Consider the following 57671-nt stretch of genomic DNA (forward strand, 5'->3'; position numbering starts at 1 on the left):
TTCAAAGGGTAATTCTGTACAGTTCTGTCATCAAACAGTGCTTCCGGAAGTCCGTACCAGTGCTCCATAGAGGTAAGTCCTGCTCTGGCCGAATGAAGTACATTCCAGCGTGCTACACTTAGCTGAGCATGGTGGGAAGCAGATCGCAGCCCGAGCTTTTTATTTTCATCCAGGGCAGCTTTCATTATTTCGGGTTCTGCTCCGAAAAATTTTATTCCGTCAGCTCCTTTCTTCGCATTTTGCCTAACCCATTCTCTGGCCATTTCCGGAGTGGAGATAGGATCTTTACTTCCCTGTCCGAACCCTGTATATGCAAATACCCTGGGCGCTACTATTTTATTGGCAGCACTGCGTTTTTTGAGGTCCAGTGCCCAGTCAAGTCCGCGACCACTGGGTTCACGTACGGTAGTAACCCCATGTGCCATCCACAGTTTAAAAACATAATCCCAATCTGCTCCCTGGGCAACTCCGCCAATATGACCGTGCATATCAATAAACCCGGGAAGAAGATACATACCGTCACAGCGCAGTTCTTTACCACCTGCTTTTAGTTTTGGGCGTTTACTTTCATCTATCGGAACTCCGGGATAACCCACTACCTGTATATCTTTAATAACATTATTTTCTACAACGATATCTATGGGCCCCCTCGGAGGTGCTCCATCCCCGTTAATCAACATCACCCCTCTTATGATAAGCTGGGAATAGGGTCCGTCTCCCAGGTAATTATCGGATTCCTGACTGTGAAGCGGAAGATTAAAAAAGAATAAACTAAGGATAAAAACAATTGAAGAAGCTAGAGATCTCATTGCAGATTATTTAATGAATTAGTTAATTGAGGTTGAATTTACAATAATTTTAAGGAAATGGGTAAACCCTTTAAATGATTGTTAATACCTCAACATATTTAATGAAGAAATGTTATTTTTTAATAACAGGATTAAAGCTTATCGGATAATTGTTTATTCCTGGTGATTTTAAAGCGAATTAATTTTCGATAACCACATGCGGTACTTCATCGAGCTTCCAGTCAATGACCAGGCCTCCTGCCAGTGATCTCGCTATTTCCGCGCCGTACAAATATTCGCATAGATAGAGAGAGGCTTCAAAACTCTTTGCTCCTCCTGCCGATGTGATATATTTTCCATCGTGGACAAACAGCGTTTCACTTCTTACATCCAGTTGAGGAAACATTTCCTTGTACCGGGCTATATCGGATGGGAAAGTAGTAGATGCCACTTCATCCAGCAGGCCTGCTTTAGCAAGAACAAAAGCCCCGTCGCAATGAGAGGTCATAAACAAGGCATTTTTATCTGTTTCCCTGACAAAATCTATCATTACCTGATCTTCCAGATCGGTATCCAGATGATGTTCGGCACTCGGAACTACCAGGATATCTATCTTAGGAAGCGAATCTTTGGTGTAATCGAAATCGGGAATGATCCGGACGCCTTCAAAAGTGGTAATGGGCTCCGAAGTATTGGCAACCGTAAACACATTCATTTGTTTGATGTTCTCACGGTATTGAGTATGCTGAAAAATATCGAAAGGAGCCGTAAATTCAGTATTATAGGTACCATCCATTATCAGGAAGGCTACATTATATCTGTTAGGCTCAAGTTTGGGAAAGCTTTTTGTTTCCTTCTCAGCCGTTACTGTTGTTTGCTGTTCTTTTTTCTGTTGACAGGAAATCAGAAGGAAGCCCGCAAGTATGATAATGAGAGATCTGAAATTCATGAATGGGATATTTTAAATCACCTTGTCCCTTAAGAAAGGAACAAGGTGAAGGATTTACATTCAAATATACACTATTCTTTAATAGCCAGGGCTTTGGTTTTTTTAACTGGAACAGCCATCGACTTTTTTAGGCCGCTAAGGATAAAAATACTTGTCCCGAGAAAGAGGGCCATGATGTACCAGTTGGCATCAAAACCAAAATTCTCCGTAGTCTGCATCCCGATAATGGGAGCCAGAATATGGGCCAGGGAAAAGCTCATGGCATACAAAGCCATATACGCTCCCTTGTTCTTGTTTTTGGCCCGTTCCAGAGCAAAAGCATTGGAAAACGGAAAGGAGATCATTTCTCCCAGGGTCACAGCCAGCATCCCCGCAACTACAAATACGATCCAGTCGTCTATATTCAGCATTAAAAAACTCAGGATGATCAAAAATATCCCCCAGTTGATCAGGGAGATCATACTTCTTCCCGATTTTTCTAATCCGGCAACCAATGGCATTTCAAATACTGCTATCAGGAAGCCGTTCAAAAAGAAGATCCAGCCGATCTCCTTCGGACTTAAATGAATAACCTCCTTGTAATACAAGGGGATCGTACTGAAGTACTGCATAAAAGTTATAGACATCAGAAGGATAGCTATAAAAAACAGTAAATAGTTCTTATCTCTATAGGGAGATTTGCCCGGTTGTTTTAATTCTGCTTTATCCGGTTTAACCGCTTGCCTTCTGTCCAGTAACACCAGGATCAGGACAGCTCCCAGAATACAGGTAATACCATCTACCCAGAACAGGCTTCCGTAACCCAGTATTTCTATAATAAAACCACCCAGTGCCGGACCTATGGAAAAGCCCAGATTGATAGCCAGACGAATAAGAGTTACCGATCTGGTTTCGTTACCCGGTTTACTATAGGTATCGATAGCCACAAAGATGGCAGGGCGGAACATATCGGCTATTAATGTCAGCAAAAATGTTCCCGCACACAGGGTCCAGAACGTCTGGAAATACTGAAGCCCGATAAAGATAAAGCCGGAAGTAAAAAGACTGGAGAACATGATCGGATAAAAACCGATCCGATCAGAAAACCGCCCGCCCAGATATGTTCCCAAAAGCGAACCTGCTCCGAAGAACATCATGATCCAACCTATATCCTTATAGGTAAAACCAAGATCGTCCTTCAGGTAAATTGAAAGAAAGGGTACCACCATGGTACCGGCTCTGTTTATAAATGTAATCAGAGCGAGAAGCCATATCTCTTTGGACAGGCCTCCGAAGGAATTTACGTAGTTAGAAAATAACTTTTTCATGGATTAAGGTTGATTGTTACAAATAAAAAAGCCCCGACGTTTTACGGTCAGGGCTTATGCTTTTGGATTTTATATTTAAATAATCACAATACATAGCAGTCCCGACCCCTCTTTTTAGTGGTATAGACATTACATTGTATTGAAATCGGTTTCATTTTTTTCTGATTTATAGGCACAAAGCTAATTAAAAAATGAATAAGTTGTATTTTTGAATTTTAAAGAATGATGAAAAATTTTTATTTAGTTATTGCACTATTGATGTTGTTTTCCTGTAACAATGGAAAGAAGTATCATGATAATCAGCAGGTTGAGTTGTTTGAAGAGGTTGAGGAACAGGAAGATGCGCTTTCGGATATCAGAAAATTTCAGCGAAAACTTAATAAAGAATTTAAGGATCCCGAAACTTCTCCTCTGACAGATAAGGATAGAATTGGTTTTAACGGCCTGGATTTTTTTCCGATAGATACTACCTACAGGGTTAAAGCAACTCTGGTAAGAACACCGGATGAATTGCCTTTTTTAATGCCTACTACAACATCCCGTAAATCGCATGAAGTTAAATACGGGGAATTGCATTTTACCATTGAAGGAAAAGAGCTTGTTTTAAATGTATATCAGAATCAGCAGTTAAAACTGACACAGGAGTACAAAGATTACCTTTTTCTTCCATATACGGACGAAACCAATGGTACTGAAACCTATGGCGGAGGGCGTTATATAGACCTCTCTGTTCCGGAAGGGGATACCCTTATTCTTGATTTTAATAAATCATACAATCCGTATTGCGTTTATAATCCTAAATATTCCTGCCCGATAGTTCCCGGAGAGAACAGGCTGGATGTGGATATTAAGGCTGGGGTAAAGGACTATGAAAAGTAAGACCCAGCAATAATTACTACTACCGGGCCTGTCAACTAACACACTTGTATTTAGAAAGAATAAATTGCTGCTATAAGAAAGGATGCCAGGTTGTTGCTGGCAACCAGATCGGGATCGGTAAATATATCCGAAGAAGCCGAATCCAGGCGTAATTCAGGTTTTATGGTCAGATCTTCCACGGTATAGCTTCCGGTTAGGGTAAAGGCGATAACATTCTCATCTTCCACATTGTTGTCCTCAAAAAAAGTATTGAAATACTCCGCTCTTAAACCCAGGGAAAAACTTTCGGATGTTTTGTATTGCGGATAAAGAGCTATTCCGTAGAATCCATCCCCGTCCGTAGTATTGTAAGTGGTATTTATTCCCAGGTAGACATCCTCATTCAGGTCGACACCGGCTGTGAGATCTGCCTGAAAAGTTGCATCATCCGTATCTACAGGGCCTTGTTTCCCGTAAATGAAATTCAGATAGGCTGCACCTTTTTCCGTGGTATAAGACAATTGAGTTCCCAGGGAATACTGCTCCGCAGGATTGAACTCAGTAAAATCGGTAGCATTCAATATGCCTAACATCAGCGACCACTTTTCAGACAGCAGGATATCTGCTTTCAAACCTGTATGTGAAAAAGGTCCGAAAGAAAACATATAAGAAGTAGAATAATTAAAATTGTCTGTGGGAGAGATCACCTCATAACCCAGGAAAGTGTTGAAGTTCCCGAAGGTAAGCTTTAGTTTATCGTTCAGGTTCCAGTATACGTACAACTGATTAACGATATTGGAAGAACCTTCGGACAGAAAGACTGCATCTTCTCCCCGTGGGCCGAACACCAGATCGGCAGTAAAGCCTACTTTCTCACCTTCGTAACTACCGATCAGATTTACGAATCCAAGTGCAAATCCGGGATCATTGGCAAAAGAGGTAGGCGGAGCGAGGACAGCTCCTTCTTCATTCTTATTCGGGCCGTTAAAGTTATATCTGTAATAGGCATCAACAGAACCATCGAAGCTGAATTTCTTCTTTTCCTCATTTTCCTGGGCAAAAAAATAAGAACTTGGTAAAATTAATGCTGAAAAAAATACTTTTTTTACGATATTTGTAAACGTGATTGTTTTCATAATTAAAGAGAATTAATTGTTTGGTAGTTAGTTGATCGAGAGATCAATAGTTATGTTTCGTTTTTTTATCCATCAATTTTTCTTGTTGAAAAGATTACATTACGGAGTACTTGGCGGAGTACTCCGTTTTTTTTATTCTTCTGATTTAGTGCTGATTGAGTCTGAAGTCGGGATAGGCATCCATTCCGTGTTCATGTTTATCCAGACCCTGAAGCTCTTCCTGCTTGGATACCCTTAATCCTATAGTCTTCTTAATGGTGTAAAGGAAGAGGAATGCAGTGAGGAGGCAGAAAGTCCCAATGATCAGCACTCCGAATAACTGAGTAAATAATTGGGTAAGGCCTGCTTTAGAACCGAAAACACCTACGGCCAGGGTTCCCCAGATACCACATATAAGATGAACGGCTATTGCACCAACGGGATCGTCCAGTCTTAAACGATCTATAAATGAAACTCCTGCTACAATAATTCCTCCGGCGATAAGGCCAATCAGAATAGCATCGGTCGGGGTCATCAGATCTGCTCCGGCGGTGATACCTACGAGTCCACCGAGTATCCCGTTAAGGAACATGGTCAGGTCGTAATTTTTGTAGATGAGGGCAGAGACCACAAAAGCGGCTATTCCTCCCGACGCTGCAGCCAGACTGGTGGTTACAAGGGTAAGGGAAGTAGCGGCAGGATCTGCAGAGAGTACGGAACCTCCGTTAAAACCGAACCATCCCAACCAAAGGATAAAGACCCCCGCAGCTGCAAGCAGAATATTATGCCCGGGAATGGCCTGAACTTCACCTTTATCGTTAAATTTCCCGATTCTCGGACCCAGCAGGAATACTGCTACAATGGCTGCCCATCCTCCGACAGAGTGTACCAGGGTAGACCCGGCAAAATCGTAAAAACCCCATTTATCCAGAAAACCACCTCCCCATTTCCAGGAACCGGCAATCGGATATACGATACCTACATATAAAACGGTGAACAGCATAAAAGAACCCAGTTTGATACGTTCTGCTACCGCACCGGAAACAATGGTTGCAGCAGTGGCGGCAAACATACCCTGGAAAAGAAAATCCGTCCAGTAAGTATAACCCTCGTTATAGGAGAGGTCCAGGGCTCCTTCTTTAAAAGGGGCGCTTAGTCCGAACAGGTTAAAGAAATAATCCGGGATCACTCCGGCGATAAAACTTCCCGGATACATGAGGTTAAAGCCTACAAGGCAATAAAGCAAGAGGCCAATACAAATTATAAATACATTTTTAAAGAGAATATTTATCGTGTTCTTCTGCCGTGTAAGGCCAATTTCAAGGAATGAAAACCCCAGGTGCATAAAGAAGACCAGGGCGGTACATATCATCATCCATACGTTGTTGGTAGTTAAAGTAACTCCTTCCATAATAATTCTGTTTGATAGTTAGTTGATTAGTTAAGTGATTGTTTTCCTTTTTCCTTTGTCCGGATCCTGTAAGCTTCCTCTACAGGAGAGACAAAGATCTTCCCGTCTCCCACATTGCCGGTATAAGCGGCGGACAGCAATGCATTGACGGTACGATCCAGAAATTCATCGGAAACTACAATTGAAAGAAAGCGTCTCTGTATATCGGTGGTACTGTAACTTACCCCCCGATATACATGCCCTTCCTTTTCGTTGCCTACTCCGGTTACATCCCAGTAACTGAAGAAGTTTACCTCAATCTGATGAAGTGCATCCCTGACATCATCAAATTTGGATTTTCGAATAATGGCTTCAATTTTTTTCATAATTAATCGGTTTGACGCCGATAAAACTATAATAAAAAAACAACACCCTGTATATTTTTAGGGGTCATAGATTGATTTTTATCAAATTTTGAATTTATACCCCTATAAAATTAGGGTATGATATTTTGAAGTGTATAAAAATGTGAAATTCAAATGAGTTTTAGAGGGGGTAGGAACACGAATTAAGGTATTCGGGGGAAAAGTATTCCGATATAAATGAATAGTATTAAAAGAATTTTACCAGCCAGCTTCCGAACCAGACCGCAAATATGGCCAGAGTAAAACTTATGATCGTATAAATAGAGAAAGACAGCATATCCCCGGCTTTGAGCAAAGCGTGGTTCTCATAGGCAAAAGTAGAAAAGGTGGTAAAGCCTCCACAGAAACCGGTGGCCAGTAATAAAGTTTGATTGGTAGACAGCATTTCGTTGCGTGCAGCAAGCCCTAGAATGATCCCTATAAATAAACTACCCAGAACATTGGCAGCAAAAGTTCCGTAGGGAATACCGGTTTCCGGACTGTTGAGTAATCTGCTTAGCAGGTATCTCATTACGCTACCGAAACCGCCTCCGATAAAAACTAGTAAAAACTGTTTCATCTATTTTGAGATTTTTAGTGGATTGAAAATTAAGCAAAGAAATAATTTCAAATATGCTTGTTTCAAATAAAAACGCCATCCCTGTAAATTAAAGGAATGGCGTAAATATATAATTTTAATGGATTAGTTAGATTTAACCGGAAGATAAATTTCCGTAGTCCAGTCGGCGGGATTAGGATGTTGTCCGGGATCATTGGTATAAACTTCCAGCATTGGGCCTTCAACAGACTCGAGTTTGTTGTCTTTCATATATTGCTGGGCAGTTTCCCAGGCAGCTTTCAGATTGCTGTAGTTTCCTGTGAGCGTTGTTTTCAATGCCGCAAAGGAAGGAAGTTCTCCTGTTACTATTCCGCTGTCTGAATTGGTGATGACTTTCTCGGTAGTTGGAATACAGCAGGAAAGGATAACAGCATTGTTCTCATTATCGATCTCTCTGTAATACACAAAAGGAGCTCCGGCCATGGTTACTTTATTCTGAATGGCATACTCTCCGATCTGACCCATCATCTCCCTGATCTTTTCCGGGATCTCAGACGTCTTACAGGATACTGTGTTGTAAATATAGAATCCGCCACCATGGTCTACAACGCCATTGACATTCACGGAATATTTTTTCATCCCGTCTACAATAACACTGTCCAGTTTTTCAAGACCTCTTTCATACATGGGGCCCACAGTTTTTTCCATAGAACCTGCAAAAGTGGTATACAGCTTAAACATAAAGTTCTTGGTTCCCTTCATTCCCCATGTAACTTCGGTACCTTTATCTGTTTCATTAAACGCCCAGTATACATCCGAAGGTTCAAAATCTTCAAAGCTCAATTTCTGGTCAATACTTTTATTTGCATCTGCCGAAACAGTTTCCATTTTACCTTTCCCGTCTTTTCCGTTCCAGGTATAGCTTCCACCTACACCCACAGTATTCGCTGCATAGTTGTAGGTCATAGTTGGGTCCTGTTCCTGCCAGGGGCCCCAGCTCTCCCAGTTTTTATAATCGTTTATATTGTTGTAAACAACAGAAACAGGAGCCTCGATCAGCCTCGAGCGCTTCACTTCGTAATCGGCCGGCTGGACCGCTACATATATGGATACTGCAATAATGGCAATTAATAGCAGGAAGAATAAATATTTTACGATTTTCATAAGTATTGTTTTTTGGATTAGGTCATCGCTAATTTACAAAAAAATAGACTTTTTGTTTTACGAATTAAGCTAAACCTGAAACAATACAAAAGGAATTCAAAAAGAAATTTTCGTTCTTTTTTGAACAGGGGAGACTAGTAAATACACAAATGATATTACCTGAATTCAGTAAAAATTATACTGCTTTCTTGTAAGTATTCACCTGGATTTTATTTTCGGAATCTTGTGCTGCTCGCTTAACAATACTTAATTGTCGTTGCTTTGTAGAAGGTCTTTTACTTTTGTTCACGCTAAATACTAGCAAAAAAACATTGATTAGGAGCAAGCTAAATAGTATAGCAAAAAATGTTAACATCGCTTTTTATTTTAAAACCACCATTGCAAATTTAAGAAATTATTATGTTAAAACGACATAATTCTTATAAAATTGTGAGAAAATGCTTGTTTTTTTTATGAGTGAATAAAAAGATGCTAATATTTTATAAATCCGGGTTAATCTTTTATCAGAAATTTTATAATGAAAAGAATGATCACAAAAAGGATAAACCCGAGCAATATCCATTTGGTCCCCTTATAGTATTTAAGGTGAAGGTTTTTATCTTTTCTGTAACTGAAAAGCATAACTGCTATAAAAGCAATAACAAAAAAAATGGCGAAAGCCCATTGTCCTGTACTGAACATATTTATATTTTTATGCGAAATTAATTAAAATTTAATCATGAAGAGAAAACTTGATGCTGTTGCCGAATTTCACAAAGCATTCGGATTAGGAGTTAAGGAAGAGCCTGCTGCTTTTCTGGGAGAAGATAAGTTAAAGCTGCGTTTTAATTTAATGGCCGAAGAAAATGAGGAATACCTTGAAGCTGCCAGGGAAAACGACCTGGTTGAAGTAGCAGATGCCCTTGGCGACATGCTTTATATTTTATGCGGAACTATTCTGGAACACGGAATGCAATACAAAATAGAAGAAGTGTTTGAAGAGATACAGAGAAGTAATATGAGTAAACTTGGGGAAGATGGAAAACCTATTTACAGGGAAGACGGAAAGGTGATGAAAGGGCCCAATTACTTTAAACCCGATATCGAAAAAATATTGAACTAATAAAAAAGGAGGCTCATGGCCTCCTTTTTTTAGATCTTATATCTCCATCCGAATTTATCTTCCGAATTGTTATATTGAATATCCATCAGGGTTTTCTTGAAATATCCTGCGTAGGAGTCCTCAAGCTTAGGGAGCTCGAATTTTTTATCCTGGAAAGCAAATCCTGAGATCGGATTTATTACCGCAGCAGTACCGCTTCCGAAAATCTCCTTTAAATTATCGTTCTCAGCAGCTTCAATTACTTCCTTTACAGAAACCCTTCTTACTTCTACATCGATTCCTGCATCCTCCGCAAGAGCAATTACACTCTTTCTGGTTACCCCGTCAAGGATACGGTCGTTGTTGGGAGAGGTAAGGAGTTTATCTCCGATCCTGAAAAATACGTTCATAGTTCCCGCTTCTTCCAGGTATTCGTGAGAACTTGCATCTGTCCAGATTATTTGCTGATACCCCTGAGCGTTGGCCAGGCTGGTCGGATAAAACTGAGCAGCATAATTTCCTGCTGCTTTGGCAAATCCTACACCACCGTCTGCAGCCCTGCTGAATTTTTCAGCGATCTTTACCCTTACTTCTCCTGAATAATATGCTTTGGCAGGAGAGCAAATGATCATAAATTTATAATCGCTGGAAGGGGAGGCTGATACTCCCGGCTCCGTTGCAATAACAAAAGGCCTAAGGTATAGTGAATTTCCAAATCCTTTTTGGATCCAGTTCTTTTCTAATTGAAGAAGGGTTTTTAGACCCTCAAAGAAAAACTCTTCCGGAAATTCCGGTATCGCTAATCGCTGAGAAGATAAATTAATTCTCCTGAAATTTTCATCCGGTCTGAACAACCAGACATCATCATTATCGTCTTTATATGCCTTCATTCCTTCAAAAACTGCCTGCCCGTAATGGAAAACCTTGGCAGAAGGATCTATAGTAATAGGCTGATAAGGAACAATTTCAGGTTTCTTCCATTCTCCCTCAGAATAGTCGCAAACAAACATATAATCGGTAAAAACCTTTCCAAAATCCAGATTGTCAAAGTCAACCTGATCAATTTTGGAAGCTTTAATTTGTTCTACTTCGATGTTTAAAACAGTATCATTTTTCATGCATCAGATAATTTGCCACAAAATTAGATAAATAAAGGATGCTTAGAAACTAAAAATTCGATTAAAATATCTTTATTTTGTGATAAAATGTAACCTAATTATAAATAATACCAATAAAAAGAACATTTAAATGAGGAAATTAGTTATTCTAAGTATTGCTGTTATGTCTTTTATAGGATGTAAAACCGATAGCGAAAAAAAGGAAACAGTTAAGGAAGAAGCCGAAATTGTTAAACAAGACAATTACCTTTCTTTCGGAGAAGTGATAGATGCCGAAAATTCCCTGAACAGCCTTTCTGCTACCGAAACCTATGAGGCCATGGCTTTAAACGATACCACAGATCTTAAATTCACAGCTAAGGTAAATGCCGTGTGTAAAGCAAAAGGATGTTGGATGCGTCTGAAACTGGATAATGGAGAAGAGGTTATGGTCAAGTTTAAGGACTACGGTTTTTTTGTTCCCAAGGATATAGAGAACAAAGAGGTGGTTGTAAACGGAAAAGCCTTTGTTAATGAGGTGCCGATAGATGAACAGCAGCACTATGCCAAGGATGCGGGTAAGACCGAAGAAGAAGTAGCGGCTATTACCGAACCTAAAAAAACCTATTCTTTTATAGCAGACGGAGTTCTTATCCGCAAATAAATTGAAAAGAAAGATCATAAATACTGCCGATGGTTCCGCTACCATATACCTGGAAGAATGGAACGAACATTACCACTCCAAACACGGAGCTGTAAATGAAGCTTATCACGTGTTTATAAAGAATGGACTTTCCCTCTTTTCCGACAGGGAGCTTTCTGTTCTGGAAATTGGTTTCGGAACCGGGCTGAATGCCTTTATTACCTTCCTGGAAGCACCTGCGCTCAAACTCAATATAGATTATACCGGAGTGGAAGCTTATCCCGTAACAGAAGAAGAATTAAAATTGCTGAATTATCCGGAGCAGTTAAAAGCAGAAGATAAAGAAGCTGTTTTTAAGAAAATGCACCGGAGTAAGTGGGAGAAAAAGACCCCGATAGAAAAGGGTTTTGACCTTTGTAAACGCCAGCAAAGTTTTGAGGAGATTGAAGATGAAGCGTGTTTTGATCTTGTTTATTTCGATGCCTTTGGAGCAAGGGTTCAACCTGAATTGTGGACGGAAGATATCTTTTTAAAAATGTTCAGGGCTTTAAGACCGGGCGGAGTATTGGTCACTTATGCTGCAAAAGGAAGCGTAAGGAGAGCCATGCAGGCCGTAGGTTTTGAAGTAGAACGCTTACCCGGCCCTCCAGGCAAACGTGAAATGCTGAGAGCAACGAAGCATTTCGAGGGGGGCGAAAATTGAAAACAGAGGGGTATTTGGCGATGAAAATACCTTAACAGAAACTTAAACAATACTGTTAAACCTTCATAAAAACAAATCCTTACCTTTTCAAAAGCCGTAATTTTGTTAAAAACAGTTGGGAATGAAGGTATTAATAACAGGTGCAACAGGCTTGATCGGTTCTGAGATCGTAAAATTATCTCATGAACGCGGTATAGATGTGCATTACCTCACAACCAGCAAAAACAAGATCTCGGACAAGGATAACTACAGAGGCTTTTACTGGGACCCCGAAAAAGAGCAGATAGATGTATCCTGCCTGGAAGGAGTTGATGCAATTATCAACCTGGCGGGAGCCAGTGTGGCAAAGCGCTGGACCGGCCCTTATAAAGAGAAGATCAGGAGCAGCAGGATCCAATCGGTAAGAACGCTTCGGGAGGCTATCGATCAATCGAAAAACCACAATATTAAATCCTTTGTTTCGGCTTCAGCCATAGGGATATACCCCGATTCCCTGACTGAATATTATGAAGTTGATGAAAAAAGAATCGATGATTCGTTCCTGGGCAGGCTTACCTCAGAATGGGAAGCAGCGGTAGATGAACTCTCGGGAAGTGATATTTCGGTAGCTAAAGTACGGGTAGGCCTTGTGCTTTCTTCAGACGGAGGGGCTCTGAGCCAAATGGTTAAACCGATAAAATACTATGCCGGAGCTGTTTTTGGAAACGGAGAGCAGTGGCAATCATGGATACATATCAGGGACCTGGCGGAAATATTCCTCTATATTACCGAAAAAAAGATGACAGGAGTGTTTAACGGAGTAGCTCCAAACCCTGTTACACATGAAAAGCTGATAAAAGAGATCGCTTCTCAATTAAATCGCCCTCTCTTTTTACCCAATATTCCCAGGTCGATGTTGAAACTTGTGCTGGGAGAAATGTCTTCCCTTTTATTTTCAAGCCAGCGGGTGAGCTGCAAAAGATTGGAAAACTTCGGATTCCACTTTCAATATCCGAATATAAAAGGAGCCCTGGAAAACATCCTTTCTGAGGAAAAAGAACTTAACTACAAGCCGCTCTAATCCGGCAATTCTATATTTTATACCCTGATCATATAAAAAGTTTGATGACATTTTGACATTTTTAATGAAATGGCAGTACTTTTGCCGTTCTAAAACCAGACGGTAAAATTGGCAACAATTATGAGTAAAAAAGTGAAAAAAGAAAAACAGAAAGATATAAACGATCAGGTACAGGAAGTGGAGAACGGTACGGAAACAGTAGTAGAGGAGAGAGAAGAGTTATCTGTGGAGGAGCAGCTTCAGGAGGAGTTAGCTAAGGAAAAAGATAAGTTTTTACGTCTCTTTGCCGAGTTTGAAAATTTTAAAAAGAGAACAGCAAAAGAACGTATAGAGCTTTTTAAGACGGCAAATCAGGATGTGGTACTGGCAATGCTTCCGGTATTGGATGATTTTGACCGTGCGCTGAATGAGATCGCTAAATCTGATGATAGCGAACTTTTTAAGGGAGTGGAACTCATCAGCAATAAATTCAGAGAAACTCTAAAGAATAAAGGACTTACAGGGATAGAAGTAGCTCAGGGAGATACTTTTGATGCCGATGTTCACGAAGCAATTACACAGATCCCTGCTCCGTCAGATGAGCTGAAAGGGAAAATCATCGATGTTGTAGAGAAGGGATATAAACTGGGAGAGAAAATAATCCGTTACCCCAAGGTAGTTGTCGGGCAATAACCTCCTGTCCTCTAAATAAGGAAGATATTCAATGGTATGTCCTGCATACCTAAAAAATATAGAATGAAACAAGATTATTACGAAATACTGGGAGTAGATAAAAGTGCTTCAGCAGCCGAAATAAAAAAGGCATACAGAAAAAAAGCTATTAAGTATCACCCGGATAAGAACCCCGGAGATAAGGAGGCAGAAGAGAGTTTTAAAAAGGCTGCCGAGGCTTATGAAGTATTAAGTGATCCCGATAAGAAAGCAAGATACGATCAGTATGGTCATGCTGCTTTTGACGGTGCCGGCGGATTTGGCGGAGGTAATATGAACATGGAAGATATCTTCAGTCAGTTTGGTGATATTTTCGGTGGAGCCTTCGGAGGCGGTTTCGGTGGTTTTGGCGGATTTGGCGGAGGAGGCCAGAGACGTGTTAAAGGAAGTAACCTGCGTATTCGTATCAAATTAACCCTGGAGGAGATTGCCAACGGGGTAGAGAAAAAAATAAAGGTCCGCAGGAAAGTACAGGCTCCGGGAGTAACCTATAAAACCTGTAGTACCTGTAACGGGCACGGACAGGTAACCAGAGTAACCAATACCATCCTGGGAAGAATGCAAACGGCAACAACCTGTACTACATGTGGAGGAGCCGGACAGGTAATGGATAAGCGTCCTGCAGATGCTGATGCACAGGGACTTCGAATAGAAGAAGAAACAGTTCCGATCAAGATCCCCGCAGGAGTTGTGGACGGAATGCAGTTAAAAGTTACCGGTAAAGGAAATGAGGCGCCGGGGAACGGAATATCCGGAGATCTTCTCGTGGCTATTGAGGAAGAAGAACACAGCACCCTTAAAAGGGAGGGAGATAACCTTCACTACGATCTGTATGTGAGTTATCCCGAAGCTGTTCTGGGGACTTCCAAGGAAATAGATGCGGTTACCGGAAAAGTAAGAATAAAACTGGAAGCGGGTATTCAATCAGGTAAGATATTGAGATTGAGAGGAAAAGGGATCCCGAGTATAAACGGATATGGTAAAGGTGATCTGCTGGTACATGTAAATGTATGGACGCCTAAGAACCTGAATAAGGAACAACGCGATTTCTTTGAAAGAATGCAACACGAGGATAATTTTATCCCCAAACCAGAGAGGGGAGATAAATCATTTTTCGAAAAGGTAAAAGATATGTTTTCTTAAAACACCTCAGTTTTAAAAAAAAGCGTATCTTTGAATTGCACTAGTATAGCCTAGTGTTAATTTTTTCTTTTTCATAGCAATTTTTCCCATCCTTAATACATATTAAGGGTGGGTTTTGTTTTTTATGGATATCCCTTCAAAAAAAGTGTATTTTTGACTTTGGTTGATTGTATTTCAATATCTTTGAAAAATTACCTTGATTTTAGGTGATCTGCCTTGAAAACCTGGGATAAACAAAATGAATACCTTTTATGAATAATTTGCTTGAAGCAAAAAATGTGGTTAAGCGATTTGGCGATTTTACTGCATTAAACGATGTGTCTGTCAATGTTCCGAAAGGAAGTATCTTCGGTCTTTTAGGGCCTAACGGAGCAGGAAAGACAACACTTATCAGAATTATTAACCAGATTACCTACCCCGACTCAGGAAGCGTACTATTTAACGGAGAACCTCTTCAGGCAAAGCATATTGCCATGATCGGTTATTTGCCAGAAGAACGCGGATTGTACAAAAGTATGAAGGTGGGAGAGCAGGCACTTTACCTGGCTCAGTTAAAAGGACTCAGCAGATCTGAAGCAAGAAAGAGGCTTAAATACTGGTTTGAACGCCTGGAGATTGGCGATTGGTGGGGAAAGAAAGTACAGGAGCTTTCCAAAGGTATGGCCCAGAAGATACAATTTGTAGTTACCGTACTTCACCAGCCCGAACTGCTTATTTTTGACGAGCCCTTCAGTGGTTTCGATCCGATCAATGCCAACCTGATCAAAGATGAGATCCTCGAGCTTAAAAATCAGGGAGCAACCGTTATTTTTTCCACACACCGTATGGAATCGGTAGAAGAGCTATGCGATCATATCGCCCTTATCCATAAATCGAAAAAAATACTTCACGGAAAGTTAAACGATATTAAGAGGAATTATAAGAACAATACCTACGAGGTAGGTTTGGAAAGTGAAAATAAAATTAGATTACGACAGGAACTGGAACAGAAATTCAATGTTGCTGATGCTCATTTTAAAACAGTAGGCGACGAACTTAAACTCAGGATACAATTGGAAAACAGCGATAATGCCAATGACCTGCTTGGGTATTTGTCAGATAAGGCCGTGGTTTCACATTTTGTGGAAGTCATTCCCGATGCAAACGATATTTTTATACAAACTGTAAAAAAGAATGAAAGCCATGGATAAACTGAAACTGATCATAAAGAGAGAGTACCTGGCTAAAGTGAGAAACAGGTCATTTATTGTAATGACCATTTTGAGCCCTATTCTTATTGTGGGGATGATAGCCCTGATCGTATTTCTTACCAAAGTAAATGCAGATGAAAAGAAAATAATTGCTGTTTTGGACGACAGCGAGCATTTCCATAACGTATTTAAAACAACCGATGCTCAATCTTATGTTGTATTTAAAGACCTCGGTTTACAGGAAGCCAAGGATTCTGTGGTTTCTATAGGTTATTACGGGCTCTTGCATTTTCCATCCGGAGACGACCTCAATTCCATTGCGGCAAATTCGGCTTTTTATTCCAATAAGGCTCCCGGTATCGGGATCTTATCGGATATGGAAAGTACTATTGAGAACAGGTTGAGGGAAGAAAAATTAAAAGGCTACGGATTGAATTCCAGAGACCTGGAAGATATAGGCAGGAATTTTGAGATCAGAACAGAGAGCTTTACAGGAGAGCGCAACCTTAAGGGAGTTAATGAAATAAAGGCAATTATCGGCGGAAGTTTCGGTTACCTTATCATGATGTTTATAATCATCTATGGGGCTTTTGTAATGAGAAGCGTTATAGAAGAAAAGACCAGCAGGATCATAGAAGTGATCATCTCGTCGGTAAAACCCTTCCAGCTTATGCTGGGCAAGATATTGGGAACGGCTATGGCTGGGGTAACCCAGTTTGTTATATGGATTATTTCTGCCGGAGTGCTGTCATTGATTTTATTTTCTGTGATGGGGATCGATATGGATGCCTTTAACTCTACGGCCAACCTTCCTCCCGAAACGATGGATGCCATGGCAGAGATCACTGATTCTCAGGATAAATTACAACCGTATATACAGGAGTTAGGGAAGCTTCCTATAATAACCCTTCTGGTTTCTTTTGTGATCTATTTTATCCTCGGATACCTGATCTATAGCTCTATTTATGCAGCTATCGGAGCTGCGGTGGATAATGAGACGGATACCCAGCAATTTATGCTCCCCGTAATTATGCCTTTGGTTTTGGCAATCTATGTGGGCTTTTTCTCGGTTTTTGAAAACCCTCACGGACCTATAGCCGTAGGTTTCTCATTGTTTCCGTTAACCTCTCCTATTGTAATGCTGATGCGCCTCCCCTCGGGAATTGGCGCCGACGGAGTACCCTTGTGGCAGTTTATTACTTCTATACTGCTTCTTATCGGAACCTTTATATGTATCGTATGGCTGGCGTCTAAGATCTACAGGGTTGGAATATTGATGTATGGAAAAAAACCTTCCTATAAAGAACTGTATAAATGGTTAAAATATTAATATGAAGGAAATTAAAGAGTTTTTGTCGCTTACTATTTACAAGACCGAAGGTGTGAGTATTACGATCGGTACTTTTTTACTGATCCTTATAAGCTGCATCCTCGCCTTCTATTTATTAAAACTTATCAGGAGACTGATAACCCGTAAACTTCCGGAAGATGATAAGAACAAATTTGTCAGCATCTTTAAGTTTATCAACTACCTGGTTTATATTATCCTCATCATCTCGGTCCTGAATGCTTCCGGGGTGAACCTTACCGTTTTACTGACGGCTTCAGCAGCCTTGTTTGTCGGACTGGGTTTTGCGTTGCAGCATTTATTTCAGGATATTATTTCAGGAATCCTGATAATTCTCGACCAATCTCTTCACGTAGGTGATATTATAGAAATAGAAAATAAGGTAGGAAAGGTATTTGATATAAAACTGCGAACAACGAGAGCCATCACCAGAGATGATAAAATACTCGTAATTCCAAATCATAAATTCCTCACAGACACCATTTATAACTACACCCAGAATCACAAAATGACGAGGGAGACAATCAATATTGGAGTAGCATACGGAAGTGATACCGAATTGGTGCAGAGCATACTTTTGGAATGTGTGGGAGATCAGAAGGGGGTACTCAAGAAACCCAAACCCATTGTCCTCTTTGAAGATTTCGGAGATTCCGCCTTGTTATTCGGGGTCTACTATTATATAAACGATAGTTATAATTCACCCCTGATCAGCAGCGATATTCGATATGAAATAGATAAGAAGTTTAGAGAAAATCAGATTGTTATTCCGTTCCCGCAGAGGGATGTACATATTTTTCAGGACGGAAATAAATGATCTGAGTGCTAAGAATTAAAATTGTTATGAAATACTTCAGATTTTCACACGCATTGATATGTTTTGTGTGTATGGGCTTTTCTTTTGCCGGATTTTCACAGGTAAGCGACCTGGGAGGAATAGATTATACAGGTATTTTCGGAAAAGATGATGATCCGAATTTCGGAAGGGTAAGGGTATGGCTTAATATTCCAACCAAATTGAACGACAGAGAGCATTACCTCGTAAACGGGGTGCGTTACAGCAATGCTAAGATCACCTTTAATCAGGATTATGGTTTTGATACTTCCGATCTGGAAGAGTTCCATGCTCTGGAATACACCCTGGGCTATACTTTCCCCCTAAATGAAAAATGGAGGTTTACGGCCCAGTTTTCGCCCACTATTGCCTCCAACCTGGCAAACAAGCTTACTTTCGATGATATTATTTACAGCGGGGGGATCATTCTTATCCGTACCCTTAATAACGAGAAGAAGAGCAGGCTTTCGGTAGGACTTACTTATAATCAGACCATTGGGATCCCGGCACCCATTCCGTTTGTAACCTATTGGAGAGAGGTGAATGAACATTTTACGTATACGGTTGGGGTACCTATTAGCAAGGTGAAGTATTTTTTCAATAATAAAAAAAGCAGCCTGGAAGCTTTTGCCCGTCTGGATGGTTATTTTGCCAACTTAAGTAATGATATTCAGGTAAATGGAACCAACGCAGAAAAAATATCCCTTTCACAGGTAGTTACTGGTATAGGATTTGATAAATACTACGGGAAACGACTTAACTTTTTTGTAAAAGCCGGATATTTGCTTAGGAACTCCTTACGCCTTAATGAGAATATTAGCGATGAAGTTTTTAATTTTGATTTATCCAATTCGTTTTATTTTAGAGGAGGGTTTAAATTTAATTTTTAAAAAATATGTCCAGAATTTTAATCATAGAAGATGAAGCGGCGATCAGGAGGGTATTGGTAAAGATACTTTCCGAAGAGAACGATTCCTACAATGTGGAGGAAGCGGAAGACGGTTTGTCGGGAATGGAAAAAATAAAAAAGGAAGATTACGACCTGGTTCTCTGCGATATTAAAATGCCTAAGATGGATGGCGTTGAGGTATTGGAGGCGTCCAGAAAGATAAAACCGGAAATTCCCTTTGTAATGATCTCGGGTCATGGCGATCTCGATACCGCTGTAAATACCATGAGATTAGGGGCTTTTGATTATATATCCAAACCACCGGATCTTAACAGGCTTTTAAATACGGTAAGGAATGCACTGGACAGAAAAGAACTTGTTGTTGAGAACAAGGCGCTCCGCAAGAAAGTGAGTAAGAACTACGAGATGATAGGGGAGAGTAACGGGATTATTCGTATTAAAGATATGATAGAGAAGGTTGCTCCCACAGATGCACGTGTATTGATCACCGGACCTAACGGTACCGGGAAAGAGCTGGTAGCTCACTGGTTGCATCAGAAAAGCGAAAGGGCAGGTTCTCCCATGATAGAAGTGAATTGTGCCGCTATTCCTTCCGAACTCATAGAAAGTGAGCTTTTCGGCCACGTTAAAGGAGCTTTTACCTCGGCTGTTAAGGACAGGGCAGGTAAATTTGAAGCTGCAAACGGAGGAACCATTTTCCTGGATGAGATTGGAGATATGAGTCTTTCTGCTCAGGCTAAGGTACTTCGTGCCCTTCAGGAGAACAAGATCTCCAGGGTAGGTAGCGATAAAGATATTAAAGTGAATGTAAGGGTAGTTGCGGCTACCAATAAAGACCTTAAAAAAGAGATCAAGGACGGAAAGTTCAGGGAAGACCTCTATCACAGGTTAGCAGTGATCCTTATTGAAGTTCCGGCTTTAAATGACCGCAGAGATGATATTCCGCTGCTGGTATCTCATTTCTCCGGTAAAATTGCAGGGGAACAGGGAACTCCGACCAAAAAATTCTCGGATAAGGCAGTTAAACTCCTGCAGGAGTACGACTGGACCGGAAATATCAGGGAATTGAGGAATGTAGTGGAACGCCTGATGATCCTCGGAGATAATGAGGTTTCCGAAGAAGATGTAAAACTTTTTGCAAGCAAATAAAGAGATCAGATCCTTATAAATAAAAGGCGCCATTCTAGCTAGAATGGCGCCTTTTCGGTTAATTGTTCTTAATTTAAAGAATTTGGTGGTGGTTATTTATTTGTAAATTAGTTTTTAAAGGCACAGCTTTCCAGCCCGTTCATTGCCTGCTTGGCAATTAATCTCGCCTTTTCGGTATAATATCTTTTAGTACCCTGAAGGGATTCTGATTCAAGTGCTTTTTCTGCCCGGATATAACTTTCAAAGATTATGTCATAAGCTTCCTTACACCCAAGAACTTCACTAAGCTCTGTAATGGATTTTTCAAAGTTCTGAAGTGCCTGCTCAGCCTTGACTTTTAGCTTGATCTGCTGTTGAAGTTCTTTTTGACGTTCCAGTTCTCTTTGCTCGTTCAGTTTTCTCTGAGCTTCGAGTTCCTGTTCCAGCTTTTTCTGCTCTTCCAGCAATTGTTGTTGCTGTTGCTGCAGTCTTTTCTGCTGATCCAGGATCTTTTGTTCGTTTGCTTTGGAAGCATCATCCGTTCCACTGTCACTTATATACTCACTGTCATCAAAAACAGTCTGCCGCTTACCGGAAGTACACATTTCAAGGAACCCTATCAGGTTCTGTGCATCTGCATAAGCTTTTTTTGCGTAAAACCTTCCCTTGTCCCAATCTTCAGGATCGGACGCTTTTTTCAGGTTTTCAGTTCCGTCAATAACAGCATTGATCGCGTCCTGGCATCCGCAGTTCTCAATAAGGCCTCTTGTTTTTTCAAAAGCCTCTATTGCACGATCTGCATAATACTTCTGATGATCGAAGTTATCGGCTTTTAGAGATTTCTTTGTGTGGAACAATGCGTAACTCGCAGAAGAGTGTGCTTCAGCACAATCTCTACAGTCGTCTTCAGCAGCTTGAATACTATAAAATCCAAGGAGAATCCATAGAAAAGTGAATGTAGTTTTCATGGCGATTAAGTTTATTTTAAAATTTTGGGCATTACAATATTACAACTTTCTTTCAAAATATGAAAGTTTCGGCCGTTTTTAGCATAAAAGACAAGGGTTGCTTATATACCTTTTCTTAGTATCTTTAGACCAGTAATGAATAAATAAATGAAGAAAATACGCAGTAAGGATTATAAGATCGACACTTCAATCAACTTAAACGACAGGGATACCCTAGATGATTTTAAGGAATCTGATAAGAAACTTAAAAATGAACTGGAAGAAGTACGTGAGAAACTGGGTGAACTTCAGGATACGATCTATGCACACGGCAAATACGGAGTCCTGATATGCATTCAGGGAACGGATACAGCAGGAAAAGACAGCCTTATCCGTGAAGTCTTCAAAGATTTTAATACCCGCGGGATCGTGGTTCATAGTTTTAAGGTTCCTACCGAGCTGGAACTGAAGCACGACTTTTTATGGAGGCACTATATTGCTTTACCTGCCAGGGGTAAATTCAGTGTTTTTAACAGAACACACTATGAAAATGTGTTAGTAACCCGCGTACATCCCGAATATATTATGAATGAAAATATTCCGGGAATAGATAGCGTAGATAAAGTAGATGATGCTTTCTGGCAGATGCGTTTTGATCAGATCAATGCGTTTGAAAAACATATTGCTCAGAACGGAACGATCATTTTTAAGTTCTTCCTGCATCTTTCAAAAGGAGAACAGAAGAACAGATTACTCAGGAGGCTGGAGCTAAAGCAAAAGAACTGGAAGTTCTCTCCCGGAGACCTGAAAGAGCGTAAACTATGGGATGAATACCAGGTGTGTTATCAGGAAGCGATTAATAATACTTCCAGAGAACATGCCCCCTGGTATGTGATCCCTGCAGACAGAAAGGATGGAGCGCGACTAATTGTTGCAAATATCCTGTTAGAGGAATTAAGGAAATATAAAGAAATTGACGAACCCGAACTGGATGATGAGATAAAGGCACGACTGGATGAATTTAAACGTCAGTTAGAATCGGAATAAGGAAGTTATAATATTAACAAATAAAAAAAAGCGGCAGATGAGAAAACTGTTTTTAGCGCTATTGCTAATTTCAACACAGGTATTTTCACAAAGTGAAGATGAGAAACAATTAAAAAAGATCTATACTACCTCTCTTACCAACGGACAGAGCTATGAGTGGCTGGACCACCTTTCCAATCAGATTGGAGGGAGATTATCAGGATCCCTTAATGCGGAAAGAGCGGTTCGATATACAAAAGGACAATTAGATTCATTAGGATTAGACAGGGTTTGGTTGCAACCGGTTATGGTACCCAAATGGGTGCGCGGAGCTCCCGAATTTGCCTATGTGGAAACTAAGCCAGGGGTAACCACCAATGTGCCGATCTGTGCTCTTGGCGGATCTATAGCTACGCCCGACGGAGGTTTAAAAGCAGAGGTTATTGAAGTAAAGGGAATTGAGGAACTGGAGAAGCTCGGAAGAGAGGCTATTGAAGGAAAGATCGTCTTTTTCAACAGGCCGATGCAGGCCGATCTGATCAACACTTTTGAAGCCTATGGCGGATGTGTGGATCAACGGTATTCCGGTGCGAGGGAAGCCGGCAAATACGGAGCTGTTGGTATCATTGTACGTTCAATGAACCTTCGCCTGGACGACCTGCCTCATACAGGGGCTATGAGTTATGGCGATTTGCCTGTACAACACCGTGTCCCTGCAGCTGCGATCAGTACGAATGGAGCAGAACTATTGAGTTCACTGCTAACACTTAATCCCGATCTGCAATTTTATTTCCGCCAGACCTGTAAGCAATTCAAGGATGTACAATCCTATAATGTTATCGGAGAAATAAGAGGAAGTGAATATCCTAATGAAATTATGGTAGTTGGCGGGCACCTGGATTCCTGGGATCTGGGAGACGGATCTCACGATGACGGAGCGGGATGTGTACAGAGTATGGAAGTTCTTCGCCTGTTGAAGGAAACCGGATATCGCCCGAAAAGGACCATCAGGGTTGTTTTGTTCATGAATGAAGAAAACGGATTGAGGGGAGGAAATGAATATGCAAAGGTGGCTAAGTCCAAAGGAGAAAATCACGTTTTTGCTCTGGAAAGCGATTCAGGCGGATTTACACCACGAGGCTTTTCTTTCGATTGCTCGGATGAGAACTTTGCGCAGGTTCAGAAATGGAAGTCTTTATTTGAGCCATATCTGATCCATTATTTTAAAAAAGGAGGAAGCGGAGCCGATATAGGACCGTTAAAAAATGACGGGATAGTACTCGCAGGTTTGAGACCCGATTCTCAACGCTATTTCGACTATCATCATGCCGAGAACGACACTTTTGATGCAATCAATAAAAGAGAACTGGAGCTGGGTGCAGCAACGATGACCGCTCTAATTTATCTTTTTGACAAATACGGCACGATAATGCCTAAAAAAGTAAAGGGATAGCCGCTGGCTATCCTTTTTTATTTTCTGATATAATATTCAACGATCGCAAGGTTCGGAACCCAGCATAGCCAGGCTATGATCCTGTATGAAGGAACGAATTCCATTCCGAAGCCCGCAATGAAAACAGGAAGCCATAATCTTAGGGTAACTGCGGCAAAGCAGAGCGCATAACTGCGTTTCATCCAGCTTTTATGTGATTCGATATTCTTTTTCCTGATATGCAGATAAGCCTGGGAGGTGGTGTATAACCATAGCACTGCCAGTGTGGCAAAACCCATGGCCGGTACCAGGCCACCGGTAGCATAAAAGGAAATGTAGAAACCCGATACCGCACTGATCAGTACCGAGAACACATATAATTTTCCGAGATTCCTGTGAAGCTTCAGGAGGCGCGTATGCGATTTCCTGAAAAACTGCGAAAAACCTGATAGTAAGGCGAGCCCGCCAAAACTTATATGCAAGTAAAATGCCAGTCTCCATAACTGATTCCCCAAAAGAGCACTGCTTTTACTGGCTAAAAGCCCCTGGGTCATATTATCGGTAATGAAGTAAAAAATAGGATAAAGGCCAATAGTAATGGCGAAGACGGTGAAAAAGATCCAGCCCGTGTCTGAAGTGATTTTTTTTAGCATGATTTTTTGATCGGTTTAATTAGTAGACGCCGGGAACTATAATATGTTACAGTTTTTTCCCTGATAGATCAAAAAGAAGGGTGTGGTATTATGCTGACTCTAAGATGATTGAACTCCTTTGAGTGTGCGCAAGAAGGATAATGAACGAATATGAAAATACCCGTTAAAAAAATAAAGGACAGTTAAGCGCAGACAGGTCAGATCCCTTCATCCAGCAGGCTTTTTAATTCTGCTGTTGTTTCCTTGGTAATCTGATTCTGCTCATTGAGTAGCCTCAGCATATAGCCCACTCCGTTATTAGCCGTAATACGCAGATCGGTTATTCTCTTCACAAATTCATTGATCTCCGTCTGCTCTTTATGAGAAAGCTTCGGAATGAGGTTATTGGCAAAATCTATGAAATTGTCAATAATATCTTCGTGTTTCTGATTTTCTTCAGCAAGTTGTTGCAGAAGCGTACTGATCATTTGCCCGGTTTCGTTAGACCTTTTGGCAATGCGCTGGGTATAATTGAGCTTAACTAGTTTAAGTTCTTTGTCAGTAGGATTCATGAGTTGGGTTTTAATAGCTTATTTTATATATGAACGTAAATTAGTGTTCGTTATTGGAAAAAGGAATCACTATCTTTGCAGCTCGAATTTAAAAAAATAATTATGCAAGAAGGTATATATGCTAAATTTAACACCTCTAAGGGGGAAATATTAGTAAAACTTACCCACGATAAAACACCCGGAACCGTTGGAAATTTTGTTGGTCTGGCGGAAGGAAATCTGGAAAATGAAGTAAAACCTCAGGGGCAACCCTATTACAACGGATTAAAATTCCACAGGGTAATTCCCGACTTTATGATCCAGGGAGGATGTCCCCAGGGAACAGGTGTCGGAGGACCCGGATATCAGTTTGATGATGAGTTTCATTCAGACTTAAGACACAGTGGTCCCGGAGTACTTTCTATGGCCAATGCCGGTCCCGGAACTAACGGGAGTCAGTTCTTTATCACTCACCTGGAAACACCATGGCTGGATGATAAACACAGTGTTTTTGGTTTTGTGGAAAGCGGACAGGAAGTTGTTGATGCGATTGCTCAGGGAGACAGCATAGACAGTATTGAAATTGTACGTGTTGGAGAGGAAGCCGAAAAATGGAATGCTGTTGAAGCTTTCAGGACTTTCGAAGGAAGCAGGGAAAAGAGACTGGCAGAGGAAAAAAGAAAAGCCGAAGAAGAACTTGATAAACTTTCTGCAGGTTTTGATAAGACAGACAGCGGATTGAGATACAAGATCATTCAGAAAGGAAACGGACCCAAAGCAGAAAAGGGAAATAATGTTTCCGTACACTACGAAGGGCAATTGACCAACGGAATGGTTTTCGATTCTTCCTATAAGCGTAAAGAACCTATCGATTTTCAATTAGGTGTAGGTCAGGTGATCCCGGGATGGGACGAAGGGATCGGTTTATTGAATGTCGGTGATAAAGCGCGTTTGGTAATACCTTCAGACCTTGCTTACGGAAGCAGAGGAGCAGGAGGGGTTATTCCTCCGAATGCCACACTTATTTTTGATGTGGAATTAATGGATATCAAATAGAGATACGTTAAGAATAAAAACAAAAAACTCCGCTCAAGGCGGAGTTTTTTTATTGCTGTACTTTCTTTTAGTTCAGATTGGGCTGAGGTGTTAACCTTAAATAAGGTTTTACTTCCTTAAAGCCTTTGGTAAACATAGTTTCGGCTTCTTCGTTGGTAATAGCCGGACTGATCACCACTTCTTCTCCATGTTGCCAGTTGGCTGGAGTAGCTACCTTGTGATAAGCAGTAAGCTGCAGCGAATCGATAACCCTCAGGAGTTCATCAAAATTCCTCCCTGTTGAAGCGGGATAGGTAATGATAAGTTTTACGGTCTTATCCGGCCCTATAACGTAGACCGAACGAACTGTTAGGGTAGCATCCGCATTCGGATGGATCATATCATACAATTCAGAAACCTTTCTGTCTTCATCGGCTATGATCGGAAAATTAACCGTGGTATTCTGAGTTTCATTAATATCATTTATCCACCCTTTATGAGATTCCAGACCGTCAACACTTAAGGCAATAACCTTGGCATTGCGCTTTTCAAATTCTTCTTTATACTTTGCTACCGTACCTAATTCGGTAGTACAAACCGGTGTATAATCTGCCGGATGTGAGAATAGAACTCCCCAGCCGTCGCCCAGGTATTCGTGAAAATTGATTTCACCTTCCGAGCTTTGAGCGGTAAAGTCGGGAGCCACATCACCTAGTCTTAAAGTTGCCATATAATTTTTTTTAATTAATTATTTATTACCTAATAAAAATAAGGTAGAAAATCGGTTATAATGCTTACTTTTATGTTAAAGTTTATCACCGTATTTACCTTAAAATTATGACTGAAAAAGAGCTTGAAAAATTAAGATATCCAACGGGTAAATTCCAATGCCCGGAGGAGATCACATCCGAAGATCTGGATCGCTGGACAAAGGTCCTGGAAGAACTTCCTGCAAAGCTGGAAAATCTTGTAGAAGGGCTAACCGACGAACAACTGGCTACTCCATACAGGCCGGGAGGGTGGACCATCAGACAGGTAGTGCATCATATTGCAGACAGTCATCACAACAGTTATACCCGTTTTAAGTGGGCCCTGACCGAAGAAAACCCGCTTATAAAAGTATATCAGGAAAAGAACTGGGCAGATCTGATAGATGCTAAGAACGCTCCCATCCGTATGTCTCTGGACTATCTGAGAGTACTGCATGCAAAACTCGTATACTTAATAAGGCGACTTACCTCAGACCAGTTGAAGAGAACTTTTATTCATCCGGAAGATAACAGTGAAGTATCCCTGGCCGAAAATATCGGGAAATACGCCTGGCACGGGAATCACCATTATACCCATATTAAAAACGCCCTGGAGCGTATGTAAAAGTAAAAAGCGGTAGGTGTACCGCTTTTATTTCCATTTGATGTTACAACCTATACTGGGTTTTTGATTTTCGGCTATGGCCTGATCATTCAATAAAGCATTCAGAGCACCTCTCATATCCTTACCTGTAACGGGGATGCCGTTTCCCGGACGTGAATCATCCAGTTGTCCGCGATAAACAAGCGTTGACTCCCTGTCGAAAATATAAAAATCCGGAGTACAGGCAGCATCGTAACTTCTGGCTACCTCCTGACTTTCATCATAGAGATAGGGGAAACTGAATCCTTGCTCTCTGGCGTTCTCCTTCATTAGGTGAGGCGCATCCTGCGGATAATTCACCACATCATTACTGGAAATAGCTGCAAAACCTATTCCCTGGCTCTGGTAATCCTTTGCCAACCTGGAGATCTCCTGGTTCACATGAATTACAAACGGGCAATGGTTACATATAAACATGATAACCGTTCCCTTTTCTCCTTTAATATCCTGAAACTGAATATTTTTATCTGAAACCGTATCCAAAAGATTGAAATCGGGAGCCGCCGTACCTAAAGGCAGCATATTACTTTCTGTTCGTGCCATTTTTTTGTTTTTGAAATTACAAAGAATCTTCAAATCCCCGTAAGGAAATACAAAAAATCGTAAATTGTACTTCCAACAAAAACGAATACCATGAAAACACTGGAACAATGGTTTGAGGAATACGGTGTTAGCCATCAGAACAAAACCAACAAGGCAATACATTATATCTGTGTTCCTGCTATTTTTTTCTCCATAGTGGGTTTATTAATGAGCATTCCCACTACTTTTCTGGAAAATCTCTTTCCTTTTGAGAATCCTTTTATTGAAAACTGGGCAACCATGGTGCTTGTACTGGTGCTGTTTTTCTATGTACGCCTGTCATTATTAATGGCCTTTAAGGTCCTGTTGTTTGCTGCTTTTTGTGTAATTGCCAATCATTTTATTGCGCAGTATGCGCCTCTGTGGCTGGTATCCCTGATCATTTTTGCAGTGGCCTGGATCGGCCAGTTCTACGGACATAAAATAGAGGGGAAGAAGCCTTCTTTCCTCAAAGACCTTCAGTTTTTATTAATCGGCCCTGCCTGGGTCCTCGATAATATCTTTAAAAAATAATGGAAATAACCTGGGACGACTTTATGAAAGTCGAAATGCGGGTGGGAACTATCCTGGAAGTAAACGATTTTCCCAAAGCCCGGAAACCTGCCTATCAGCTTACCATAGACTTCGGAGAAGAAATAGGGATCCGGAAATCTTCGGCGCAGGTAACAAAGCGCTATACTAAAGAGGAACTCTTAAACAGGCAGGTCATCGCTGTTGTGAACTTCCCTAAAAAGCAGATCGCCAATTTTATGAGTGAATGCCTGGTTATGGGAGCCGTAGACGGAGATGATGTTATTCTGATAGCTACAGAAGCCCGGGTAAAGAACGGTTTAAGGATAGGCTAGGTCTATTCCCTGATCAATTCTACAATTAACGGGTAATGATCCGAACCGATATTCGGTCCTGTTCTTCTGTCCGTTACCTTAAGGTCCTCGCTTACAAAACAATGATCTATACTGGCCGAGACCAAAGGCATTTGGGTATGCCAGCTGTTCTGTATCCCGAATCCGTATCTGCTGTCAACCAGCCCAGTTTCTTTAGTAAGACGGTTCATATTAGCAGAAAAGCCGGAGCAATTCAGATCGCCAATGACAATAGTACTTTTTCTTTGTTCCCGTACGAGGGAATTGATACGTTTAAATTCGCTATTCCTGATCTTAAAGCCATTGGCATCTACCGGAGCAACCGTATGAATTCCGAGAAGGACGATGCTTTCCTTATTAAAGTCGAACTCTGCCAGGAATGAAAGATGATCCACTTCGTTTAGATACAGCTCTTCAATCTTTTTAAAGGGGATCTTGCTAAAAATACCAATCCCGTAATTACCGGTTCTCGGGGCCATACGGTAATGGGGATATACAGCCAGCAGCGGAGCCATTTCCCTTTCCCAGTGTGGGGTTAGTTCCTGAAGCACAAAAACATCGAAGTCCTCTTTCTCAATAAATTCTCTGACTCTCTGGTACTCCTTATTAGAAGACCATACATTAATACCGCCTACTTTCAGGCGCTCAGTATCCGGATATTCTTCCGGCGGATAATAAAAAGGAAGGATCTCTAAACCGATAACAAGAGAAAGCAATGCGAATAGAATAACTTTTGCCCGGTCTTTTTTCCAGAGGGAAAACAGGAGTACTGCAATAAAAAAGAAAAAATAATACATCCTGAAATGAGAGAAATAATCAAACAACCAGTAATAAGCTCCCAGGTAGGAGAGAAGGAAACTCAGGACGCTTCCAAACAAAATACCGTTTATTGTAAAATACTTTCCTTTCATATATAATTAAGAACTGTTGATGAACAACATAATTTTTGAATCTTCTCCCGGAGAAGGGATCATCTTATCAAATTCCATTTCCAGTTTCTTCAGGAGGTGGATGGAACGCTCATTTTCCTGATCGGTAATAGCGGCTATTTTTTCCAGTTTCAATTCTTTTTTTGCATACTTCATGGTTGCCTGCGCAGCTTCCAGGGCAAAACCATTTCCTTCAAATTCGGGCATTAGGGCAAAGCCGATATCCGGATATTCCAGATGTTCCCGTTTTACCAGCCCACAGATCCCCAGTGCCGTTTTATCCGCTTTGGCTTCCATCAGATATAAACCATAACCGAAAGTCTGATAACTTTTCAGGAATCGTTCTTCAATATAGTTGATCGCATCTTCCGGAGTTTTAACACCCCTGTCTCCTATAAACTTAAGCCAGCCCGGAGAATTCATCAACCGGAGCAGGAAGTCGTGGTCATTCCTCTCTAGTTCTCTCAGATATAGACGTTCGGTTTCAATTACGATCATTCTCAATTCTGTTTTTTGGAAAGTTCATCAATGGTAATAGCTTCAAAAAGATAGGATTTTACCAGATCTGCATCAATCTCGCTTAACTTCTTAAAATCCCTCCAATATACCTGTTTTCTGTTTTCCTTCGACAAAAAACCGATCTCATCTTGTAGCAGATATCCTTTTGTGAAACCCAGACGGACCCCTTCATAAGTCTTTTTCTTTCCCCAGAGCACAGAGGCAGGCCAGATAAAGCATACATTCGAATATCGTTTGTAGAAAGGCACATTATACGACAGCTTTTCGGTACAATTCGGAAAACATTCCAGGATAAGCTTTCTTAAGTAAAGGGTGATTTCCAATTCATCCTGAGGGAGATAGTCGAGGAATTCCTCTACCGACCCAAAACTGACGTTTTGCATTTTTTTTGCGCTCATGGATTTAATGGAATACAGATTGTTTCTTCAAAGATAAATTATTGGATTATTAAAATTAAAACAATCATCTTTGTGTTTATGGAAATAGGAAATAACAAAGAAGAACTTTTAAAGCTGGCATTTTATAAAATGCCTTTCGGAAAATATAAAGACCGTTATCTGATAGATCTACCCGAAGCTTATCTGACCTGGTTTCAACTGAAAGGTTACCCCAACGGAAAGCTGGGAGAATACCTGAAATCAACCTATGAGATCAAGATCAACGGCCTAGAACATCTTATCCGTACCATACAAAAACAATTTCCACAGAACAGATAACAGCTTAGATGAGGTTTCCCTTGTGTTTATCTGCTCTGTATCAAAAACTAAGATTTTCGAAAACCTATTTTCACATAATTCATTACAATTAATCCGTAATCTATTCGTACCTTTACGCCCCGTAAGAACAAAAACAAATTCGTGTTACTATGGCGCAAACCAAGTACATTTTCGTTACGGGAGGAGTGACTTCATCACTTGGAAAAGGAATAATAGCCGCATCACTTGCAAAACTGCTTCAGGCAAGGGGCTACAGGACAACCATTCAGAAATTAGATCCTTATATTAATGTAGATCCGGGAACGCTTAATCCGTATGAACACGGAGAGTGTTATGTGACCAACGACGGGGCAGAAACAGATCTCGATTTAGGACATTACGAACGTTTTTTGAATGTAAGCACTTCCCAGGCGAATAATGTGACTACCGGACGAATTTATCAGAGCGTTATAGAAAAAGAACGTAAAGGAGAATTTCTCGGGAAGACCGTACAGGTAGTTCCTCATATTACCAATGAGATCAAGGAACGTATCCAGATCCTTGGTAAGAGCGGCGATTACGATATTGTAATTACCGAGATAGGAGGTACTGTGGGGGATATCGAGTCACTGCCATATATAGAATCTGTTCGTCAGTTACTTTGGGAACTGGGAGAAAATAACGGAATTGTGGTACACCTTACCCTTGTTCCTTTTTTATCGGCTGCAGGAGAATTAAAGACCAAACCTACACAGCACTCGGTAAAAACTTTGATGGAAAGCGGAATACAAGCCGATATTTTGGTATGTCGTACGGAACACGAATTACCGGATGACCTGAGGTCTAAACTGGCATTGTTCTGCAACGTAAAAAAGGAAGCGGTTATACAGTCTATTGACGCTTCTACCATTTACGATGTACCGAATTTAATGCTTAACGAGGGACTTGACAGAGTAGCACTTAAGAAACTGGCGCTTACGGATGATTCAAAACCCGATCTTACACAATGGAATGAGTTCGTGCAGCGTCATAAGAATCCTAAGAATGAGGTGTGCATCGGACTGATCGGAAAATATGTTGAGCTTCAGGATTCCTATAAATCTATTTTGGAGGCATTTATTCATGCCGGAGCAGCCAACGAAGTAAAAGTAAATATAGAATCCATCCATTCGGAATATATAGATGAAAAGACCATTTCAGAGAAAATAGCGCACCTGGATGGTATTCTGGTAGCTCCCGGATTCGGAGAACGTGGAGTGGAAGGAAAGATAGATACGGTTAGATATGCACGTGAGAACGGGATCCCGTTTTTAGGGATCTGCCTCGGAATGCAAATGGCCGTCATAGAATTTGCAAGGAATGTACTGAACCTGGACAATGCTAATTCTACGGAAATGGATGAAAATACCCCTCATCCGGTGATCGACCTGATGGAAGAGCAGAAAAGTGTTACCCATAAAGGAGGTACCATGCGTCTCGGAGCATGGAAATGCAGCCTGAAGGAAGGTAGTATTGTAAAAGAAGTATACGGAGAGGAAACTATAGATGAGCGCCACCGTCACCGTTATGAATTTAACAACAGTTATAAGGAACAGATGGAAGCAGAAGGCCTTATTGCTACAGGGTTTAACCCGGATACCGGATTGGTTGAGATCGTAGAAATACCTGAGCACAGATGGTTTGTCGGGGTACAGTACCATCCGGAATATAAGAGTACAGTTGCCAACCCCCATGCCTTGTTTGTTGCCTTTGTAAAGGCAGCTCTTACCTACAAAAAAGAAAAAACAAGTGCCACTTTGGCATAAAAACAATATTTGGAAATATCTTTGCAGACCAAAAGCAATAGTTGAATAAGTATCATTGCATGCTTTTTATGTAATGTCTTATGTTTTAATATACGTACTGAACAATAAATATGGAACAAAAGAAATTTGATTTTAACTCGATAATAGGTTTTGTTTTGATCGGGTTGATCTTGATCTGGTATCTCTACAACAATCAGCCTACTCCCGAAGAGCTGGAAGAGCGAAAAGCCCAGCAGGAGCAGGTAGAAAAGGAAAGGAAGGAAGAAGAAAGCAAGAATGCCAGTATAGCCGATGTACAGGAAGAAACCCCTGTAGATCTGAGCGATTCTACGGCTTTGGCCAAATATCAAAGTACTTTAGGAGCCTTCGGATATGCCGCAAGCCTGCCTTCGGCAAAGGATACCTATACGGTACTGGAGAACGATGTACTCTACTTAAAGATCAACAATAAAGGTGGACAGATCGCAGAAGTGAAGATGAAGAATTATGTGACCTATGATTCTATTCCGGTTTACCTGGTGAAGGATAACAATGCATCTTTTAACCTGAGTTTCGGAACTACAGATAACAGGACACTAAGTACAAAAGACCTTTATTTTGAGCCTCAGCTTAGCGAGAATGGAGATACCAAGGTGCTTTCCATGAAGCTGAAAGTTTCTGAGAGCAAATACCTGGAATACCGCTATGAGCTAAAACCCGGAGATTACCTTCTTGATTTTACGGTAAGATCTCAGGGATTGAACGGTATCCTGAACAGCTCACAACCGGTTAACCTGGACTGGAAATCTAAGTCTATCAGGCATGCCAAGAGTATTCAGTATGAGAATCGTTATACCAGGCTTACTTATCAGCATGACGGAAAAAAGGTAAATAAATTAAGCCAGGGTGGTGATGATAATGAAGAGGAAAAAGATGTGAAATGGATCTCCTATCGTCAACATTTCTTTAGCTCTATCCTGATTGCCGAAACTCCTTTTAAAACTGCAAACTTAGCATCGCAGAACCTGGTAGAAGAAGAAAGTAAGGAAGCCAAATGGACCAAAGCTTACGCCAGTAGCATTCCGTTGGAACTTAAAGGTGGAGAGCTTAATTACAATCTTAACTTGTATTACGGACCGACAGATCTTAAGACATTCAATAAGTATAAGGAGTTAGACCTGGCAGATTCCATTCCCTTCGGATGGGGGATCTTCGGATGGATCAACAAACATGTGTTTACACCGATGTATAGCTGGTTAAGCGGATTCCTTCCTTATGGTGTGGCTATTATAATTATGACCATCCTTGTGCGTCTGGCATTATCTCCGGTAACTTATAAATCCTATCTGTCTCAGGCTAAAATGAAGGTTTTACGCCCGGAGATCACAGAGATCAATAATAAGTTCAAGGATGAGCCTATGAAAAAGCAGCAGGAAACAATGAAGCTGTACAATAAGGCAGGCGTCAGCCCGATGAGTGGTTGTGTCCCGGCATTGCTGCAGCTACCGATTTTCTATGCCTTATTCATGTTTTTCCCGACGGCCTTTGCACTTCGTCAGAAGCCATTCCTGTGGGCAGAAGACCTGTCTTCTTATGATGTGGTGGCCAACCTGCCGTTTAACATCCCGTTTTACGGAGATCACGTGAGTTTATTCCCGATCCTGGCGTCTGTGGCTATCTTTATTTATATGCAGATGACTACGGGTCAGACTATGCAAACCCAGCAGCCGGGAATGCCGAATATGAAATTCATCATGTATCTCTCTCCGCTAATGATGTTATTCTTCTTTAACAACTATGCAAGTGGATTGAGTTTATACTATTTCATCTCTAACCTGATTACCATCTTTATTATGTTAGTGATCAAAAACTACATTATAGATGATGAGAAGATCCATGCTAAAATAGAGGAGAATAAGAAGAAGCCTAAGAAGAAGAGCAGATTCCAGCAGCGTATGCAGGAAATGATGGAGCAGGCAGAAGCTCAGAAAAAAGCAAGAAACAAAAGATAAGTTAGCTTTAGCAACTTTATCAGATAAAACAAGATCTCAGTAAGCGAAAGTTTACTGGGATCTTTTCTTTTAGGGGTATAAACCACCTCACCTGCTTGAATGCAGGTAGCCCTTCTTAAAAAGGAGGGGAATTTTAATGTACACCAATATAAAAAATTCCTTCCCTTAAAGAAGGGAAGATGGCTTTAACGCAGTTAAAGACGGAAGGGTTATAATAACGAAAGATGTTCTTTTAACTGTGTATTACGAGGAGTATGACGACGAAGTAATCTTTCCAATATATAGTAAGATCGCTTCTCTATGTTTGTCTGCCGACAAGACAAGCTCGCGATGGCAGGAGGGTTTATTTCTGTTCGTTTTTGGGTCAAGCCAAAAATGAATGAAAGCAATTCTTTTAGTACACCCCTAAGGTCCCCTCAAGGGGACAATCTTGTAGCCTTAACTTTCATTAAGTCGGAATTATTAACCATATTCACTCTGCCTACCGAAAGGTAGGCTGGGATGAGGGATTTTATCGAATCAATAATGAAAATTGGAAGAATGCCCTCACCTTAATCCTCTCCAAGGGGGAGAGGAAACTATATATCTAAACAAGAACCTTCTCTAAATAAAAAAAGCATCCGGGGCAAGGATGCTTTTTTATTTTGCTATACGAATATAGCGCTCGTCTTAATTGTGTGGCATGAGGCTAACTATTAAATAGTACTTTCATACCGCCAAAATGGTCATATGTAAATCGGTAACCCGCCCCCAAGGAAAAAAAAACTTAATCGGTTTTCCCTGGGAGCGAAATATTTTGAGGAGTATCTTTTACCACAATAGGTTGTGGCCTAAGTTCTTTAGAAGAGAAAAAACTTAAGATACTATTATAGAGTCTTCGTAAAAATTTTAATGTGGAATTACTGGGGTAGTAAGTTCTCATAGTCGTAGGTTATTTAATTTTTTAAGGCAAGACGAATCTATATATTCGCTCCATACCGACAAAAAACTTCCGAGCAAATGCACGATCTTTTCTATGAACGGTAAATTTTGACCTCAAAATCTAAATAAAATGCTAAAATGGACCCCTGTGTTCCGAGCTGATTTTTTATAAAATATATTCGTATAGTTTAAAACAATCGATGGCATAGTAAATACCAATGAGAGAAGAAGCGTAGCTTATATTGATTTTGTAAATTTGCAGTTGAAAAAAATTGCGAGAATAAGTATAACTGATGAAAAGAGTAGTTGTTGGTTTATCGGGAGGAGTAGATTCCAGTGTCACAGCCTATTTGCTGAAAGAGCAGGGCTATGAGGTAATTGGCCTGTTCATGAAGAACTGGCATGACGATTCTGTGACCATTTCCAATGAATGTCCCTGGCTGGAAGACAGCAATGATGCAATGATCGTTGCCGAGAAACTAGGTATTCCCTTTCAGACGGTAGACCTGAGTGAAGAATACAAAGAACGTATTGTAGATTATATGTTTAATGAATACGAAAGGGGGAGAACACCCAACCCGGACGTACTTTGTAACCGGGAGATCAAATTTGACGTATTCATGAAGATCGCTTTAAGCCTGGGTGCCGACTATGTGGCTACCGGACATTATTGCAGGAAGGGAGAGATAGAGAAAGATGGTAAAAAAGTATATCAGCTGCTTGCCGGAAAGGATTCTAATAAAGATCAGTCCTATTTCCTGTGTCAGCTTTCTCAGGAACAGTTGAGCAAAACACTTTTTCCTATTGGAGAGTTGACCAAACCGGAAGTAAGGGAGATCGCTACCGAACAGGGATTGGTAACGGCAGATAAAAAGGACTCACAAGGATTGTGTTTTATCGGGAAGGTCCGTCTACCGGAATTCCTTCAGCAGAAATTAAAACCGAAAGAAGGAGATATTGTTGAGGTCCCATCCGGGAATCTCCATTATCAGAGAAATATCCCTGTATTTGATTCCAAAGAGGCAGAGCTGGCTTTCTTTGCAGAAAAATTCAGCTATTCCCCGGAAGACGGAAAAGTGGTTGGAAAGCACCAGGGAGCCCACTACTTTACCAAAGGACAACGTAAGGGACTTAATGTTGGAGGTACCGTAGAACCTTTGTTTGTTATAGATACCGATGTAGATGAGAATATCATCTATACCGGCCAGGGAAAGGAACATCCGGGATTGTTCAGGAGAACGATCTTCGTTAATAATGATGAACTGCACTGGATACGTGAAGACCTGCAGTTAAATGAAGATGAATCCATGAACGTAAAGGCCCGTATTCGTTACAGGCAGCCTTTACAGGATGCAGTATTGTACAGAGTGAGTTCGGGAATGTATATAGATTTTAAAACTCCGCAAAGCGCCATTACCGAAGGGCAGTTTGTAGCCTGGTATCAGGATGACGAACTGGTAGGTTCGGGCGTTATTTCATAATAAAAAATATAGATGCAAAACAAGATCACAGAACTTTTCGGCACCAAATATCCTATTGTACAAGCAGGGATGATCTGGGCCAGCGGCTGGCGATTGGCCTCTGCCGCTTCCAATTCAGGAATTTTAGGACTCATCGGAGCAGGCTCCATGTACCCGGAGGTACTGCGAGAGCATATTCAGAAATGTAAAAAAGCCACCGATAAACCCTTTGGGGTAAATGTTCCTATGCTATATCCCGATATCGATAAGATCATGGATATTATTGTGGAGGAAGGTGTAAAGATCGTTTTTACATCAGCAGGAAATCCTAAAACATGGACCTCCTGGTTAAAGGAACGCGGTATTACCGTGGTTCATGTGGTAAGTAGCGTGAAGTTTGCATTAAAAGCTCAGGATGCAGGAGTTGATGCGGTGGTGGCCGAAGGCTTTGAGGCCGGCGGACATAACGGAAGGGAAGAGACCACTACTTTTACCTTAATTCCTATGGTAAAGGAGAAACTGTCTATTCCTTTAATTGCTGCCGGAGGAATTGCCACCGGAAGGGGAATGCTTGCTGCCATGGTACTCGGAGCAGATGCCGTTCAGGTAGGAAGTCGTTTTGTGGCTTCAGAAGAAGCATCCTCACATATTAACTTCAAGCAGAAAGTAGTAGATGCCAAAGAAGGGGATACACAGTTAACCCTGAAAGAACTGGCTCCCGTACGTATGCTTAAAAATAAATTCTTTGATGACCTTCAGGAGTTGTATTCAAAGGGCCCGAGTGTAGACGAATTAAAAGAACTGCTGGGAAGAGCAAGAGCCAAGCGAGGGATGTTTGAAGGTGACCTGGTAGAAGGAGAACTGGAAATCGGACAGATTGCAGGACTGATCAATGAGATTAAACCGGTATCGGAAATCGTTGAGGAAATGATCTCCGAATTCGAAAAGACCAAAAGCGAAAGCCTGAACTTTTAGGAACGACTCTTTCGGTAGAGGGATAAAAGTCCGAATAAAGGACCGATAAACAGAATAACAAAGATATAGTGAGCATTGGTTTCATTTATCAGTGAGTTGAGTAGTTGTATACTAACTATAGTGATGGAAAAACCTATGCAGTTAACGATGGTAAGGGCCGTACCTTTAATCTCCGGACTTGCACTCTGAGCCACCAGGGTAGAGAACAGGGGAGAATCTGCAATAACTACCATTCCCCAGAATAATAGGAAGATAATAAGAAGCCACAGTGAGGCCTGCTCAAGTAGGAGCGGGGACATAAGGCAACAAATACCGGAAAGCAGTAATGCGGTAGCAGCAGTCTTTTTTACTCCCTTTTTTTCTGAAATATATCCACCTATAACACAAGCCAGTCCGCCGATGGCAATGATAAGGAATGACCACAGGGGAATATTGAGATTGATTTCGGGATGTATTTTGAGGTAATTGGTTAAAATGACCGGAACAAACACCCAGAAGGCATAGAGTTCCCACATATGTCCAAAATATCCGAAAGCTGCTTTTTTAAAGGGAGGGTTTTTAAAGATCCTGTAAATAGCGGAAAGGTCCAGTTTCTTTCCGGCCTTTCTGTACGGACCATCCGGTACCAGGCCTAAAATAATAAAGCCGCCGGAAAGGCATAATAAAGAGGTGCCTTTTATGACCATTCTCCACGGAAGGTTACCACCAATACTTTTTAAAAGATGAGGAAAAGCGGTCCCTAAAACCAGGGCACCCACCAGAAATCCAAGTGCTTTTCCCAGGCCTTTTTCATAATAATCGGCTGCGATTTTCATTCCTACCGGATAAATTCCCGCAAGGAAGAAACCGGTAAGAAAGCGAAGACTTAGAATGGTTGTCAGGCTCTGTCCTTCAATAACGATCAGGAAGTTTGCCAGGGCTCCGAAAACCGCACTCAGAAAAAAGACCCTGGACGGTGGAAAACGATCAGCCAGGTTTAAGAGTGCATAACTTAATGTTCCGCTGATAAAACCAAACTGAACAGCCGAAATTATATGCCCGAGGTCTTTCTCCGAAAGCTGGTAGTCGACGATGAGGTTCGATATGACCGCATTTCCTGCAAACCAGAGTGAGGTACAGAAAAACTGGGCAATAATAATAGCAGGAAGAATATATAAAGGCCTTTCTCTCATTTGTTATTGCTCCATTAATTTATTGATCTGCGCATATTGCAGCAGCATAATGGTTTTGGCGTCTTTGATAGTTCCTTTTCTGATCATTTCCAGGCTTTCGGTAAAATCCATTTCAATCACTTCAATATCTTCATGCTCGTCGGGATGTCCTCCACCTTGTCCCACTTTCATTTCTGCTTCGTATTCGGCGATAAAAAAATGCAGGATCTCGGTAACCGATCCGGGAGACATATAGGATTCGAATACTTTTTCTATCCTGCTTACCCGATAACCTGTTTCTTCTTCTGTTTCCCTTTTGATAGCATCTGCCGGATGATCGTTATCCAGCAGGCCGGCAGGTAATTCGATCATCATACCGTCTTCATTGCCGTTTATATAGGTAGGCATTCTGAACTGACGGGTAAGGATAACGGTTTTATGTTCTTTATTGTATAGAAGGATCACCGCTCCGTTACCCCTGTCATAGGCTTCCCGGTTCTGGTTTTGCCAGCTGCCGTCGGGTAGCTGATAATCAAAATTCACCTTTTTTAAGGTGTACCAGTTATCGGAGAGGATATCTATCTTTTTTATTTTGACCTGCTTGTTCTGCATGATATTTACTTACCATTGATCTCAATCCAATAACCGTCGGGATCTTGCAGATATATCTGCCTTACACCATCGGGCCTTGGGTTAGTCGCATTTAGTTTCCCAAACCAATTTTTGTATTGAATATTTTTTTTGCTCAGATGTTTTCTGAAGGCATCCAGGTCATTAACCGAAAGTGCAAAATGAACCCCCTGATGATGACTGATGGAATTCTCTTTGTCTTCAATGATATGTAACTGGGTACTTCCTCCCATAGAAAACCATCGTATGTGTTCCATTTGAGTGGCATCTTCAATTTCTTCCAGGAAAAGAACATCCGTGTAGAAGGAAACGCTTTCTTTCAGATCCTGTGTCAGAATGGCGAGATGATCGAATTTTAAAGTCTGTTTTTGCCCATAACAAAGGCATTGAATAAAAATAATGGCGGTAATAAGAATATGTTTCATTTTTTAAATAATATGTGCTTTCAAGATACTATAATTAGTAACTTTAGCATAATATATTTTAAAATTTAGGTAAGATGGAAAAGGCCAGAGGTTACTTTCAGGAGATCCACCCTGTACTTCCCGTTCAGGATGTGGTGACCGCTCTTCGTTTTTATGTAGAAAAGCTAGGATTCAATGTTGCTTTTGCTGATGATGAAAAAGAACCTACCTATGCCGCTGTGAAGAGAGATAATATTGAGATCCATCTGCAGTGGCACGACGCGAAAGAGTGGGAGGTGGCTGTAGACCGGCCCATGCTGCGCTTTGTTGTTCAGAATATCGAAGGCCTTTTTGATGAGTATAAAGACAAGGATGTCTTTCACGAAAGAACGGCATTAAAGGAAACTCCCTGGGGTACCCGGGAATTTGCTTTCTACGACCCGTACAAGAACGGACTCACTTTTTATCACGATCTGTAGATTGTTCTTCTTTTCCGATCCTCGCTTCTATCTGCTTTAAAATTTCTTCAGCATTTAATTTATAGCCCTGAACGGAGCGCAAATGGTTATTGGATGCCAATACATTATGAGCGGCAACCTTTGTTTTATAATCGTTGCTTTCCGTAAAATAGGTAACCATATCCTCATTGAATGTTCCCTTTGTCCAGTTAACAAACCACGGATACTTTTTAAAACTCTCCAGGTTGCTGAGGACATCTTTTTCCATACGTTCATTACTCTTTTCAATTATCTGAATATAGATCGTATAGAATTGTGTAATATCTGTGATCAGGCTGTCTTTCTCCGAAGTATGGTCATTGGAAAAGGTCTTTAATAACTCAAATCCCTTTTTCTGGATAAACATTGGCCGGTAGAGAGTTACCAGACTGGGACAGGCCGGGCACTCCTTGTAATTGTCTTTGGTTATTTCACCTTCAATGATCCGGTTACTGTTCTTTATACTTTCTTCATAATATTTAATAACATCGGAGGCCACAATGGTATCGGTTGCAAGATCATAGGAAACGGTACGAAGGATACTTTTTAATACTTTTCTGGACTTTCTTGCTTCATTCCAGTTATTGATCTGTAAGGCGAGAAGAATACCGATAACCACCAGTACCACTTCTCCAAGTGCATACAAAATGTACTTTGCAATTCGGTTTTTCATGAACATATTTACGCGACTGTTTTTGAATACTCTTAACATGGTTTAGTTATCAATTAGCAATGAACAATTAGCAATTATCAATTAGCAATTATGCTTAATCTTAATACTTTGTACCTAGTACTCAACATTTAAGCCAACAACTATCAACCATCAACTAAATCCAACCTTGATCTTAATACTCTGTACTCAATACTCACATCTCCGACACTCAAAAATTAAAAATATTGAATTTTAAATGGGTAGTTTTCAACACTCAACACTCAACACTCAACACTCAACACTCAACACTCAACATTCAAGCCATCAACCAACAACCATACCCTTAATACTCAGTACTCACTACCCACATCTCCGTACTCCGCCCACGTGCCGCAAAAGCTTTAGCGGAGGCGCAAGCCTTGACGAAGCAGTAACACCCCTAAAGTCCCCTCAAGGGGACAATGCTAAAGATCAATGATAAATATCCAAATCCCAAATTCCAAAACTCAAAAATTAGAAATGTTGAATTTTAAATGAGTAGCTTTCAACACTCAACACTCAACACTCAACACTCAACACTCAACACTCAACACTCAACACTCAACACTCAAGCCAACAACCATCAACAAACAACAAACAACTATATCCAACCATAATCTTAATACTAAGTACTCAGTACTCACTACTAATTAAACCCCACTTGCCCTTTTACAGATTCGAACATTTTAGCTGAATCAAATCCAACTCCGTCCTTAAATACGGTTTCCATTTTTCGGATGTTCTTTATATCGGCTTGCAAATCGCCATTGATCAGGATGAGGTCTGCCTTTTTTCCTTTTTCCACAGTTCCTATTTCTTTTTGCCTGCCCAGGAACAATGCTCCGTTATAAGTGCTGATTTTAATGGCTTCGGTTACCGAAAAACCGGCCTCTACAAAGATCTCTATCGTACGCTGATTGGCATAACCGGCCACTGTTCGTCCCGCACCTGTCGGATCGGTACCTGCAACCAGGAGTCCGCCCTTTTCATGGAAACGCTTTAACCATTGCAGGTTTTTATTAAAAAGCGATATGGATGCCGCGTCCCGGTTAAGCCTTCTGTTATACCCTTGTTCTACCCGTTCTCTGACCTGCGGAGCCAGCGCATCCAATCCTCCTCCGGGAACTACCTCATGACCCGTATAAGGTTCAAAAACCACGGGAGTGGAGGTAACGGCAGTTTTATTGGAGATCAGCAGGTCTATAAGACGGTTTATTTTATCGCCGTCAAGATCTTCGTTGGCCAAAGCCGTTCTGGCCGCAAAAGGATCGCAGATATTTTCGGGTTTGTCATTAATAAAATCACTGGAAGCCATAAAACCGTGTTCCAGGTTATCAATACCAATTTCCGAAGCTTCTTCATAGGTTAAAGAACAGAGGTGTCCGGTAACTTTTAAACCTCTTTTATGTGCTTCGTTCACGGCGATCCTCAGATCTTCTTTGGTAATATTGTTATAGACTTTAAAGGAAGTAACCCCCTTATCGGCCCAGTAATTAACGATCTTGGACACTTCTTCGGCGTTCCCGATAAAACCAAGTTCGGGAACGCGCGGACCTTCCCGCTCAATAAAGGGCCCCGTAACATCCATTTTAGATCCCGTCATTTTTCCTTCATTGATCCACTTTTTTACATTGAGATCGGTTTGAGGCTGAATACTACCACCTGTCCTCATAGTCGTTACCCCTCCGGCAAGATATAGCCTTGGAAAAGTAAAGGTCATTTGCCCTACACTGAACCAGTTTTCAAAAGGTTTGGTATAGAATAAATGCTCGTGCAGCATCACCAGGCCGGGAATAACCGTTTTTCCTGTTCCATCAATGACCTTTGCTCCCTGAGGAACGGTAACCGATGAAGTGTTCCCTATATCCTGGATCCGGTCTTTATTCAGAACAATGGTTTGCCCTGTTTTTGGTGCGGCTCCGGTTCCGTCAATAACCGTAACATTGGTAATAGCAACCAAGTCGGAATTTACATTTATAAAGCGTTGTACTTGCGGAGTGAATTGCTGTGCATCGATTTGCAAAACAAACAATGCGCATAGAAAGAGGAGTAGCGTATATTTTTTCATTTAGTCTTTTTAATTACTAAAGATACATTTATCTGAAGAATTTTGGTAAAAATGGAGTGTTTTGCCGGCTTAAATGATTCTCATAAAACCGGTATGATACAGAAAACCCGGAACAACATCCGGGTTTTAAGCTAGAGTACACGATTTTTTTAATGTTTCAGGCATTTAGTTTTGTACTACTATTTTAGCATTTAATCCACTAAGGTCTTGGCGGTAGGTCCAGATCTCTTCGGTAACACCCTGAATAGCTGCTTCGGCTTCTTTCATGAATTTTTCAAAGCTTCCTTCTCCGAAAACCTTGGTGAAGTTTTCCGCAAATTTATCAGGTTGCCCCATCATTGCTATATTTTTATAAAAACTCACCCAGGCTACATCCCGTCCGTCATGAGATGCCAGCTCACTGGTATAGGTCCCGAAAATGGCTTCGGGTTGTGTTGTACTGACAACCTTGTGTACCTTTTTAAGGATCTCCATCATCTTGGGCTCTGCAAAGTTTTTCACATCAATAGCCATCACTTTTACGACGTTGAGGTCGAAATCTGCAGGGAAATTGGATAATTCGGGATGAAACCTCCAATAGGTCAGATTACCGCCTTCGGGCAGTACATAAGGCAATACATTGGCATTCCAGTCTTCGTCATGACCTTCTTTTTTAGGACGGTTCTCCATGGCGCTCCACGGCTGAGGCCCCATGATCCAGACATATTTACCAACATTGGGTCCGCTGGAAACAGCATATACCCTGGCGCCGTAGGCGGTCTCATTGTGAAATTTCCGGTTGTGTGCTGCTACCCCTTCTTCAAACTGTTTAATTTTTGCAGGATGAACAGCAATCAAGCCATTTTCTAAAATACCATACTCTTCCTGATCCTGGGAGAGAACTAATAGCGGGGCCAACAAGAATAATAACAATAGATTCTTCATAATAGAAATATTTAAATGGTTAATAATCGTTTTGAATTTCAGCATAGAGCCGAAACAGGTTTTTCTTTTTCGATTCTAACCACAACAATTGGTTTTTAAATATTTCTCTTTTTCATTTAGAATTTAATTGACACGGGCGATGCTTCCGTGTTCTCTGGTGGGGGTAGAATTTTGAGTTTACATAATCCTGACTGCACATCACGGACGTGCGTACAAGCCGATCCACAGTAATGGCAGATTAAAAAAATCCGGATCAGACGGAGAGACAGGGAATTGAGTATTTGCAGAATAATGAAACTATCCGCTAAAAAAGTAATCAGTCTTGCTCATTAAAAAGTTTTCACAATTGAGCTGCAAATACAATTATTACCCGCAGCACAGGCAGTGATTATATTCTGATAAGAGTTGCGATATTCCGTTTCAGGTGAGATATAAGGTTGATTATTTGTTAGGTGAAAAACGAAATACTATTGTAAATATATGAAAATTAGTTGATTAACTGTGTGTTTAGGCATTTTAAAGAGTTATAGTACCCTTTTATTTACCACCTTTTTAAGGTTCCTGAAAATTTACCGTAGAACTGATCCTGGCGCTTAATTCTTCATTCAGCTTTAGTAATTCCTGAAGTTTATTGATCACAGAACTGGAGATCACATACAGGTTTGCCAGCATACTATCAAATTCCGGGGAACCAAATTCCTCTCTTAACCTGTCCATATTAAGAGCGTTGTTTTCGTAATAACTATCATCAAAAACGGTTTGAAGATTAACCCCACCCAGGGTCTTAAAGAAGGGCCTGACTTCCGTTTTTATGGTTTCGGTCAACTCTCCGATAGTTACTTCGGCTGCAGTATGATCTCTGAAATATTTATTAAGGGTACTTCGGATATCTTCATCAGAAATATTATCGGGTGCTCCCTTATGATTATCAGCAGTTATCGAATACAGGTCTACCACGATAAGGATAAGGTCGTACCTGCCGCCTTCTATAGGTTCTGCCAGCTTACGGGATTCCAGGTACAATTGCTTTTGTAATTGCTTTTGCGCTTCTAAATATTCTATGTCTCCTTTCAGGTTCTCATGGTCTTCCTTCAGATCTTTGAGAATGTTTTCCATAAGCCTTGTCTCTGCTCTACGCGCCTTGCGGCCTTCATTCCAGTTATTGATCTGTAAGGCTATTAATATTCCGAGAACAACCAGAACAATTTCACCTATGGCATAGATGAAATATTGGGAAAGCTTATTTTCAGATAATAGCTTTCCCCTTAGTTTTCTAAAGAAATGGATCATATATCTTATTCCTCATTTTTGTATTTATCAAACCAGGCCAGTACGCTGGCGATCTTGGCAATGAGATTGCTAGGCCTGTTTGCAATTCCGTGTGAAGCTCCCGGAATACGTACCATGGCGCTTTCTACCTTCTGTAATTTTAAGGCAGCGTAAAACTGCTCAGACTCCGCGATAGGAGTCCTGTAATCTTCTTCACCCGTCAGGAGCATTGTTGGGGTGGTAACATTACCCACATAAGAGAGGGGGGAGCGTTTCAGGTAATTTTCCGGATTCTCCCAGGGTTTATTGGCAAACCAGTATTTGTAGAAAAAACCGGGATTGTCTGCATACAGCACAAAACTGTACCAGTTAATTACGGGCTTGGCCACAACAGCGGCTTTAAACCTGTCTGTTTTGCCGATGATCCATGCTGTGAGTACTCCACCGCCACTTCCTCCGGTAACATAGAGGTTCTTATCATCTACATAGCCTTTTTCGATCAGCGCATCCACACCCGACATCAGGTCGTCATAATCGTGATTGGGATAGTCGTGATGAATAAGGTTCCCGAATTCTTCCCCATAACTGGTGCTTCCTCTCGGGTTGGTATAAAAGACCACATAGCCGGCTGCAGCGTATAACTGAACTTCGGCCGAAAAGACCGAACCATAGCTCGCAAAAGGACCTCCGTGTATCTCCAGGATCATGGGGTACTTTTTATTGGGATCAAAATCGGGCGGGGTAACGACCCATCCCTGTATTTTTCGCTGGTCATAGGAAGACTCCCACCAGATCTCCTCTACCTTTCCCAATTTCCTGAAAGAGAAGAGATCGTCGTTTAAACGGGTAATCCGTCTGTTACTTTTTTTATAGGACGTACCCAGGTCTGCCGGATGTTCGGTACCACCCAGGGTATACGCCATCTTGTCGTTGGAAGATACCGAATAGGAAGCTGCATTATAAGGCCTTCCAAGGGACAGTCCACCGAGGTTTTCCACCAGGGTACTTACTTTTCCTCCCGATGTGATATACCCGATCTTGGTATCTCCCTCGTCGTCATATTGAAAATAAAGACCTTTTCCGTCCTTTGCCCATTTTATACTCTGGATATTCCGGTCAAAATTACCGGAGATCAACCGGGAATTGGAACCATCCGTATTCATGATATAGAGTTGGTTCAGCTGATATCCCTGATACCTGTCGTCAAAACCGGTATAAGCAATGCTTTTCCCATCGGGAGAGAGTGCAGGACCTGAGTCGGGGCCCTTTCTGCCGGTAAGTTCCTTTACAGAACCGTCTTTTACATTCAGTTGATAGATCTCACTGTTCAAAGGCTCAAATTCATTGTCCTTGTGAAGATTAGCCGAAAAATAAAGTGTATTGTTGTCGTTTGCCCAGATCGGCGCCCCATGATCATTGTCCGAAAAAGTTAACTGCCGGGGTGTTCCTCCGTCTGTAGATAAGGTAAATATCTGCGTATAGCCTCCTTTCAGATATCCGGCTCCATCCGAGCGATAGGTCATTTTATCTATATAAACCGGAGGAGAATTCCATTTGGCACCTTCCGGTTTCGGAGGTAATTTAATAATGGATTTGTTTTTCTTGGGTACAAACATGGTAAATGCCAGATAACGATCGTCTTTAGACCAGGAAACCTGTCCGGGAGCCCGGGGAGTATTGGTTAGGGCAACCGTTTCTTTCGAATCCATCCACATCATATACAATTTCATTTTGTTGTCCTTGCGATTCGACTTAAAGATGATCTTTTTCCCGTCATGAGACCACCGCGCGTAAAAATCATTCTGATTTCCGGTAGTCAACGGCCGGTTATTGGTCCCGTCAAAATTCACGATCCACAAATTGGAAAGGTTCCGGTCTGTCATTATATCCTTGAAATTGCGAACGTAGATTATTTTGCTGCCGTCCGGAGATATCTGAGGATCCGAAACATACTCCATACTAAAGATATCGGTTAGTTGGAGCTCAGATTCCACCTGACCGTACGATAGGGTAGCGAGTATCAGGAAGAGGATTGATATTTTAAACTTTTTTGTCATGATCTTCTGTTTAAGGTTCACTTCAGAATGTTTTAGATAGTATTATTCCTTAACTACACGAATACCGACATATTTGCTGTTTATCATGCTGCTGTCGTGCTTATCGTGAAAGTCATAGGCACTGTAACCATAGCTTCCGTTGTCATAGTATTCCGCTACGTTACCACCCAGATCGTAGATCTCAGCTTCCCCGACCTTGGTGCTTTTGTTCTTTCCTGCCTTTTTAAGCAGGGTAGACTTCAGTTCTTTTAATTTTTCTTTCAGCATGGGAACTTCATCTTTTGTAATAGCGTAGCCTGCCCAGTAATTAAGAGTATTTGCTCCCGAAGCTGCTTTATGTGCTTTCTTATGAAGGTTTTCCGCCTCCTTAGCGGTAGGTAACCTGTAAGTGTCACCTGTTTGCTGGCTTAACCAGTTTACATAGGCTTTGGCATCGTTATGGCTTACTACTGCCGGATAGTTATCCTGTCCCGCCTTAAAGTTAAAAGCAGGTTTGAATGCCTTGAACTGGGCATTGGTCACTTCAAAACGACCTAAGGAAATAGAATCTTTCTTTACACTTACTGTTTCCGGGATCAGGATACCGTTTTTCATTTCGCCAAATAAACCATCTACTTCTCCGGCCTGCTGCACTTTTAAAAGAGAGGCCAGGGGGCTGTCTTTTTTAAAGGCTTCATTCTTTTCCGGGCTTTTGCTTAGTAAATAAGTCTCGATCCAGGTGATCTCTTCCTTCATTTTACGAAGCTGATGTGTAATCTTTCCAAGGCCGTGTGGCTGTCCCGGGAACCAAAGAAAACGCACTGGTGTTTTACCCACCTGTTGCAGGCCTCTGTAATATTCCCAGCCCTGATCCCGTGGAACTGCCCGGTCTTCACTTCCGTGGAAAATGATAGTGGGTGTCCTGATCTTTTCGATCTCGAACAATGGCGATTTGATCAGGTATTTTTCATTGTAGAATTTACCGTCTACATCATCCCAGGGGGCTCCCCCGAAATAAGATTGGTCAAAACTTACCCCAAAGCGACAGGTACCGAAATCGGAGGTCCAGTTTACATCTCCTGCACCGGGTGCCGCTACCTTGAACATCTCCGGATATCTTACCGTAAGCATGGTGGTAATGATGGCTCCGTTGGACCAACCCATCGTCCCCATCTGAGATTTATCTATTTTTCCCTGTTGATGGAGGACTTCTATTCCTTTAACAATATCTTCCATCTCCGGTTCGTAATAATTGCCCTTTATACTTTCTACAAAAGACAATCCATGATTGGAGGAACCGTGATAATTGGGTTTTAATACGAACATCCCTTTTTGAGCCAGAAGGTTAGGGTAGGTGCTCCAGCGCTCGCTCCAGAGGTCGAGATCGGCCCCGGCCGGCCCACCGTGAATAGAAAGCATCAACGGGTAACGTTTCCCTTCCTGATAGTTCTCGGGATAATAGAGTAGGCCGGTAACTTCTTCACCTTTATAACCCTTCCAGGTCATTACCTCGCTCCTTGTGATAGATTTTTTGGCGAGACCTTTATTGAGTTTTACCAGCTCCTGTTCATTGCTGAATTTATTTCCGTTAAGATCGGCGATAAAGAACTTCGGTAGTTTGGAGGAAGTAGAATACTGATAGACTACTTTATCACCATTATCGGAAACCGTGTAGATGGAAGTATGGTCGTTCTTTTCTCCCAGGTTGATATTGGACCTGGACCAGCTGTTGCCGTTCTTTCTGTAATAGGCCAGTCTTAAAGTAGCTCTGTTGGCCAGGGAAACGATCACATCGTTCCCGACTACATCATAGCCTCTTCCCATACCCATATCCCATCTTAAATTTACCTTCTGATGGGAATTACTACTTATGGTATAATAATATAATTCGGTTATTCCCGCTCCGTTCCACTTGGGATCGGAAGCGTGGTCAGACATAAAATAAAAACCCTTACTGTCTTTGCTGAATTGCATTCCGAAGGAAGGGAATTCAAGATCGGTAATGATCTGGCGGGTGGTTCCCTGCTCCAGGTTTACCAGGAAGTAATAGGGATCCTTTTGTGCATCCGAAGCATAACTTCTGCTTCTGCCCATCGAATATACCAGCCATTTTCCGTCTGGAGATACGGTATACGCCCCCAGGGGTTTTTTATTGGAAGTAAGTCTTTTAACCGATTTATCCTTCAGATTAAAAGCGTAGATATGGTTAGGTTTCCAGTGAAGGGAATCTTCCACGACAATTACATTGTCTTTTTTGGTTTCCAGTTCGGATTCGTAAAGGGTCTTTCCATCATTGGACCGGAATAACAGGGTGTTTTTATCCTTCCATTGCAGGCCGGAGATCCCGTTTTTAAATTCCTTTATCTGGCTTGCTTCGCCTCCGTAAATACTCATCTTCCAGAGCTTGTTTCCCTTTGCCCTGGAGGAAAGGAAATAAATACTCTCTCCGTCCCTGGAAAAAATAGGGCTGTAGTCATTGTCATCTCCGTTGGTTAACTGAACGGTACGATACATCCCGTCTTTTTTCATATTCAGCCTGGTCAGGTAGATATCGGATACAAAACGGTCCTTTTTCTTTACCCCCTTGCGTTTGGTCCACAGTACCATATTTCCATCCGGGGAAACTGATACGGAACCAATAGATTCGGTATTGATAATATCTTCTGGGGTCCAGCGGGAAGGGTCGTTTTGTGCAACGGAAAACTGAACCTGAAGTAAACAAATAATAAACGAGAATACGAATAATTGTTTTTTCATATTAGTGATTTGGTGTTTGAAAGAAGTAATAAAAATAGCAGGCCGTCCGCCGGAAGCGAATAGCCGAATACAGGAATTCCTAAAAAGAAACCCGAAAAGAAAAGTCGACATTGATCTTTTTAGTTGGTTGATAAATAAGCAGCTAGTGCCTGTTCTATGTAAATATATGAAATAATCGGCTAGGTACGGACAATGAAAATTACCCGTATTTTATGTTTTGAGATATAAAATGTGGTCTGTAATTACATATTTACAAACTCATAACCCGCCAGTTCAATCCCGCTAAGATCGAACTCGGTTTCATTGAGCATGATCCCGTGTTCCAGATAGGCTTTTAAATTGGCCATCCAGAATGTCCAGCCGTTACTGCATCCGTAGAAGATCTTGAGCTTATTGTCGTCATCTGTCGGGATATTGGCTTGTGTAAGTGTCAGGAGGACAGCTTCTTTTTTGTCTTCCAGGGTGACTGTAACCGTGCAATCTCCGGCAAAGGAGAATACCACCCTGTCGGTACCATTGGCCTCCAGGACCTTTCCTTTTTCTTCTCCGTCCCAGTTATGCCATCTCCAGCTGTAGGAATCTCCGTCCTGTATATTTTCTTCTGCACCTCGTCGGTTTCCGTTTGCTGAAGTATAATCGGCTCCTCTTAAAAACCAGGAAGTGATCCCTTCTTCTGTCCCCCAGCACCAATACAGCTTCTGCATAGATGCCTTAATATGTATCTTTTTGGTAAACGAATCGAATGATAGTGTTTTCATGATTGGTCGTTTTAATTAGTGATCGGTGAACAATTACTGAAACTTTTTAATGACTAAAGCACGATGGATCTGACGCCCCAGTTCTGCAAGAAAAGGAATGCCAACTTCCTCATACTCGTACTTGTCATCATTAAAGATACCATCTTTATTAACATGTATTGTGGCTGTTAAAAGAAATTTAACGTCGTTCTGATGATCTTCTATATATGCACAATCGGTCACATATCCGTAAGCTTGCCCCACTTTATTGTAGATATTGATATAGTCGGGGATGCGCTCTCTGGAATCGCCATACATAAAGAATTTGACATAGCTGTCGTAATAATCGTCGCTCTTGCTATAATTTACGGTTTCCCTAGGAAGCACTTCCATTCTTCTCAGCAGAGCTCTGCGATCTTCGTTATCCAGACTGAATCGCTCATGCTTTTCAAAAGCCTGAGGAAAAATAACCCGTTTCAATGTATTGTGCAGAGTGCTTAGCGGAGCGTAGTTCTTTAAGGAAAAATCGAAGGGTTCTTCTACGAGCTTTCCATCCTCATAATACCCTTTTCCTTTTTTCAACCTGGCGATGGTCAGGGGGAGTACCATACTGTCCTGAATGGCTTCCGTAGAGACCAGGGTAGAATCGTTTAACTGGAATATAAGGGGGCGGGTCACAGAATCATCGGCATCCGGAACTGATAAGCGGTGTGCCAGCCTGAACGGACCAAGGCCCTTTTCCTGCATTTTTTTATTGACGTAGTCCCTGCCCATGTATTCGTAGAGCTTATTAAAAGCTTTATTTTCGCTAACGGCAAATATTCTGGTGATCTGCCTCATAAAATCCGATTTGACCGTATCCCCTTCTACAAAAAATGGAGTATTGGAATCGAACTCTTTGTCCTGAAACATCTTTTCCATGGCCAGCATAGCCACCGGGAATTTTACTGTACTTGCCGGGTAGAAGTAATTATTGTCATCCAGCTGAAATTCGTAATCCACAAAGGATACTCCGTCTCCTTCCTGAATGATCTCCGAAAGGATGATCTGTACTTCGTATTGCTCCAGGCTGTCCATAACCCGCTTAATTTTTTCTTCATCCGAAGAAAGGGCATAGGCAAGAGGATCGCTTACATCCGAAGAACAGGAAAATACCAAAAGAATACTGAGTGCTGCCGCACAATTAACGAGGACGCGTATAGCTTTTACGCTTTTTAAGGATCTTATTCTCATAAGCTTCAAAATATACCGGAACCGAGATATCTCCGGCCTCCCGGACAACAAAATGTAAATGCGGACCTCCGGTAAAGCCCGTAAGCCCTGAAATCCCGATAGGTTGCCCTTTTTTTACGTGTTCGCCTGGCTTAACAAGAGTACCCTGATAGTCCAGGTGAACATAGGAAGCAGTGGTTCCATCACTATGCAAGATAATAATTCTATTTGCTTTATTAATATATTCCCTGCCACCGTGTTCCGTAAAATCCTTCTGTACCAGCGCTACAATGCCTTCCCGGGCAGCGCAGACCGTGTCTCCGATCCGGAGGTTAAAATCTATGGCATATTTAGACCGGACAGACCTATGCGATTTCTTCCCGTTAAAACCCTGGGTAACTTTATAGGTCTTTCCTTTTTTATAGGGAAGAGCGTAGAGGTAATTGTCGTCGTGATCAGAATTTGCAGGATCTCCCATGGTATTGTTAAGATGAAAGATGTTATTCAGATCCAGCTTCCCGATCTCCTTAAGTTTTTTTACTGGAAGAGCCAATACATTCGAAATACTGTCATTTGCAGCAATTACAAAGTAATCCTTGTAGCGGATACCGAGATATTCGTATTCCTTTTTAAGTTCCAGCTTAAAATTGTAAGGCGCGTAGTAGTTGTTGCGCAATCCGATATAAACCGTGTCTTCCTGTACCTCCCTGAAATGAGATATTCCCTGAGCATTCAGACCTGTTGAAATGAATAAAAGAAAGAATAGAAGTTTACGCATCCTTACCTGTATCTTTTGTATTTTTTTCCTTTCCTGAGGGTCTTACCTTCGTATCCCTCGAAGTATACGGGGATCGCTTTATTATTTGCGGCTCTTACCACGAAATGAAGATGAGGGGTGGTCGTAAAGCCCGTAAAACCGGAGATCCCTATTGCCTGTCCCCTGGAAACCCTGTCGCCGGGTTTTACCAGGACCCCGTTCTTCACCAGGTGCACATAGGCTGCTGTAGTTCCGTCGTCGTGAAGCACGGTTATAAGATTGGCTTTGTCTATAAAATCCCTGCCTCCTCTTTCATTAAACTGATCTTTTATGCGAACAATAATACCTTCCCTGGCGGCGTAAATAGTATCTCCCACAGGTAAACCGAAGTCGATGGCGTAACGCGACCGCTCCGAACTATGTGAAAAACCTCCTCCGAAGGTCTGAATGATCTTGTACTTCTTGCCTATTTTATACGGAAGCGCATATATATAATCCAGATCAGGATCGATTTCCCGGGAATTTCCAATAACTCCGTCAAAGCTGATGTATTTATTGAAATTTATTTTTGAAGTATCAGATTCGATCCCTATTGGGATCCTGAGAACGGCCTTAATAGTATCCCTGCTTTTAAGGAGGAATTCTCTCTTTACTTTTATAGAAGCTGCAAAACTGTCTTTGGGAGTAATTTTAAATTCTATGGGCGCGTAGATATTATTTACAATATCCAGATAAATGGAATCGCCTACAATTCTTTTTTTGAAGTTTACGTCCTGTGCATTGGTAAGGAAACAACTCAGGAATAAAATAAAAATAACTTTATTCATCTCTGTTTTTTTATCAAAAGATGAATAAAGTTATAAAAAGTTTCAGGTTTTAGACCTTATCTACTTTCTCTGTCGTAATCTACCCATTTCTTATTGAGGTAGATATCATCTCCGAAATACCTGGCAATTTTTAGAAAAGCATCAGGTTTCTGATATCCCGGAACAGGGGAAAGCATTTCAAATTTTTCATTGAGGAAAACCGTAGTGGGATAACTGAGGCGCCCCTGCATTAGAGCAGCAGCCAACTCGTGATAACCCTTTCTTCCCGAAGGAATGAACTTATAGGTTTTTCCCTTGAAATTAATATCTTCTTTTCCTTCTCCATCCAGTTTGACCATATAAAAATGCTCATTCATATATTTGGAAACTTCAGGATGGTTAAAGGTATCTTTATCCATACGTTTACACCAACCGCACCAGTCGGTATAAATGTCTACAAAGATCTTTTTTGGATTCTTGTCTTTTGCGGCTTTTTCAACGGCTTCTTCCCAACTCATCCATTGAATCGCTTCATAGGGTGAATTGAAAGATGTTGTAGCTATAAAAGCTAAAAGCAGTAGGGCAGGGCGTGCAATTTTTAACATCATGACAACTAGATAAATAGGTTAACTTAGTAGTAAAGATAGTAAAAAACTAACATCTGCCCCTTTTTTTTTAACTTATACCAGCTCTTTTACCGGAAAATTTATCTCTGCTTCCACCTGGTTTTTGATCAGATCATCAAAGGTTTCCCTCTTGCGGATCAGATGCGCCTGTCCCTCGTGCCAAAGCACCTCTGCCGGACGATACCTGGAGTTGTAATTGCTAGACATGGTAAAGCAATATGCACCCGCATTCTTAAAGCAAAGGATATCTCCTTCAGATATTTCACTGATCCTTCTGTTACTGCCGAAAGTATCGGTCTCACAGATATAACCCACTACAGAATAAAAGCGTTCCCTTCCCTTCGGATTGGAAACATTTACGATCTGGTGATTGGATCCGTAAAGCATTGGACGGATCAGGTGGTTGAAACCGGAATCCACTCCGGCAAATACGGTAGAAGTTGTTTGTTTTACCACATTAACACTTACCAGAAAATTACCTGCTTCACTTACCAGGAATTTACCAGGTTCAAAAGCCAATGTAAGCTCTCTTCCGTATTCTTTGCAGAAATCGTTAAATCTCTTGGACAGTTTTTTACCGAGCTCTTCTACATTGGTCTGAATATCTCCTTCTTTATAGGGAACTTTAAAGCCACTTCCGAAATCTAAAAATTCGAGATCCCTGAACTGCTTTGCCGTATCGAAAAGGATCTCAGATGCATAAAGGAAAACTTCTATATCCAGGATATCACTTCCGGTATGCATGTGAATTCCGTTGATCCTCATATTGGTATTCTCCACAATTCTGATCAGATGAGGCATCTGGTGCACACTGATCCCGAATTTAGAATCGATATGACCTACCGAAATATTGGAATTTCCTCCGGCCATAACGTGAGGGTTGATACGGATGCAAACCGGAATATCGGGATGCTTTGTACCGAATTGTTCAAGAATAGACAGGTTGTCTATATTGATCTGTACTCCCAGGGCAGCTACTTCTTCAATTTCCTGAAGAGAAACTCCGTTGGGGGTAAAGATGATATCTTCGGGTTTAAACCCGGCCAAAAGCCCGAGCTTTACCTCTTGTATAGATACAGTGTCGAGACCGCTGTCCAAAGAATTCATCAGCTTAAGTATGCTGAGATTGGAAAGCGCCTTTACCGCATAATTCAATTTCAGATTGGGAACTTTTTTGAAAGCCGATGTCAAGCGTTCGTATTGCGAAATAATTTTTTCGGAATCATACACATAAACCGGACTCCCAAACTCCCTTGCGACGTTCAGTAGATCTTTGTTATTCATATCCGTTATTCATAAAGTAATTAGGACAAATGTAATCGAAAATGGGATTGCCTGAAATAAAAATATAGGAGAAATATAAAAATTCAACAAATTGTTATAAATATAACTAATATGTGTTTTTCAGGCCCTGTTTAATAGATCAATATTTTGTAAATTTAAAACAAAAACGAGCAAATGCGTACTCTTCCCTTGTTTCCGCTTCAGGTTGTTGTATTCCCCAGGGAGAGAATTCGCCTGCATATTTTCGAAGAACGGTACAAGCAATTGATAAGTGATTGTGAGAGCAACGGGCACAGTTTTGGTATCCCAACCGTACTGGAAGGGAAGATGTCATACGGAACTGAGATAAGGCTGCTGAAGATCGTTAAAAGGTATGAGAACGGCACCTCCGATATTCTGTGTGAAGGAGGAAATATTTTTAAGATAGAAGATTTCTATAATCCTATGCCCGATAAATTGTACTCCGGTGGGAATGTGGTCTTTGTAGATCATATCAATGACAGTGTAGATTCTCTTAAAGATAAGGTGCTGAAGCTGATCCGGGAGTTTTATGAGTTACTGGATCTAAGCCCTCCCGAAATTGAATACGATCAGTTTACGAGTTTTACCCTGGCTCATAAGCTGGGTTTTTCCCTCGCACAGGAATATGAATTACTCCAATTGATCTATGAGAGTGAGCGCCTGAATTTTATCAAAGACCACCTCCGAACGGTCATCCCTATCATCACAGAAGTCAACCGAACCAAGAAAATAATAGGCCTTAACGGGCATTTCCGAAGGTTTGATCCAATGGACTTTACCGATATAAATAACGAGTAAATCCAGTAACTTTAAGTTATTCTCAGATAGGAGTTATCCCTTCCTTCGACTAAAGCTTCCGATAGTTAAAAATTAATTGGTTTAATATACCAACGTTTGTTACTTTTGTGACGCTTAAATATTGAACAATCTGTTATGAATTTACACGAATATCAAGGAAAAGAAATACTGGCAAGTTTTGGTGTACGCATCCAGAGAGGTATTGTAGCACACAATGCACAGGAAGCTGTAACTGCCGCAAAGCAGTTAACTGCCGAAACCGGAACCGGATGGCATGTAATTAAAGCTCAGATCCACGCCGGAGGAAGAGGAAAAGGCGGAGGAGTTAAATTGGCTAAGAATCTTCAGGAAGTGGAGGAAATTGCAGAAAACATCATCGGGATGAATCTGATCACTCCTCAGACGTCTAAAGAAGGTAAGAAGGTACATCAGGTACTTGTTGCCGAAGATGTGTATTATCCTGGAGACAGTGAGACTTCCGAGTTTTATATGTCGGTACTTCTTAACAGAGGGAAAGGAAGAAATATGATCATGTATTCTACCGAGGGTGGAATGGATATAGAAGAGGTTGCAGAAAAAACTCCTCACCTGATCTTTACTGAAGAGGTTGACCCTTCTATCGGATTGATGCCGTTCCAGGCAAGGCGAGTAGCTTTTAACCTGGGATTAAGCGGAGGAGCTTTTAAAGAAATGGTGAAGTTCGTAACAGCATTATATTCTGCTTATATTAATAGTGATGCTTCCTTATTTGAGATCAACCCGGTTCTGAAAACATCAGACGATAAGATCATGGCGGTAGATGCCAAGGTTACCTTAGATGATAACGCATTGTACAGACATAAGG

The 57671-nt window shown here is 41.2% G+C and carries 59 protein-coding genes (2 of these 59 only partly in view); 26 read left to right on the forward strand and 33 right to left on the reverse strand.

Annotated elements, in window-relative coordinates; genetic code table 11:
• The 3 genes from GWK08_RS18435 to GWK08_RS18445 all read right to left on the reverse strand — a co-directional run.
• Positions 1 to 809: the 5' portion of an amidohydrolase family protein gene (locus tag GWK08_RS18435; RefSeq protein WP_163608712.1), read on the reverse strand. Its footprint begins 775 nt before the window's first position; only the first 809 of its 1584 coding nucleotides appear in the window; it begins with the start codon at positions 807 to 809; its stop codon lies off the left edge, out of view.
• Positions 810 to 987: 178 nt separating this feature from the next.
• Positions 988 to 1737, reverse strand: a complete 750-nt coding sequence (locus tag GWK08_RS18440; protein ID WP_163608713.1) for a DJ-1/PfpI family protein — start codon at positions 1735 to 1737, stop codon at positions 988 to 990.
• A gap of 71 nt (positions 1738 to 1808) precedes the next feature.
• On the reverse strand, positions 1809 to 3044 hold the full coding sequence (locus GWK08_RS18445) for an MDR family MFS transporter (RefSeq protein WP_163608714.1): 1236 nt from the start codon (positions 3042 to 3044) through the stop codon (positions 1809 to 1811).
• A gap of 222 nt (positions 3045 to 3266) precedes the next feature.
• Here GWK08_RS18445 and GWK08_RS18450 point away from each other — a divergent pair, with 222 nt between their 5' ends.
• Positions 3267 to 3923 (forward strand): DUF1684 domain-containing protein, encoded by a 657-nt coding sequence (locus GWK08_RS18450; RefSeq protein WP_163608715.1) that lies wholly within the window; start codon positions 3267 to 3269, stop codon positions 3921 to 3923.
• 50 nt (positions 3924 to 3973) lie between these two features.
• Here the strand turns inward: GWK08_RS18450 and GWK08_RS18455 are convergent, their stop codons facing one another.
• The 6 genes from GWK08_RS18455 to GWK08_RS18480 all read right to left on the reverse strand — a co-directional run bounded on the left by GWK08_RS18455 (position 3974) and on the right by GWK08_RS18480 (position 9215).
• Positions 3974 to 5038, reverse strand: coding sequence for a porin (locus GWK08_RS18455; RefSeq protein ID WP_163608716.1), 1065 nt, complete (start codon positions 5036 to 5038; stop codon positions 3974 to 3976).
• 145 nt (positions 5039 to 5183) lie between these two features.
• Positions 5184 to 6428 carry an ammonium transporter gene (locus tag GWK08_RS18460; RefSeq protein ID WP_163608717.1) on the reverse strand — a complete coding sequence of 415 codons (1245 nt, stop codon included), beginning with the start codon at positions 6426 to 6428 and terminating at the stop codon, positions 5184 to 5186.
• A gap of 26 nt (positions 6429 to 6454) precedes the next feature.
• Positions 6455 to 6793: a P-II family nitrogen regulator gene (locus tag GWK08_RS18465; protein WP_163608718.1), complete on the reverse strand. Its 339-nt coding sequence runs from the start codon at positions 6791 to 6793 to the stop codon at positions 6455 to 6457.
• 226 nt (positions 6794 to 7019) lie between these two features.
• Positions 7020 to 7391, reverse strand: coding sequence for a fluoride efflux transporter CrcB (gene crcB, locus GWK08_RS18470; RefSeq protein WP_163608719.1), 372 nt, complete (start codon positions 7389 to 7391; stop codon positions 7020 to 7022).
• Positions 7392 to 7514: 123 nt separating this feature from the next.
• Positions 7515 to 8534, reverse strand: a complete 1020-nt coding sequence (locus GWK08_RS18475; protein WP_163608720.1) for an SRPBCC family protein — start codon at positions 8532 to 8534, stop codon at positions 7515 to 7517.
• Between the two features lie 492 nt (positions 8535 to 9026).
• Positions 9027 to 9215, reverse strand: a complete 189-nt coding sequence (locus GWK08_RS18480) for a hypothetical protein (protein ID WP_163608721.1) — start codon at positions 9213 to 9215, stop codon at positions 9027 to 9029.
• Between the two features lie 37 nt (positions 9216 to 9252).
• Between GWK08_RS18480 and GWK08_RS18485 the strand changes: the two genes are divergently transcribed.
• On the forward strand, positions 9253 to 9636 hold the full coding sequence (locus tag GWK08_RS18485) for a pyrophosphohydrolase domain-containing protein (protein WP_163608722.1): 384 nt from the start codon (positions 9253 to 9255) through the stop codon (positions 9634 to 9636).
• Between the two features lie 29 nt (positions 9637 to 9665).
• Here GWK08_RS18485 and GWK08_RS18490 read toward each other — a convergent pair whose 3' ends face one another.
• Complete coding sequence (locus tag GWK08_RS18490) at positions 9666 to 10733, reverse strand: branched-chain amino acid aminotransferase (RefSeq protein WP_163608723.1); 1068 nt, start codon at positions 10731 to 10733, stop codon at positions 9666 to 9668.
• A gap of 130 nt (positions 10734 to 10863) precedes the next feature.
• Between GWK08_RS18490 and GWK08_RS18495 the strand changes: the two genes are divergently transcribed.
• From GWK08_RS18495 to GWK08_RS18540, 10 genes are all read left to right on the forward strand, one after another.
• On the forward strand, positions 10864 to 11376 hold the full coding sequence (locus tag GWK08_RS18495) for a DUF4920 domain-containing protein (protein ID WP_163608724.1): 513 nt from the start codon (positions 10864 to 10866) through the stop codon (positions 11374 to 11376).
• Position 11377: 1 nt separating this feature from the next.
• On the forward strand, positions 11378 to 12058 hold the full coding sequence (gene mnmD, locus GWK08_RS18500; RefSeq protein ID WP_163608725.1) for a tRNA (5-methylaminomethyl-2-thiouridine)(34)-methyltransferase MnmD: 681 nt from the start codon (positions 11378 to 11380) through the stop codon (positions 12056 to 12058).
• Positions 12059 to 12179: 121 nt separating this feature from the next.
• Positions 12180 to 13118 carry a TIGR01777 family oxidoreductase gene (locus GWK08_RS18505; RefSeq protein WP_163608726.1) on the forward strand — a complete coding sequence of 313 codons (939 nt, stop codon included), beginning with the start codon at positions 12180 to 12182 and terminating at the stop codon, positions 13116 to 13118.
• A 120-nt stretch (positions 13119 to 13238) separates the two neighbouring features.
• Positions 13239 to 13790: a nucleotide exchange factor GrpE gene (locus tag GWK08_RS18510; RefSeq protein ID WP_163608727.1), complete on the forward strand. Its 552-nt coding sequence runs from the start codon at positions 13239 to 13241 to the stop codon at positions 13788 to 13790.
• A 63-nt stretch (positions 13791 to 13853) separates the two neighbouring features.
• The gene (gene dnaJ, locus GWK08_RS18515) at positions 13854 to 14972 is read left to right on the forward strand and encodes a molecular chaperone DnaJ (RefSeq protein ID WP_163608728.1); all 1119 of its coding nucleotides are present in this window, start codon (positions 13854 to 13856) and stop codon (positions 14970 to 14972) included.
• Positions 14973 to 15223: 251 nt separating this feature from the next.
• Positions 15224 to 16162, forward strand: coding sequence for an ABC transporter ATP-binding protein (locus GWK08_RS18520; RefSeq protein ID WP_163608729.1), 939 nt, complete (start codon positions 15224 to 15226; stop codon positions 16160 to 16162).
• A complete protein-coding gene (locus GWK08_RS18525) occupies positions 16155 to 17492 on the forward strand; it encodes an ABC transporter permease (protein WP_163608730.1) in 1338 nt (445 codons plus the stop codon). Before GWK08_RS18520 ends, GWK08_RS18525 begins: the two co-directional genes overlap by 8 nt.
• A 1-nt stretch (position 17493) precedes the next feature.
• Positions 17494 to 18327, forward strand: a complete 834-nt coding sequence (locus GWK08_RS18530) for a mechanosensitive ion channel family protein (RefSeq protein WP_163608731.1) — start codon at positions 17494 to 17496, stop codon at positions 18325 to 18327.
• A gap of 26 nt (positions 18328 to 18353) precedes the next feature.
• A complete protein-coding gene (locus GWK08_RS18535; RefSeq protein ID WP_163608732.1) occupies positions 18354 to 19235 on the forward strand; it encodes a DUF6268 family outer membrane beta-barrel protein in 882 nt (293 codons plus the stop codon).
• Between the two features lie 5 nt (positions 19236 to 19240).
• Positions 19241 to 20404, forward strand: coding sequence for a sigma-54-dependent transcriptional regulator (locus GWK08_RS18540; protein WP_163608733.1), 1164 nt, complete (start codon positions 19241 to 19243; stop codon positions 20402 to 20404).
• A gap of 107 nt (positions 20405 to 20511) precedes the next feature.
• Here GWK08_RS18540 and GWK08_RS18545 read toward each other — a convergent pair whose 3' ends face one another.
• Positions 20512 to 21351, reverse strand: a complete 840-nt coding sequence (locus GWK08_RS18545; protein ID WP_163608734.1) for a hypothetical protein — start codon at positions 21349 to 21351, stop codon at positions 20512 to 20514.
• A gap of 147 nt (positions 21352 to 21498) precedes the next feature.
• On the opposite strand from GWK08_RS18545, the gene GWK08_RS18550 reads away from it, so the two are divergent.
• Together GWK08_RS18550 and GWK08_RS18555 are read left to right on the forward strand one after the other, a co-directional pair.
• On the forward strand, positions 21499 to 22377 hold the full coding sequence (locus tag GWK08_RS18550) for a PPK2 family polyphosphate kinase (protein ID WP_163608735.1): 879 nt from the start codon (positions 21499 to 21501) through the stop codon (positions 22375 to 22377).
• 37 nt (positions 22378 to 22414) lie between these two features.
• Entirely contained in the window at positions 22415 to 23809 is a 1395-nt protein-coding gene (locus GWK08_RS18555) for a M20/M25/M40 family metallo-hydrolase (RefSeq protein WP_163608736.1), read from the forward strand.
• Between the two features lie 17 nt (positions 23810 to 23826).
• Here the strand turns inward: GWK08_RS18555 and GWK08_RS18560 are convergent, their stop codons facing one another.
• Positions 23827 to 24441, reverse strand: coding sequence for a DUF2306 domain-containing protein (locus tag GWK08_RS18560; protein ID WP_163608737.1), 615 nt, complete (start codon positions 24439 to 24441; stop codon positions 23827 to 23829).
• Positions 24442 to 24638: 197 nt separating this feature from the next.
• On the reverse strand, positions 24639 to 24992 hold the full coding sequence (locus tag GWK08_RS18565; RefSeq protein WP_163608738.1) for a hypothetical protein: 354 nt from the start codon (positions 24990 to 24992) through the stop codon (positions 24639 to 24641).
• Positions 24993 to 25094: 102 nt separating this feature from the next.
• On the opposite strand from GWK08_RS18565, the gene GWK08_RS18570 reads away from it, so the two are divergent.
• A complete protein-coding gene (locus GWK08_RS18570; protein WP_163608739.1) occupies positions 25095 to 26027 on the forward strand; it encodes a peptidylprolyl isomerase in 933 nt (310 codons plus the stop codon).
• 67 nt (positions 26028 to 26094) lie between these two features.
• Here the strand turns inward: GWK08_RS18570 and GWK08_RS18575 are convergent, their stop codons facing one another.
• Positions 26095 to 26736, reverse strand: coding sequence for a peroxiredoxin (locus tag GWK08_RS18575; RefSeq protein WP_163608740.1), 642 nt, complete (start codon positions 26734 to 26736; stop codon positions 26095 to 26097).
• Between the two features lie 107 nt (positions 26737 to 26843).
• On the opposite strand from GWK08_RS18575, the gene GWK08_RS18580 reads away from it, so the two are divergent.
• Entirely contained in the window at positions 26844 to 27380 is a 537-nt protein-coding gene (locus GWK08_RS18580; protein WP_163608741.1) for a YfiT family bacillithiol transferase, read from the forward strand.
• A 27-nt stretch (positions 27381 to 27407) separates the two neighbouring features.
• On the opposite strand, the gene GWK08_RS18585 is transcribed toward GWK08_RS18580, so the two are convergent.
• Positions 27408 to 27962, reverse strand: a complete 555-nt coding sequence (locus GWK08_RS18585) for a thioredoxin family protein (protein WP_163608742.1) — start codon at positions 27960 to 27962, stop codon at positions 27408 to 27410.
• A 90-nt stretch (positions 27963 to 28052) separates the two neighbouring features.
• On the opposite strand from GWK08_RS18585, the gene GWK08_RS18590 reads away from it, so the two are divergent.
• Both GWK08_RS18590 and GWK08_RS18595 read left to right on the forward strand, forming a co-directional pair.
• A complete protein-coding gene (locus GWK08_RS18590; protein ID WP_163608743.1) occupies positions 28053 to 28514 on the forward strand; it encodes an Mpo1 family 2-hydroxy fatty acid dioxygenase in 462 nt (153 codons plus the stop codon).
• Positions 28514 to 28846: a tRNA-binding protein gene (locus GWK08_RS18595; protein WP_163608744.1), complete on the forward strand. Its 333-nt coding sequence runs from the start codon at positions 28514 to 28516 to the stop codon at positions 28844 to 28846. The genes GWK08_RS18590 and GWK08_RS18595 overlap by 1 nt, the downstream gene beginning before the upstream one ends.
• A gap of 2 nt (positions 28847 to 28848) precedes the next feature.
• Here the strand turns inward: GWK08_RS18595 and GWK08_RS18600 are convergent, their stop codons facing one another.
• The 3 genes from GWK08_RS18600 to GWK08_RS18610 are packed head-to-tail and all read right to left on the reverse strand — an operon-like array spanning position 28849 to position 30710.
• On the reverse strand, positions 28849 to 29775 hold the full coding sequence (locus tag GWK08_RS18600) for an endonuclease/exonuclease/phosphatase family protein (protein WP_163608745.1): 927 nt from the start codon (positions 29773 to 29775) through the stop codon (positions 28849 to 28851).
• Positions 29776 to 29781: 6 nt separating this feature from the next.
• Complete coding sequence (locus tag GWK08_RS18605) at positions 29782 to 30291, reverse strand: GNAT family N-acetyltransferase (protein ID WP_163608746.1); 510 nt, start codon at positions 30289 to 30291, stop codon at positions 29782 to 29784.
• Positions 30292 to 30293: 2 nt separating this feature from the next.
• Positions 30294 to 30710 (reverse strand): DUF1801 domain-containing protein, encoded by a 417-nt coding sequence (locus GWK08_RS18610; protein ID WP_239524958.1) that lies wholly within the window; start codon positions 30708 to 30710, stop codon positions 30294 to 30296.
• 78 nt (positions 30711 to 30788) lie between these two features.
• Here GWK08_RS18610 and GWK08_RS18615 point away from each other — a divergent pair, with 78 nt between their 5' ends.
• The 5 genes from GWK08_RS18615 to GWK08_RS18635 all read left to right on the forward strand — a co-directional run bounded on the left by GWK08_RS18615 (position 30789) and on the right by GWK08_RS18635 (position 38159).
• The gene (locus GWK08_RS18615) at positions 30789 to 31028 is read left to right on the forward strand and encodes a DUF3820 family protein (RefSeq protein ID WP_163608747.1); all 240 of its coding nucleotides are present in this window, start codon (positions 30789 to 30791) and stop codon (positions 31026 to 31028) included.
• Between the two features lie 149 nt (positions 31029 to 31177).
• On the forward strand, positions 31178 to 32812 hold the full coding sequence (locus tag GWK08_RS18620) for a CTP synthase (protein WP_163608748.1): 1635 nt from the start codon (positions 31178 to 31180) through the stop codon (positions 32810 to 32812).
• Between the two features lie 110 nt (positions 32813 to 32922).
• A complete protein-coding gene (yidC, locus tag GWK08_RS18625; RefSeq protein ID WP_163608749.1) occupies positions 32923 to 34803 on the forward strand; it encodes a membrane protein insertase YidC in 1881 nt (626 codons plus the stop codon).
• Positions 34804 to 36017: 1214 nt separating this feature from the next.
• The gene (gene mnmA, locus GWK08_RS18630) at positions 36018 to 37205 is read left to right on the forward strand and encodes a tRNA 2-thiouridine(34) synthase MnmA (RefSeq protein WP_163608750.1); all 1188 of its coding nucleotides are present in this window, start codon (positions 36018 to 36020) and stop codon (positions 37203 to 37205) included.
• A gap of 12 nt (positions 37206 to 37217) precedes the next feature.
• Positions 37218 to 38159, forward strand: a complete 942-nt coding sequence (locus tag GWK08_RS18635) for an NAD(P)H-dependent flavin oxidoreductase (RefSeq protein ID WP_163608751.1) — start codon at positions 37218 to 37220, stop codon at positions 38157 to 38159.
• Here GWK08_RS18635 and GWK08_RS18640 read toward each other — a convergent pair.
• From GWK08_RS18640 to GWK08_RS18650, 3 genes are read right to left on the reverse strand one after another with little or no spacing between them, the layout of a single operon-like run.
• Positions 38156 to 39331, reverse strand: coding sequence for an MFS transporter (locus GWK08_RS18640; RefSeq protein WP_163608752.1), 1176 nt, complete (start codon positions 39329 to 39331; stop codon positions 38156 to 38158). The two genes, GWK08_RS18635 and GWK08_RS18640, sit on opposite strands and share 4 nt — an antisense overlap.
• A 3-nt stretch (positions 39332 to 39334) precedes the next feature.
• Complete coding sequence (gene nudK / locus GWK08_RS18645; protein WP_163608753.1) at positions 39335 to 39922, reverse strand: GDP-mannose pyrophosphatase NudK; 588 nt, start codon at positions 39920 to 39922, stop codon at positions 39335 to 39337.
• A 5-nt stretch (positions 39923 to 39927) separates the two neighbouring features.
• Complete coding sequence (locus tag GWK08_RS18650) at positions 39928 to 40365, reverse strand: VOC family protein (protein WP_163608754.1); 438 nt, start codon at positions 40363 to 40365, stop codon at positions 39928 to 39930.
• A 74-nt stretch (positions 40366 to 40439) separates the two neighbouring features.
• On the opposite strand from GWK08_RS18650, the gene GWK08_RS18655 reads away from it, so the two are divergent.
• Positions 40440 to 40823 carry a glyoxalase superfamily protein gene (locus tag GWK08_RS18655; RefSeq protein WP_163608755.1) on the forward strand — a complete coding sequence of 128 codons (384 nt, stop codon included), beginning with the start codon at positions 40440 to 40442 and terminating at the stop codon, positions 40821 to 40823.
• Here GWK08_RS18655 and GWK08_RS18660 read toward each other — a convergent pair.
• The 12 genes from GWK08_RS18660 to lysA form a co-directional block, all read right to left on the reverse strand.
• Positions 40801 to 41514, reverse strand: a complete 714-nt coding sequence (locus tag GWK08_RS18660; protein WP_163608756.1) for a DUF6090 family protein — start codon at positions 41512 to 41514, stop codon at positions 40801 to 40803. The genes GWK08_RS18655 and GWK08_RS18660 overlap by 23 nt on opposite strands.
• A 664-nt stretch (positions 41515 to 42178) precedes the next feature.
• Complete coding sequence (locus tag GWK08_RS18665) at positions 42179 to 43600, reverse strand: amidohydrolase family protein (protein WP_163608757.1); 1422 nt, start codon at positions 43598 to 43600, stop codon at positions 42179 to 42181.
• Between the two features lie 165 nt (positions 43601 to 43765).
• Positions 43766 to 44524 (reverse strand): hypothetical protein, encoded by a 759-nt coding sequence (locus tag GWK08_RS18670; protein WP_163608758.1) that lies wholly within the window; start codon positions 44522 to 44524, stop codon positions 43766 to 43768.
• Positions 44525 to 45076: 552 nt separating this feature from the next.
• The gene (locus GWK08_RS18675) at positions 45077 to 45814 is read right to left on the reverse strand and encodes a DUF6090 family protein (RefSeq protein WP_163608277.1); all 738 of its coding nucleotides are present in this window, start codon (positions 45812 to 45814) and stop codon (positions 45077 to 45079) included.
• Between the two features lie 5 nt (positions 45815 to 45819).
• Positions 45820 to 47850 carry a S9 family peptidase gene (locus GWK08_RS18680; protein ID WP_163608759.1) on the reverse strand — a complete coding sequence of 677 codons (2031 nt, stop codon included), beginning with the start codon at positions 47848 to 47850 and terminating at the stop codon, positions 45820 to 45822.
• A 42-nt stretch (positions 47851 to 47892) separates the two neighbouring features.
• Positions 47893 to 50586 carry a S9 family peptidase gene (locus GWK08_RS18685; RefSeq protein ID WP_163608760.1) on the reverse strand — a complete coding sequence of 898 codons (2694 nt, stop codon included), beginning with the start codon at positions 50584 to 50586 and terminating at the stop codon, positions 47893 to 47895.
• 242 nt (positions 50587 to 50828) lie between these two features.
• A complete protein-coding gene (locus tag GWK08_RS18690) occupies positions 50829 to 51344 on the reverse strand; it encodes an SRPBCC family protein (RefSeq protein WP_163608761.1) in 516 nt (171 codons plus the stop codon).
• A gap of 33 nt (positions 51345 to 51377) precedes the next feature.
• The gene (locus GWK08_RS18695; protein ID WP_163608762.1) at positions 51378 to 52556 is read right to left on the reverse strand and encodes a serine hydrolase; all 1179 of its coding nucleotides are present in this window, start codon (positions 52554 to 52556) and stop codon (positions 51378 to 51380) included.
• The gene (locus GWK08_RS18700) at positions 52507 to 53313 is read right to left on the reverse strand and encodes a M23 family metallopeptidase (protein WP_163608763.1); all 807 of its coding nucleotides are present in this window, start codon (positions 53311 to 53313) and stop codon (positions 52507 to 52509) included. Before GWK08_RS18700 ends, GWK08_RS18695 begins: the two co-directional genes overlap by 50 nt.
• Positions 53314 to 53315: 2 nt before the next feature.
• Positions 53316 to 54119 (reverse strand): M23 family metallopeptidase, encoded by an 804-nt coding sequence (locus tag GWK08_RS18705; RefSeq protein ID WP_163608764.1) that lies wholly within the window; start codon positions 54117 to 54119, stop codon positions 53316 to 53318.
• Positions 54120 to 54175: 56 nt separating this feature from the next.
• On the reverse strand, positions 54176 to 54706 hold the full coding sequence (locus tag GWK08_RS18710) for a thioredoxin family protein (RefSeq protein ID WP_394352007.1): 531 nt from the start codon (positions 54704 to 54706) through the stop codon (positions 54176 to 54178).
• Between the two features lie 72 nt (positions 54707 to 54778).
• Positions 54779 to 56008, reverse strand: a complete 1230-nt coding sequence (lysA, locus tag GWK08_RS18715) for a diaminopimelate decarboxylase (RefSeq protein WP_163608765.1) — start codon at positions 56006 to 56008, stop codon at positions 54779 to 54781.
• Between the two features lie 174 nt (positions 56009 to 56182).
• On the opposite strand from lysA, the gene GWK08_RS18720 reads away from it, so the two are divergent.
• The gene (locus GWK08_RS18720; protein WP_163608766.1) at positions 56183 to 56827 is read left to right on the forward strand and encodes an LON peptidase substrate-binding domain-containing protein; all 645 of its coding nucleotides are present in this window, start codon (positions 56183 to 56185) and stop codon (positions 56825 to 56827) included.
• 135 nt (positions 56828 to 56962) lie between these two features.
• Positions 56963 to 57671, forward strand: the 5' portion of a protein-coding gene (gene sucC, locus GWK08_RS18725) for an ADP-forming succinate--CoA ligase subunit beta (protein WP_163608767.1). Its footprint extends 485 nt past the window's final position; the window shows 709 of its 1194 coding nt (coding positions 1-709); its start codon is at positions 56963 to 56965; its stop codon lies beyond the right edge, outside the window.

The sequence above is a fragment of the Leptobacterium flavescens genome, assembly GCF_010671605.1.
GTDB lineage: Bacteria > Bacteroidota > Bacteroidia > Flavobacteriales > Flavobacteriaceae > Leptobacterium > Leptobacterium flavescens.

Coding starts and splice junctions, on each gene's coding strand:
- GWK08_RS18440 (WP_163608713.1), bottom strand. CDS start 1,737: ATGAATTTCAGATCTCTCATTATCATACTTGCGGGCTTCCTTCTGATT.
- GWK08_RS18445 (WP_163608714.1), bottom strand. CDS start 3,044: ATGAAAAAGTTATTTTCTAACTACGTAAATTCCTTCGGAGGCCTGTCC.
- GWK08_RS18450 (WP_163608715.1), top strand. CDS start 3,267: ATGATGAAAAATTTTTATTTAGTTATTGCACTATTGATGTTGTTTTCC.
- GWK08_RS18455 (WP_163608716.1), bottom strand. CDS start 5,038: ATGAAAACAATCACGTTTACAAATATCGTAAAAAAAGTATTTTTTTCA.
- GWK08_RS18460 (WP_163608717.1), bottom strand. CDS start 6,428: ATGGAAGGAGTTACTTTAACTACCAACAACGTATGGATGATGATATGT.
- GWK08_RS18465 (WP_163608718.1), bottom strand. CDS start 6,793: ATGAAAAAAATTGAAGCCATTATTCGAAAATCCAAATTTGATGATGTC.
- crcB (WP_163608719.1), bottom strand. CDS start 7,391: ATGAAACAGTTTTTACTAGTTTTTATCGGAGGCGGTTTCGGTAGCGTA.
- GWK08_RS18475 (WP_163608720.1), bottom strand. CDS start 8,534: ATGAAAATCGTAAAATATTTATTCTTCCTGCTATTAATTGCCATTATT.
- GWK08_RS18480 (WP_163608721.1), bottom strand. CDS start 9,215: ATGTTCAGTACAGGACAATGGGCTTTCGCCATTTTTTTTGTTATTGCT.
- GWK08_RS18485 (WP_163608722.1), top strand. CDS start 9,253: ATGAAGAGAAAACTTGATGCTGTTGCCGAATTTCACAAAGCATTCGGA.
- GWK08_RS18490 (WP_163608723.1), bottom strand. CDS start 10,733: ATGAAAAATGATACTGTTTTAAACATCGAAGTAGAACAAATTAAAGCT.
- GWK08_RS18495 (WP_163608724.1), top strand. CDS start 10,864: ATGAGGAAATTAGTTATTCTAAGTATTGCTGTTATGTCTTTTATAGGA.
- GWK08_RS18505 (WP_163608726.1), top strand. CDS start 12,180: ATGAAGGTATTAATAACAGGTGCAACAGGCTTGATCGGTTCTGAGATC.
- GWK08_RS18510 (WP_163608727.1), top strand. CDS start 13,239: ATGAGTAAAAAAGTGAAAAAAGAAAAACAGAAAGATATAAACGATCAG.
- dnaJ (WP_163608728.1), top strand. CDS start 13,854: ATGAAACAAGATTATTACGAAATACTGGGAGTAGATAAAAGTGCTTCA.
- GWK08_RS18520 (WP_163608729.1), top strand. CDS start 15,224: ATGAATAATTTGCTTGAAGCAAAAAATGTGGTTAAGCGATTTGGCGAT.
- GWK08_RS18525 (WP_163608730.1), top strand. CDS start 16,155: ATGGATAAACTGAAACTGATCATAAAGAGAGAGTACCTGGCTAAAGTG.
- GWK08_RS18530 (WP_163608731.1), top strand. CDS start 17,494: ATGAAGGAAATTAAAGAGTTTTTGTCGCTTACTATTTACAAGACCGAA.
- GWK08_RS18535 (WP_163608732.1), top strand. CDS start 18,354: ATGAAATACTTCAGATTTTCACACGCATTGATATGTTTTGTGTGTATG.
- GWK08_RS18540 (WP_163608733.1), top strand. CDS start 19,241: ATGTCCAGAATTTTAATCATAGAAGATGAAGCGGCGATCAGGAGGGTA.
- GWK08_RS18545 (WP_163608734.1), bottom strand. CDS start 21,351: ATGAAAACTACATTCACTTTTCTATGGATTCTCCTTGGATTTTATAGT.
- GWK08_RS18550 (WP_163608735.1), top strand. CDS start 21,499: ATGAAGAAAATACGCAGTAAGGATTATAAGATCGACACTTCAATCAAC.
- GWK08_RS18555 (WP_163608736.1), top strand. CDS start 22,415: ATGAGAAAACTGTTTTTAGCGCTATTGCTAATTTCAACACAGGTATTT.
- GWK08_RS18560 (WP_163608737.1), bottom strand. CDS start 24,441: ATGCTAAAAAAAATCACTTCAGACACGGGCTGGATCTTTTTCACCGTC.
- GWK08_RS18565 (WP_163608738.1), bottom strand. CDS start 24,992: ATGAATCCTACTGACAAAGAACTTAAACTAGTTAAGCTCAATTATACC.
- GWK08_RS18570 (WP_163608739.1), top strand. CDS start 25,095: ATGCAAGAAGGTATATATGCTAAATTTAACACCTCTAAGGGGGAAATA.
- GWK08_RS18575 (WP_163608740.1), bottom strand. CDS start 26,736: ATGGCAACTTTAAGACTAGGTGATGTGGCTCCCGACTTTACCGCTCAA.
- GWK08_RS18580 (WP_163608741.1), top strand. CDS start 26,844: ATGACTGAAAAAGAGCTTGAAAAATTAAGATATCCAACGGGTAAATTC.
- GWK08_RS18585 (WP_163608742.1), bottom strand. CDS start 27,962: ATGGCACGAACAGAAAGTAATATGCTGCCTTTAGGTACGGCGGCTCCC.
- GWK08_RS18590 (WP_163608743.1), top strand. CDS start 28,053: ATGAAAACACTGGAACAATGGTTTGAGGAATACGGTGTTAGCCATCAG.
- GWK08_RS18595 (WP_163608744.1), top strand. CDS start 28,514: ATGGAAATAACCTGGGACGACTTTATGAAAGTCGAAATGCGGGTGGGA.
- GWK08_RS18600 (WP_163608745.1), bottom strand. CDS start 29,775: ATGAAAGGAAAGTATTTTACAATAAACGGTATTTTGTTTGGAAGCGTC.
- GWK08_RS18605 (WP_163608746.1), bottom strand. CDS start 30,291: ATGATCGTAATTGAAACCGAACGTCTATATCTGAGAGAACTAGAGAGG.
- GWK08_RS18610 (WP_239524958.1), bottom strand. CDS start 30,710: ATGAGCGCAAAAAAAATGCAAAACGTCAGTTTTGGGTCGGTAGAGGAA.
- GWK08_RS18615 (WP_163608747.1), top strand. CDS start 30,789: ATGGAAATAGGAAATAACAAAGAAGAACTTTTAAAGCTGGCATTTTAT.
- GWK08_RS18620 (WP_163608748.1), top strand. CDS start 31,178: ATGGCGCAAACCAAGTACATTTTCGTTACGGGAGGAGTGACTTCATCA.
- yidC (WP_163608749.1), top strand. CDS start 32,923: ATGGAACAAAAGAAATTTGATTTTAACTCGATAATAGGTTTTGTTTTG.
- mnmA (WP_163608750.1), top strand. CDS start 36,018: ATGAAAAGAGTAGTTGTTGGTTTATCGGGAGGAGTAGATTCCAGTGTC.
- GWK08_RS18635 (WP_163608751.1), top strand. CDS start 37,218: ATGCAAAACAAGATCACAGAACTTTTCGGCACCAAATATCCTATTGTA.
- GWK08_RS18640 (WP_163608752.1), bottom strand. CDS start 39,331: ATGAGAGAAAGGCCTTTATATATTCTTCCTGCTATTATTATTGCCCAG.
- nudK (WP_163608753.1), bottom strand. CDS start 39,922: ATGCAGAACAAGCAGGTCAAAATAAAAAAGATAGATATCCTCTCCGAT.
- GWK08_RS18650 (WP_163608754.1), bottom strand. CDS start 40,365: ATGAAACATATTCTTATTACCGCCATTATTTTTATTCAATGCCTTTGT.
- GWK08_RS18655 (WP_163608755.1), top strand. CDS start 40,440: ATGGAAAAGGCCAGAGGTTACTTTCAGGAGATCCACCCTGTACTTCCC.
- GWK08_RS18660 (WP_163608756.1), bottom strand. CDS start 41,514: ATGAAAAACCGAATTGCAAAGTACATTTTGTATGCACTTGGAGAAGTG.
- GWK08_RS18665 (WP_163608757.1), bottom strand. CDS start 43,600: ATGAAAAAATATACGCTACTCCTCTTTCTATGCGCATTGTTTGTTTTG.
- GWK08_RS18670 (WP_163608758.1), bottom strand. CDS start 44,524: ATGAAGAATCTATTGTTATTATTCTTGTTGGCCCCGCTATTAGTTCTC.
- GWK08_RS18675 (WP_163608277.1), bottom strand. CDS start 45,814: ATGATCCATTTCTTTAGAAAACTAAGGGGAAAGCTATTATCTGAAAAT.
- GWK08_RS18680 (WP_163608759.1), bottom strand. CDS start 47,850: ATGACAAAAAAGTTTAAAATATCAATCCTCTTCCTGATACTCGCTACC.
- GWK08_RS18685 (WP_163608760.1), bottom strand. CDS start 50,586: ATGAAAAAACAATTATTCGTATTCTCGTTTATTATTTGTTTACTTCAG.
- GWK08_RS18690 (WP_163608761.1), bottom strand. CDS start 51,344: ATGAAAACACTATCATTCGATTCGTTTACCAAAAAGATACATATTAAG.
- GWK08_RS18695 (WP_163608762.1), bottom strand. CDS start 52,556: ATGAGAATAAGATCCTTAAAAAGCGTAAAAGCTATACGCGTCCTCGTT.
- GWK08_RS18700 (WP_163608763.1), bottom strand. CDS start 53,313: ATGCGTAAACTTCTATTCTTTCTTTTATTCATTTCAACAGGTCTGAAT.
- GWK08_RS18705 (WP_163608764.1), bottom strand. CDS start 54,119: ATGAATAAAGTTATTTTTATTTTATTCCTGAGTTGTTTCCTTACCAAT.
- GWK08_RS18710 (WP_394352007.1), bottom strand. CDS start 54,706: ATGATGTTAAAAATTGCACGCCCTGCCCTACTGCTTTTAGCTTTTATA.
- lysA (WP_163608765.1), bottom strand. CDS start 56,008: ATGAATAACAAAGATCTACTGAACGTCGCAAGGGAGTTTGGGAGTCCG.
- GWK08_RS18720 (WP_163608766.1), top strand. CDS start 56,183: ATGCGTACTCTTCCCTTGTTTCCGCTTCAGGTTGTTGTATTCCCCAGG.